55 protein-coding genes, 4 tRNA genes and 2 rRNA genes (2 of these 61 cut by a window edge) are annotated in these 55,601 nt (G+C 60.9%); 36 read left to right on the forward strand and 25 right to left on the reverse strand.

What is annotated here, in order from left to right:
• From BVG79_RS00735 to BVG79_RS00790, 12 genes are all read left to right on the forward strand, one after another.
• Nucleotides 1–2,510 (forward strand): 23S ribosomal RNA (locus tag BVG79_RS00735); it begins 327 nt to the left of the window's first position.
• A 72-nt stretch (nt 2,511–2,582) separates the two neighbouring features.
• Nucleotides 2,583–2,697, forward strand: a 5S ribosomal RNA gene (gene rrf / locus BVG79_RS00740).
• Nucleotides 2,698–2,742: 45 nt separating this feature from the next.
• Nucleotides 2,743–2,819, forward strand: a tRNA-Met gene (locus tag BVG79_RS00745).
• Nucleotides 2,820–3,111: 292 nt separating this feature from the next.
• Nucleotides 3,112–3,882 (forward strand): GntR family transcriptional regulator, encoded by a 771-nt coding sequence (locus BVG79_RS00750; protein ID WP_236951381.1) that lies wholly within the window; start codon nt 3,112–3,114, stop codon nt 3,880–3,882.
• 108 nt (nt 3,883–3,990) lie between these two features.
• Nucleotides 3,991–4,476 (forward strand): GNAT family N-acetyltransferase, encoded by a 486-nt coding sequence (locus BVG79_RS00755; RefSeq protein ID WP_236951382.1) that lies wholly within the window; start codon nt 3,991–3,993, stop codon nt 4,474–4,476.
• A 15-nt stretch (nt 4,477–4,491) separates the two neighbouring features.
• Nucleotides 4,492–5,514 (forward strand): glycoside hydrolase family 3 N-terminal domain-containing protein, encoded by a 1,023-nt coding sequence (locus tag BVG79_RS00760; RefSeq protein WP_085785217.1) that lies wholly within the window; start codon nt 4,492–4,494, stop codon nt 5,512–5,514.
• A 42-nt stretch (nt 5,515–5,556) separates the two neighbouring features.
• Complete coding sequence (locus tag BVG79_RS00765; RefSeq protein WP_085785218.1) at nt 5,557–7,224, forward strand: ABC transporter substrate-binding protein; 1,668 nt, start codon at nt 5,557–5,559, stop codon at nt 7,222–7,224.
• Nucleotides 7,225–7,295: 71 nt separating this feature from the next.
• A complete protein-coding gene (locus tag BVG79_RS00770; protein WP_085785219.1) occupies nt 7,296–8,273 on the forward strand; it encodes an ABC transporter permease in 978 nt (325 codons plus the stop codon).
• Nucleotides 8,274–8,277: 4 nt separating this feature from the next.
• Nucleotides 8,278–9,165: an ABC transporter permease gene (locus BVG79_RS00775; RefSeq protein WP_198167862.1), complete on the forward strand. Its 888-nt coding sequence runs from the start codon at nt 8,278–8,280 to the stop codon at nt 9,163–9,165.
• Complete coding sequence (locus BVG79_RS00780) at nt 9,162–9,980, forward strand: ABC transporter ATP-binding protein (protein ID WP_085785220.1); 819 nt, start codon at nt 9,162–9,164, stop codon at nt 9,978–9,980. Before BVG79_RS00775 ends, BVG79_RS00780 begins: the two co-directional genes overlap by 4 nt.
• The gene (locus BVG79_RS00785; protein ID WP_085785221.1) at nt 9,977–10,894 is read left to right on the forward strand and encodes an ABC transporter ATP-binding protein; all 918 of its coding nucleotides are present in this window, start codon (nt 9,977–9,979) and stop codon (nt 10,892–10,894) included. Before BVG79_RS00780 ends, BVG79_RS00785 begins: the two co-directional genes overlap by 4 nt.
• Before the next feature lie 42 nt (nt 10,895–10,936).
• Nucleotides 10,937–11,818 (forward strand): alpha/beta hydrolase family protein, encoded by an 882-nt coding sequence (locus BVG79_RS00790; RefSeq protein ID WP_085785222.1) that lies wholly within the window; start codon nt 10,937–10,939, stop codon nt 11,816–11,818.
• Nucleotides 11,819–11,849: 31 nt separating this feature from the next.
• Here the strand turns inward: BVG79_RS00790 and BVG79_RS00795 are convergent, their stop codons facing one another.
• From BVG79_RS00795 to BVG79_RS00810, 4 genes are read right to left on the reverse strand one after another with little or no spacing between them, the layout of a single operon-like run.
• Nucleotides 11,850–12,242 carry a VOC family protein gene (locus BVG79_RS00795; protein ID WP_085785223.1) on the reverse strand — a complete coding sequence of 131 codons (393 nt, stop codon included), beginning with the start codon at nt 12,240–12,242 and terminating at the stop codon, nt 11,850–11,852.
• Between the two features lies 1 nt (nt 12,243).
• The gene (gene fghA / locus BVG79_RS00800; protein WP_085785224.1) at nt 12,244–13,077 is read right to left on the reverse strand and encodes an S-formylglutathione hydrolase; all 834 of its coding nucleotides are present in this window, start codon (nt 13,075–13,077) and stop codon (nt 12,244–12,246) included.
• Entirely contained in the window at nt 13,077–14,186 is a 1,110-nt protein-coding gene (locus BVG79_RS00805) for an S-(hydroxymethyl)glutathione dehydrogenase/class III alcohol dehydrogenase (RefSeq protein ID WP_085785225.1), read from the reverse strand. The genes fghA and BVG79_RS00805 overlap by 1 nt, the downstream gene beginning before the upstream one ends.
• Nucleotides 14,187–14,196: 10 nt before the next feature.
• On the reverse strand, nt 14,197–14,457 hold the full coding sequence (locus BVG79_RS00810) for a metal/formaldehyde-sensitive transcriptional repressor (protein WP_085785226.1): 261 nt from the start codon (nt 14,455–14,457) through the stop codon (nt 14,197–14,199).
• A gap of 114 nt (nt 14,458–14,571) precedes the next feature.
• Between BVG79_RS00810 and BVG79_RS00815 the strand changes: the two genes are divergently transcribed.
• The 4 genes from BVG79_RS00815 to BVG79_RS00830 all read left to right on the forward strand — a co-directional run bounded on the left by BVG79_RS00815 (nt 14,572) and on the right by BVG79_RS00830 (nt 18,874).
• Complete coding sequence (locus tag BVG79_RS00815) at nt 14,572–15,207, forward strand: TetR/AcrR family transcriptional regulator (RefSeq protein ID WP_085785227.1); 636 nt, start codon at nt 14,572–14,574, stop codon at nt 15,205–15,207.
• A gap of 4 nt (nt 15,208–15,211) precedes the next feature.
• On the forward strand, nt 15,212–16,189 hold the full coding sequence (locus tag BVG79_RS00820; RefSeq protein WP_085785228.1) for a zinc-binding dehydrogenase: 978 nt from the start codon (nt 15,212–15,214) through the stop codon (nt 16,187–16,189).
• Between the two features lie 323 nt (nt 16,190–16,512).
• Nucleotides 16,513–17,787, forward strand: a complete 1,275-nt coding sequence (locus BVG79_RS00825) for a tyrosine-type recombinase/integrase (RefSeq protein ID WP_085785229.1) — start codon at nt 16,513–16,515, stop codon at nt 17,785–17,787.
• A gap of 505 nt (nt 17,788–18,292) precedes the next feature.
• On the forward strand, nt 18,293–18,874 hold the full coding sequence (locus BVG79_RS00830) for a hypothetical protein (protein ID WP_157115593.1): 582 nt from the start codon (nt 18,293–18,295) through the stop codon (nt 18,872–18,874).
• A 117-nt stretch (nt 18,875–18,991) separates the two neighbouring features.
• Here the strand turns inward: BVG79_RS00830 and BVG79_RS00835 are convergent, their stop codons facing one another.
• Together BVG79_RS00835 and BVG79_RS00840 are read right to left on the reverse strand one after the other, a co-directional pair.
• Nucleotides 18,992–20,380, reverse strand: coding sequence for a PepSY-associated TM helix domain-containing protein (locus tag BVG79_RS00835; protein WP_085785231.1), 1,389 nt, complete (start codon nt 20,378–20,380; stop codon nt 18,992–18,994).
• A gap of 35 nt (nt 20,381–20,415) precedes the next feature.
• Complete coding sequence (locus BVG79_RS00840) at nt 20,416–20,820, reverse strand: DUF2946 family protein (RefSeq protein WP_085785232.1); 405 nt, start codon at nt 20,818–20,820, stop codon at nt 20,416–20,418.
• A 135-nt stretch (nt 20,821–20,955) separates the two neighbouring features.
• Between BVG79_RS00840 and BVG79_RS00845 the strand changes: the two genes are divergently transcribed.
• Entirely contained in the window at nt 20,956–21,504 is a 549-nt protein-coding gene (locus BVG79_RS00845; protein WP_085785233.1) for a GNAT family N-acetyltransferase, read from the forward strand.
• Between the two features lie 29 nt (nt 21,505–21,533).
• On the opposite strand, the gene BVG79_RS00850 is transcribed toward BVG79_RS00845, so the two are convergent.
• Nucleotides 21,534–21,782 (reverse strand): helix-turn-helix transcriptional regulator, encoded by a 249-nt coding sequence (locus BVG79_RS00850; protein ID WP_085785234.1) that lies wholly within the window; start codon nt 21,780–21,782, stop codon nt 21,534–21,536.
• A gap of 89 nt (nt 21,783–21,871) precedes the next feature.
• Here BVG79_RS00850 and BVG79_RS00855 point away from each other — a divergent pair, with 89 nt between their 5' ends.
• The 7 genes from BVG79_RS00855 (at nt 21,872) to BVG79_RS00885 (ending at nt 26,530) form a co-directional block, all read left to right on the forward strand.
• On the forward strand, nt 21,872–22,312 hold the full coding sequence (locus BVG79_RS00855) for a hypothetical protein (protein WP_085785235.1): 441 nt from the start codon (nt 21,872–21,874) through the stop codon (nt 22,310–22,312).
• 14 nt (nt 22,313–22,326) lie between these two features.
• Complete coding sequence (locus BVG79_RS00860; RefSeq protein ID WP_157115594.1) at nt 22,327–22,713, forward strand: hypothetical protein; 387 nt, start codon at nt 22,327–22,329, stop codon at nt 22,711–22,713.
• A gap of 147 nt (nt 22,714–22,860) precedes the next feature.
• A complete protein-coding gene (locus BVG79_RS00865) occupies nt 22,861–23,088 on the forward strand; it encodes a helix-turn-helix transcriptional regulator (protein WP_198167863.1) in 228 nt (75 codons plus the stop codon).
• A 1-nt stretch (nt 23,089) separates the two neighbouring features.
• The gene (locus tag BVG79_RS00870; protein ID WP_085785237.1) at nt 23,090–23,488 is read left to right on the forward strand and encodes a hypothetical protein; all 399 of its coding nucleotides are present in this window, start codon (nt 23,090–23,092) and stop codon (nt 23,486–23,488) included.
• 59 nt (nt 23,489–23,547) lie between these two features.
• A complete protein-coding gene (locus BVG79_RS00875) occupies nt 23,548–23,766 on the forward strand; it encodes a hypothetical protein (protein ID WP_085785238.1) in 219 nt (72 codons plus the stop codon).
• Entirely contained in the window at nt 23,763–24,662 is a 900-nt protein-coding gene (locus BVG79_RS00880) for a DUF7146 domain-containing protein (protein ID WP_085785239.1), read from the forward strand. Before BVG79_RS00875 ends, BVG79_RS00880 begins: the two co-directional genes overlap by 4 nt.
• Nucleotides 24,659–26,530 (forward strand): DUF927 domain-containing protein, encoded by a 1,872-nt coding sequence (locus tag BVG79_RS00885; RefSeq protein ID WP_085785240.1) that lies wholly within the window; start codon nt 24,659–24,661, stop codon nt 26,528–26,530. The genes BVG79_RS00880 and BVG79_RS00885 overlap by 4 nt, the downstream gene beginning before the upstream one ends.
• A gap of 1,353 nt (nt 26,531–27,883) precedes the next feature.
• Here the strand turns inward: BVG79_RS00885 and BVG79_RS00895 are convergent.
• Nucleotides 27,884–27,959, reverse strand: a tRNA-Lys gene (locus BVG79_RS00895).
• A gap of 98 nt (nt 27,960–28,057) precedes the next feature.
• On the opposite strand from BVG79_RS00895, the gene dapF reads away from it, so the two are divergent.
• Both dapF and mtaB read left to right on the forward strand, forming a co-directional pair.
• Nucleotides 28,058–28,915 (forward strand): diaminopimelate epimerase, encoded by an 858-nt coding sequence (gene dapF, locus BVG79_RS00900; protein ID WP_085785242.1) that lies wholly within the window; start codon nt 28,058–28,060, stop codon nt 28,913–28,915.
• Nucleotides 28,915–30,183: a tRNA (N(6)-L-threonylcarbamoyladenosine(37)-C(2))-methylthiotransferase MtaB gene (gene mtaB, locus BVG79_RS00905; RefSeq protein WP_085785243.1), complete on the forward strand. Its 1,269-nt coding sequence runs from the start codon at nt 28,915–28,917 to the stop codon at nt 30,181–30,183. The genes dapF and mtaB overlap by 1 nt, the downstream gene beginning before the upstream one ends.
• On the opposite strand, the gene BVG79_RS00910 is transcribed toward mtaB, so the two are convergent.
• From BVG79_RS00910 to trxA, 7 genes are all read right to left on the reverse strand, one after another.
• Nucleotides 30,184–31,368: an MFS transporter gene (locus BVG79_RS00910; RefSeq protein WP_085785244.1), complete on the reverse strand. Its 1,185-nt coding sequence runs from the start codon at nt 31,366–31,368 to the stop codon at nt 30,184–30,186.
• Between the two features lie 118 nt (nt 31,369–31,486).
• Entirely contained in the window at nt 31,487–33,418 is a 1,932-nt protein-coding gene (gene dxs, locus BVG79_RS00915) for a 1-deoxy-D-xylulose-5-phosphate synthase (protein WP_085785245.1), read from the reverse strand.
• Between the two features lie 38 nt (nt 33,419–33,456).
• Nucleotides 33,457–34,329 carry a polyprenyl synthetase family protein gene (locus BVG79_RS00920; protein WP_085787164.1) on the reverse strand — a complete coding sequence of 291 codons (873 nt, stop codon included), beginning with the start codon at nt 34,327–34,329 and terminating at the stop codon, nt 33,457–33,459.
• A 5-nt stretch (nt 34,330–34,334) separates the two neighbouring features.
• Entirely contained in the window at nt 34,335–34,574 is a 240-nt protein-coding gene (locus tag BVG79_RS00925) for an exodeoxyribonuclease VII small subunit (RefSeq protein WP_085785246.1), read from the reverse strand.
• Nucleotides 34,575–34,639: 65 nt separating this feature from the next.
• On the reverse strand, nt 34,640–34,852 hold the full coding sequence (locus BVG79_RS00930; protein WP_085785247.1) for a Trm112 family protein: 213 nt from the start codon (nt 34,850–34,852) through the stop codon (nt 34,640–34,642).
• A complete protein-coding gene (locus BVG79_RS00935; RefSeq protein ID WP_085785248.1) occupies nt 34,849–35,523 on the reverse strand; it encodes an LON peptidase substrate-binding domain-containing protein in 675 nt (224 codons plus the stop codon). The genes BVG79_RS00930 and BVG79_RS00935 overlap by 4 nt, the downstream gene beginning before the upstream one ends.
• Nucleotides 35,523–36,407, reverse strand: coding sequence for a thioredoxin (gene trxA / locus BVG79_RS00940; RefSeq protein WP_085785249.1), 885 nt, complete (start codon nt 36,405–36,407; stop codon nt 35,523–35,525). Before trxA ends, BVG79_RS00935 begins: the two co-directional genes overlap by 1 nt.
• A gap of 187 nt (nt 36,408–36,594) precedes the next feature.
• On the opposite strand from trxA, the gene BVG79_RS00945 reads away from it, so the two are divergent.
• Both BVG79_RS00945 and BVG79_RS00950 read left to right on the forward strand, forming a co-directional pair.
• Nucleotides 36,595–36,670, forward strand: a tRNA-Lys gene (locus tag BVG79_RS00945).
• Nucleotides 36,671–36,930: 260 nt separating this feature from the next.
• On the forward strand, nt 36,931–38,718 hold the full coding sequence (locus BVG79_RS00950; protein WP_085787165.1) for a putative bifunctional diguanylate cyclase/phosphodiesterase: 1,788 nt from the start codon (nt 36,931–36,933) through the stop codon (nt 38,716–38,718).
• 27 nt (nt 38,719–38,745) lie between these two features.
• Here BVG79_RS00950 and BVG79_RS00955 read toward each other — a convergent pair whose 3' ends face one another.
• From BVG79_RS00955 to BVG79_RS00970, 4 genes are all read right to left on the reverse strand, one after another.
• Complete coding sequence (locus BVG79_RS00955; protein ID WP_085785250.1) at nt 38,746–39,378, reverse strand: SCO family protein; 633 nt, start codon at nt 39,376–39,378, stop codon at nt 38,746–38,748.
• Complete coding sequence (locus tag BVG79_RS00960; RefSeq protein WP_085785251.1) at nt 39,375–39,875, reverse strand: copper chaperone PCu(A)C; 501 nt, start codon at nt 39,873–39,875, stop codon at nt 39,375–39,377. The genes BVG79_RS00955 and BVG79_RS00960 overlap by 4 nt, the downstream gene beginning before the upstream one ends.
• Nucleotides 39,872–40,744 (reverse strand): copper uptake system-associated protein, encoded by an 873-nt coding sequence (locus BVG79_RS00965; protein WP_085785252.1) that lies wholly within the window; start codon nt 40,742–40,744, stop codon nt 39,872–39,874. Before BVG79_RS00965 ends, BVG79_RS00960 begins: the two co-directional genes overlap by 4 nt.
• Before the next feature lie 115 nt (nt 40,745–40,859).
• On the reverse strand, nt 40,860–41,234 hold the full coding sequence (locus BVG79_RS00970) for a hypothetical protein (RefSeq protein WP_085785253.1): 375 nt from the start codon (nt 41,232–41,234) through the stop codon (nt 40,860–40,862).
• Between the two features lie 342 nt (nt 41,235–41,576).
• On the opposite strand from BVG79_RS00970, the gene BVG79_RS00975 reads away from it, so the two are divergent.
• Entirely contained in the window at nt 41,577–42,977 is a 1,401-nt protein-coding gene (locus tag BVG79_RS00975) for a cytochrome c (protein WP_085785254.1), read from the forward strand.
• A gap of 18 nt (nt 42,978–42,995) precedes the next feature.
• Here the strand turns inward: BVG79_RS00975 and BVG79_RS00980 are convergent, their stop codons facing one another.
• Nucleotides 42,996–43,598 carry a flavin reductase family protein gene (locus BVG79_RS00980; protein WP_085787166.1) on the reverse strand — a complete coding sequence of 201 codons (603 nt, stop codon included), beginning with the start codon at nt 43,596–43,598 and terminating at the stop codon, nt 42,996–42,998.
• A gap of 120 nt (nt 43,599–43,718) precedes the next feature.
• Between BVG79_RS00980 and BVG79_RS00985 the strand changes: the two genes are divergently transcribed.
• Nucleotides 43,719–44,249, forward strand: a complete 531-nt coding sequence (locus BVG79_RS00985) for a GNAT family N-acetyltransferase (protein WP_085785255.1) — start codon at nt 43,719–43,721, stop codon at nt 44,247–44,249.
• Here the strand turns inward: BVG79_RS00985 and ptsP are convergent.
• The 3 genes from ptsP to BVG79_RS01000 all read right to left on the reverse strand — a co-directional run bounded on the left by ptsP (nt 44,246) and on the right by BVG79_RS01000 (nt 48,295).
• A complete protein-coding gene (gene ptsP, locus BVG79_RS00990) occupies nt 44,246–46,486 on the reverse strand; it encodes a phosphoenolpyruvate--protein phosphotransferase (RefSeq protein WP_085785256.1) in 2,241 nt (746 codons plus the stop codon). The two genes, BVG79_RS00985 and ptsP, sit on opposite strands and share 4 nt — an antisense overlap.
• A gap of 75 nt (nt 46,487–46,561) precedes the next feature.
• On the reverse strand, nt 46,562–47,800 hold the full coding sequence (locus BVG79_RS00995) for an aspartate kinase (RefSeq protein ID WP_085785257.1): 1,239 nt from the start codon (nt 47,798–47,800) through the stop codon (nt 46,562–46,564).
• An 84-nt stretch (nt 47,801–47,884) separates the two neighbouring features.
• Complete coding sequence (locus tag BVG79_RS01000; RefSeq protein WP_085787167.1) at nt 47,885–48,295, reverse strand: DUF1178 family protein; 411 nt, start codon at nt 48,293–48,295, stop codon at nt 47,885–47,887.
• A 279-nt stretch (nt 48,296–48,574) separates the two neighbouring features.
• On the opposite strand from BVG79_RS01000, the gene BVG79_RS01005 reads away from it, so the two are divergent.
• From BVG79_RS01005 to BVG79_RS01030, 6 genes are all read left to right on the forward strand, one after another.
• Nucleotides 48,575–49,267, forward strand: a complete 693-nt coding sequence (locus tag BVG79_RS01005; RefSeq protein ID WP_236951383.1) for a protein-L-isoaspartate O-methyltransferase family protein — start codon at nt 48,575–48,577, stop codon at nt 49,265–49,267.
• Nucleotides 49,268–49,299: 32 nt separating this feature from the next.
• Nucleotides 49,300–50,709: a TolC family outer membrane protein gene (locus tag BVG79_RS01010; RefSeq protein WP_085785258.1), complete on the forward strand. Its 1,410-nt coding sequence runs from the start codon at nt 49,300–49,302 to the stop codon at nt 50,707–50,709.
• Between the two features lie 44 nt (nt 50,710–50,753).
• Complete coding sequence (locus BVG79_RS01015) at nt 50,754–51,161, forward strand: hypothetical protein (protein WP_085785259.1); 408 nt, start codon at nt 50,754–50,756, stop codon at nt 51,159–51,161.
• Between the two features lie 77 nt (nt 51,162–51,238).
• A tRNA-Met gene (locus BVG79_RS01020) sits at nt 51,239–51,315 on the forward strand.
• A gap of 54 nt (nt 51,316–51,369) precedes the next feature.
• A complete protein-coding gene (locus BVG79_RS01025) occupies nt 51,370–53,037 on the forward strand; it encodes a glycosyltransferase family 2 protein (protein WP_236951384.1) in 1,668 nt (555 codons plus the stop codon).
• Nucleotides 53,015–53,785, forward strand: coding sequence for a hypothetical protein (locus tag BVG79_RS01030; protein WP_157115595.1), 771 nt, complete (start codon nt 53,015–53,017; stop codon nt 53,783–53,785). The genes BVG79_RS01025 and BVG79_RS01030 overlap by 23 nt, the downstream gene beginning before the upstream one ends.
• Here BVG79_RS01030 and BVG79_RS01035 read toward each other — a convergent pair.
• A complete protein-coding gene (locus tag BVG79_RS01035; RefSeq protein WP_085785261.1) occupies nt 53,681–54,841 on the reverse strand; it encodes an AGE family epimerase/isomerase in 1,161 nt (386 codons plus the stop codon). The genes BVG79_RS01030 and BVG79_RS01035 overlap by 105 nt on opposite strands.
• A 115-nt stretch (nt 54,842–54,956) precedes the next feature.
• On the reverse strand, nt 54,957–55,601 hold the 3' end of the coding sequence (locus BVG79_RS01040) for a multidrug efflux RND transporter permease subunit (RefSeq protein WP_085785262.1). It continues 2,463 nt past the right edge of the window; 645 of the gene's 3,108 nt are visible here — the last part of the coding sequence; its start codon lies beyond the right edge, outside the window; the stop codon is at nt 54,957–54,959.

Genomic DNA, 55,601 nt, shown 5'->3' on the forward strand with positions numbered 1-55,601 from the left:
AGAACGGTCTGGAAAGGCCGGCCACAGCGGGTGACAGCCCCGTATAGGAAGCTCAATTTGACGCATTAAGTAGGGCGGGACACGTGAAATCCTGTCTGAAGATCGGAGGACCACCTTCGAAGGCTAAGTACTCCTTACTGACCGATAGCGAACCAGTACCGTGAGGGAAAGGTGAAAAGCACCCCGACGAGGGGAGTGAAACAGTACCTGAAACCGGACGCCTACAAGCAGTCGGAGGGACCTCGAGTCCTGACGGCGTACCTTTTGTATAATGGGTCATCGACTTGGTCTCACAAGCAAGCTTAAGCCGTTAGGTGTAGGCGCAGCGAAAGCGAGTCTTAATAGGGCGAATGAGTTTGTGGGATCAGACCCGAAACCAAGTGATCTAGCCATGACCAGGATGAAGGTTGGGTAACACCAACTGGAGGTCCGAACCCACACCTGTTGAAAAAGGTCGGGATGAGTTGTGGCTAGGGGTGAAAGGCCAATCAAACTTGGAGATAGCTGGTTCTCTGCGAAATCTATTTAGGTAGAGCGTCAGACGAATACCCTCGGGGGTAGAGCACTGGATGGGTAATGGGGTCCCACAGACTTACTGATCCTAACCAAACTCCGAATACCGAGGAGTAATATCTGGCAGACACACGGCGGGTGCTAACGTCCGTCGTGAAGAGGGAAACAACCCTGACCTACAGCTAAGGCCCCTAATTCATGGCTAAGTGGGAAAGCAGGTGGGACGACCAAAACAACCAGGAGGTTGGCTTAGAAGCAGCCATCCTTTAAAGATAGCGTAACAGCTCACTGGTCTAATTAAGTTGTCCTGCGGCGAAGATGTAACGGGGCTCAAGCCATGAGCCGAAGCTTAGGGTGTGCATTTATGCACGCGGTAGCAGAGCGTAGTGTGACATAGCGCAATGCCTCTTCAGTCTTCGAAAGAAGATTTTGGAGGCAAGGCGCTTTCTGTGAAGCCGGGCTGTGAGGCATCCGGTGGAGAGATCACTAGTGAGAATGATGATATAAGTAGCGACAAAGAGGGTGAGAGACCCTCTCGCCGAAAGTCCAAGGGTTCCTGCTTAAAGCTAATCTGAGCAGGGTAAGCCGACCCCTAAGGCGAGGCCGAAAGGCGTAGTCGATGGGAAGCAGGTTAATATTCCTGCGCCAGGAGATGGTGACGGATCTCAAAGGTAGTTCAGTCTTATCGGATTGATTGGGCTGCTCAGAGGTCCCTGGAAATAGCCCTCCATAAGATCGTACCCTAAACCGACACAGGTGGACTGGTAGAGAATACCAAGGCGCTTGAGAGAACTATGTTGAAGGAACTCGGCAAAATACCTCCGTAAGTTCGCGAGAAGGAGGCCCGTTCAGTAGGCAACTATTGGGCGGGGGCACAAACTAGGGGGTGGCGACTGTTTACTAAAAACACAGGGCTGTGCGAAGTCGTAAGACGACGTATACAGTCTGACGCCTGCCCGGTGCTGGAAGGTTAAAAGGAGAGGTGCAAGCCTTGAATTGAAGCCCCAGTAAACGGCGGCCGTAACTATAACGGTCCTAAGGTAGCGAAATTCCTTGTCGGGTAAGTTCCGACCTGCACGAATGGCGTAACGACTTCCCCGCTGTCTCCAACATAGACTCAGCGAAATTGAACTGCCCGTGAAGATGCGGGCTACCCGCGGTTAGACGGAAAGACCCCATGCACCTTTACTCCAGCTTCACATTGGCATCAGGCCAAGCATGTGCAGGATAGGTGGTAGGCATTGAAACAGAGACGCCAGTCCCTGCGGAGCCATCCTTGAGATACCACCCTTGCTTTGCTTGATGTCTAACCGCGGTCCGTTATCCGGATCCGGGACCCTGTGTGGTGGGGAGTTTGACTGGGGCGGTCGCCTCCCAAAGTGTAACGGAGGCGCGCGAAGGTTGGCTCAGACCGGTCGGAAATCGGTCGTCGAGTGCAATGGCATAAGCCAGCCTGACTGCGAGACTGACAAGTCGAGCAGAGACGAAAGTCGGCCATAGTGATCCGGTGGTCCCGAGTGGAAGGGCCATCGCTCAACGAATAAAAGGTACGCTGGGGATAACAGGCTGATGATGCCCAAGAGTCCATATCGACGGCATCGTTTGGCACCTCGATGTCGGCTCATCTCATCCTGGGGCTGGAGCAGGTCCCAAGGGTATGGCTGTTCGCCATTTAAAGAGGTACGTGAGCTGGGTTTAGAACGTCGTGAGACAGTTCGGTCCCTATCTTCCGTGGGTGTAGGATACTTGAGAGGAGTTGCCCCTAGTACGAGAGGACCGGGGTGAACGGACCACTGGTGGACCAGTTATCGTGCCAACGGTAGTGCTGGGTAGCTATGTTCGGACAGGATAAACGCTGAAGGCATCTAAGCGTGAAGCCCCCCTCAAAACAAGGTATCCCTGAGGACCGTGAAAGACCATCACGTCAATAGGCTAGAGATGTAAGTGCAGTAATGCATTCAGTTGACTAGTACTAATCGTCCGATAGGCTTGGTTTGATCCAGAAATAGCTCAACCAAATCAAAAATCATACATAACAGTATACTTGAACAAAAATGCTTCTTTCCCGGTCTGGTGGATATAGCTCTTGCAAAACACCCGATCCCTTCCCGAACTCGGAAGTTAAGTGCAAAAACGCTGATGGTACTGCGACTTAAGTCGTGGGAGAGTAAGTCACCGCCAGACCTGATAAGAAGCATATCTCTCTCTATATACAAAAAATCCAAACAACGCGGGGTGGAGCAGCCCGGTAGCTCGTCAGGCTCATAACCTGAAGGCCGCAGGTTCAAATCCTGCCCCCGCAACCAACAAATCCTACACTTTCCGCAACCTCCCCTAAAACGGAGGTCTTTTGATGCACAGACATCAGGTCCGCATTCAGGCTCAAAGCCAGAATAATGCCGGACAAGACAGCGAACAATCATCGAGCTGAGGCTTGAGCACCCATTGGTGCAGGTCGAGAAATCGAACGACGCGCGGATGGGTTTGACGCGCGAAGAGTATAGAGCCCTGCGCACCCCTAGCGCCAGAAAATACTATTCTTGCTGTATCATGGTATTATACTGGACCTATATTTGGCTTTGATCTTGCAGGGGCATAGTGGAAGACCAGATCGCGACCCAACCGCGCCTTCTTGCTGATCGCATTGCTGCTGCCCTCGCGCAGGACGCGGGCGAGGACCCGCTTTATCGCCGTTTGGCGCGGGCCATGCGCCTCCTCATCGCGGCGAGCGAGATGAAAAACAACGACAACCTGCCCTCCGAGCGACGCCTCGCCGAAGTCACAGGGCTGTCGCGGGTGACAGTACGAAAGGCGCTGACAGCTTTGGCCGAGGAAGGCATCATCGGTCGGCGCGCCGGGGCGCGTGCGCATGTCGTGAAAGATATCGACCAATCGCTCTCGGTGCTTATCGGGTTTACGGCTGATATGCGACGGCGCGGGGCTGATGGCCGCTCGATCCTGCTGTCGCAAGATGTCGGGCTCCCGACCCCTGACGAGGTTATTTTGTTAGGGATATCACCGACCGACAAGGTCATGCGGTTGTCGCGGGTGCGGCTGGCCGAGGATGAGCCGCTGGCGATCGAACACGCGGTGGTGCCCGCTAATGCCGTGGGTGATGGGGTCATTGGGGCCTCGCTGTATGACAGGTTGCGGCAAAATGGTTTTCGTCCGTTTCGTGCTTTGCAGCGACTGCGGGTCGGGCTGGCCGATGCGGAGGAGGCGAGGCAGTTAGGCGTGGCGCCGGGCAGTCCTATTATGCGAATCGAGCGTCACGCCTTTTTGGAAAACGGCCGTCCGATCGAAGTTACCAGATCCAGCTATCGTGGGGATCGCTACGACTTTGTCGCGGAAATGCAGATAGATGAATAGGCAACAAGCGGTCGTAGGCAGGCTGGTATTAATCCGGTATTGTCTCGGCACGGCTTTGCCGCGTAAGGATGTGGAACTTCATCCGTCTGGGGGGACATGAAGATGGATATGCTGGTGAATCTTTACGCGCGTCCGCTCGAGGGGTTGGCGGCGCGTGTGGCTGGCCTTGCTGCGCAGGGCATCACCATTCGCCGTGCTTTGCCGCCCGAAATGCACTTGCTGCAAGACTGGGTGGCCACGCATTTCAGCGCCTATTGGGTCAGCGAGCTGACCGTCGCGATGGCGCATCAGCCCCCCGGCTGCTGGATCGCGGTCGAGAATGGGGCCTTGGTGGGCTTTGCTTGCCACGATGCGACGGCGCGCGGCTTCTTCGGGCCGACGGGGGTTTCGGCTGACCATCGCGGCAAGGGTATCGGGCTTGGGCTGCTGTATCACACGTTGATGGCGATGCGCGCGCAGGGCCATGCCTATGCCATTATCGGTTCGGTGGGGCCTGCGGATTTCTACGCCCAAACTGTCGGGGCGATGCCCATTCCTGCGGACGATGCCGGCATTTATCAGGGCCTGCTGCGCCGCCCCGAAACCACTGCCTAAGAAAAGAGACCACATATGACCACCACGCCGCTTGCGCTTTGTATCGGTATGCCGGGAACCACGCTGAGCGCGGATGAAGTCGCGTTTTTGCGCGATGCGAACCCTTTTGGGCTGTTCGTGTTCAAGCGTAATTTGGAGACGCCCGATCAGATCCGCCGCCTGACAGCGCAGTTCCGCGAGGCTGTTGGCCGTGATGACGCGCAGGTCTTCGTCGACCAAGAAGGCGGGCGCGTCACGCGTCTGGATAACGGCAATTGGCCGCTATTCCGCCCTTTGGCCGATTTTGGTGCTTTGGCCCACAAAGATATGGAACTGGCCCAGCATGCCCTGCGCCTGTCGACGCTTGCGATGGGTACGATGCTGGCGGATTTGACGTTGAACAGTGGTGCGTCGCCAGTGGTGGATTTGCGCCGCGATTACACGCACGGCGTGATGGGCCACCGCGTTTTGGATGGCGACCCTGCCATCGTCAGCGCGCTGGGGCGCGTTATCGTCGATGCGTTGCTGGAAACCGGCCAACTGCCGATGATCAAGCACATCCCGGGCTATGGCCATGTCGAGGTCGACCCCCATCTAGAGTTGCCTGTTGTGAATGCGTCGTTGGACGATATGCGGGCCAGCGACTTCCTGCCGTTCTTGGCGCTGAAAGATTCGCCTTGGGCCATGGTCGCGCACACACTTTATACGCAGATCGACGCCGAAAATGTTGCAACCCAGTCGCCTGCCATTTTGTCGCTGATCCGGAACGAGCTAGACTACGACGGCGTGCTGATCAGCGATTGCATCACAATGGATGCCTTGTCGGGCACTTGGCCCGAGCGTGTGGCCCGCGTCTTGGGGGCAGGCTACGATATTGCCCTGCAGTGCCAAGGCGAATTGTCGGATTATGTCGCCTCGGCCAATGTCTCTCGGCCGCTGAGCGCGGAAACGATGGCCCGTATCACACGGGGCACAGCGCTGCTGGGCGATACGCATGTCGATGTCTGGCAAACGCATGCCGAAGTCGAAGATATGTTCAAATCTGCTGGTGCTCTTTAACGCGCACCAAACCCATTAAAGAACCAACAGGAGAGTGACATCATGAAGAAAAATCATTTGTTGTCCGCGCTTTCGGCGGCTGCTCTTGCGGCGGGGCTGACCACAGCAGCCCCCGTTTCGGCCGAGGCGATTTTGTCGCTGAACGCCGAAGCAGCAACCACATGGGTCCGGAACTTCAACCCCTTCGCGCAAACCACGTCGCGCTATACGACGATGGATTTCATTTACGAACCCTTGGTCGTCTTTAACCGCCTGCAGGGCGGCGCGGCCCACTACCGTCTGGCCGAAAGCTATGAACTGGCCGACGATCTGATGTCGATAACCTTCAAGCTGCGTGATGGGCTGAAGTGGTCGGACGGTGCGCCGTTCACCGCGGATGACGTCGTTTTCACCTTTGACTACATCAAAGAAAATCCGGCGCTCGACTTCATCTCGGTCTGGGGCGATCTGACCTCGGTTGAAAAGGTCGACGAGACATCGGTGCGGTTCAACCTGAACAAGCCCAACTCGCTGATTGCCAACACGATCGTCGAAATGCCGATCGTCCCGCAGCACATCTGGTCGGAAGTCGCCGATCCGGTCACGTTTGCGAACGAAAGCCCCGTGGGTTCGGGCCCGATGACCGAGATCACGCGCTTTACCCCCCAAGTCTACGAGCAGTGCCGCAATCCCCATTATTGGGATAACGACAGCCTGTTCGTTGACTGCATCCGCATGCCGCAACTGGCTGACAACCAGCAACTGCTGGGCGCGCTGAATGCCGGCACGGTGGAATGGGCGACCAGCTTTGTGCCGGACATCGACAATTCCTTCGTCTCGACCGACCCCGAGAACCACAAATACTGGTTCACGCCGTCCTCGCTGGTGTCGTTCCAGCTCAGCTTTACCGCACCCGACGAAAACAACCGCAAGGCGTTTAACGACATCAACTTCCGCCGCGCCCTGAGCATGTTGATCGACCGCCAGACGATCATAGACATCGCGGGTTATGGCTATCCCGTTGTGAACGAAGACCCCTCGATGCTGGGCGAGCTGTACAAAGCCTTTGCAAACCCCGAGGTCGAGGCCCAATTCGGTCAATATGGCCGCTTCGATTTTGACGCCGCCATCGCGCTGCTGGACGAGGCAGGCTATGTCGACGCCAACGGTGACGGCTTGCGCGACAACCCCGATGGCACGCCGATTAATATCGACATCAACGTGCCCAGCGGTTGGACCGACTGGATCGACGCCGTGCAGATCGCGATGGAAACGCTGACCGAAGCGGGCCTGAAAGTGTCAATGAGCACGCCCGATTCCGCCGTTTGGGGTGCCGATCTGATTGCGGGGAATTATTCGATGACGCTGAACGCGCTGGCGTCGGCTTCGAACCCGTATTTCCCCTATCGCCAGACCTTTAACCCCGAAGACTTCGGCAAAAGCCGCTTTGCCGCGCCGCATTGGTCGGACGAGCGTCTGATGGATCTGCTGAACACCTATACCACCATCAAGGATGCCGATCAGCAAAAGGCGATCATGGACGAGATTCAGCTAATCGTGGCCGAAGCACTGCCGATTATCCCCGTCTACAACAGCCCCGCGTTCTTTGAATATAATACTAAGAACTTCACGGGTTGGTTCGACGCGGATAATCCGGTTGCATCGCCCGTCGTATCGCGCGTGAACCGTACGCGTCTGCTGCAGCTGCTGGCCCTGCGTCCGGTGGAATAACCCACCTGCGGGTGGTAATTGGGGCGTGCCGTTGGGCGCGCCCCCTTTTTCTCGATTGAAATGGGGTTCTCATGGCCTTTTTGTTGCGACGGCTGATGTTTTACCTCGCGGCTTTTCTAGTTGCGGCGACCATCAACTTCTTTCTGCCGCGGATGATGCCGGGGGACCCGATTGACATCATGTTCTCTAGCGCGGGATCCAGTCTGACGCTGGAAAATCTGAATGCGCTGAAGCTGACGTTCGGCTTTATCGATGCGCCGCTGGGGCAGCAGTATCTGGCCTACTTGCGTAGTGTGTTCACGGGCGATCTGGGCATGTCGATCAAGTACTTCCCGATGCCGGTGTCTGAACTGCTGGGCCGTTCGCTGATATGGACGGTTTCACTGGTGGGGATCGCCACGGTGATCAGCTTTATCCTTGGCACACTGCTGGGCGTGATGGCTGCGTGGAAGCGCGGGTCTCGGTTTGATTCCGCCGTCTCGCTTTTGGCCATCTTTGCTACGTCGATCCCTGCGGTGGTTGTGGCGCTGCTGGTGCTGTTCGTCTTTGGCTACGAGTTGCGCTGGTTCCCCAACGGTTATGCCGCCGATCCGCTGATCGACCCTGCCTTTAGCTGGCAGTATATCCAGTCCGTTCTGTACCACGGGACGCTGCCGCTGGTGACGCTGGTCTTTGTGCTGACGGGCGGCTTTTTGGTCACTATGCGCAACAATATGATCAACCTGCTGGGCGAGGATTACATCGTCATGGGCCGCGCCAAGGGCTTGGCCGAACGTGATGTGATGCTGTGGTATGCCGCGCGCAACGCGCTGCTGCCAACCGTATCCAACCTTGCCATTGCGCTGGGAACAGTCCTCAGCGGATCGTTGGTGGTCGAGGTGGTGTTCAACTACCCTGGCCTTGGCAACACGCTGTATCAAGCCATTTTGGCCCGCGACTATCCGGTGATCCAAGGGCAGCTGCTGATTATGACGGGTGCCATGCTGGTCGCGAATTTCGTGGTCGACCTCAGCTACGTGCTGCTTGACCCGCGTCTGAAGAAGGCCTGATCTGATGGATGTTTTGAAAAAACTCTGGCAGAACAAAAAGGTTCTGATCGGTTTGGCGATTGTCGGGACGCTGGTCTTGATGGCCATTTTCGCGCCCTTGCTGACCGAATACAGCCCGACCCGCCGTGTCGGGCGTCCGCACCAGCCGCCATCATGGGATCACATCATGGGAACCACCCGTCTGGGCCATGATGTGTTTACGCGATTCCTTTACGGCGCGCGGACATCGCTGATGGTGGGTCTTGGTGCCGGCATTCTGATTACCGTCATCGGGACCTTTTTGGGGATTCTGGCAGGCTATAAGGGCGGCTGGATTGACGAAGTCATCAACTTCTTCACCAATATGGTGCTGGTCGTGCCAAACCTGCCGCTGCTGTTGGTGCTGGCTGCGTTTATCGGGCAAGTGAACCCGTGGGTTATCGCACTGATCTTGGGCTTTACGTCATGGGCGTGGGGGGTGCGGGTTACCCGTGCCCAGACCCTGTCGATCCGCGAGCGTGACTTTGTGAAGTCTGCCGAGATGTTGGGCGAACCCGCTTGGCGCATCATGTTGTTCGAGATTTTCCCGAACCTGATTTCCATCGTCGGCATCAACTTCATCGGCAGCGTGATTTTCGCCGTCATCACCGAAGCCACGCTGGAGTTTTTGGGCCTTGGCGACCCTAATACCGTGTCGTGGGGCATCATGCTTTATAACGCGCAAAACGCCTCGGCGCTGGTTGTCGGCGCGTGGTGGGATCTGCTGGCACCCTGCTTTGGCTTGGCGGTGCTGGGCCTTGGGTTGGCGCTGATCAACTTTGCCATCGACGAGATGGCTAACCCGCGGCTGCGGACCGGCACCATTCTGGGCCGCTGGTTCGGCCTTGTCCGCGCAGGCGAGGGCAAGCTATGACCGATCCCGTATTGTCGATCCGCAATCTGACGATTGATTACATCGGGCAGACCAGCGACTTCCACGCCGTGAAAAACGTCAGCTTCGATGTTGGTCGGGGCGAGTTTTTTGGGCTGGCGGGGGAATCGGGCTGCGGCAAAAGCACGATCGCTTTCGCCGTCAGCCGGCTGCACCGCCCGCCAGCGCTGATCCGCAAGGGCAGCCAGATCCTGCTAGAGGGCCGCGATGTCCTGCAGTTGGATAACAAAGGCTTGCGCGATTTCCGCTGGCGCGAGGTTGCGATGGTATTCCAAAGCGCCATGAACTCGCTGAACCCTGTTCTGACCATCGGGGATCAGTTCCATGATGTGCTGCATGCCCACGCTGGGATGACGCGTGCCCAATCGCGCGCCCGCGCGGCAGAATTGTTGGCGCTGGTCGATATTCCCGCCCATCGGCTGGATGCCTATCCGCATCAATGTTCGGGCGGCATGCGGCAGCGCATCGTGATTGCGATCTGCCTGGCGTTGAACCCCAAATTGCTGATCATGGATGAACCCACGACTGCGTTGGACGTTGTGGTGCAGCACGAGATTTTGCAACGCATCAATGTCTTGCGCAAAGAGTTGGGCTTTTCGGTTCTATTCATCACCCACGATCTGGGCTTGATGGTGCAGGTCAGCGACCGCATTGGCATCATGCTAGAGGGCGAGCTGGTCGAGGTGGGCGAGGCTCAGACCATCTACAACGCCCCGCAGCACCCCTATACCCGCCGTCTATGGGCGGCGATGCCGCGCTTGCACGGTGCCCGACTGCGTCAGGAGGCTGAACAATGACGACCCTTTCGGATCAGCCTGTTCTGGCCTTGCAGAATGTTTCAAAGACATTCGGCAGCAAGGAAAACCCGATCTACGCGGCCCGCGATATCAACTTCGGCCTCTATCCGGGCCGGACGTTGGCGCTGGTCGGAGAATCAGGTTCGGGCAAAACCACTGTCGCGCGCTTGCTGATGCGGGAATATATCCCTGACGCGGGTCAGTTGACGTTCCGTGGTGCCCCGGTGCAGGGGGCAAGCAAAGCCAGCCTGCGGGCCTATCGTAGCGCGGTGCAAATGGTGTTTCAGGACCCGTTTTCGTCCCTGAATCCCACGCGCACGATCCATCACCACCTATCGCGCCCGCTGCACCTGCATCGCCCCGATCTGGATCGTAAGGGGCGCGAGGCCGCGATTATCGACCTGCTCGCCCGTGTGCAGCTGGACCCCGCGCGCGTGTTGCACAAGTTCCCGCACGAGCTATCGGGTGGTATGCGTCAGCGTATCAGCATTGCACGGGCCTTGGCCGTGAACCCGCAGGTGATTGTGGCAGACGAGCCGACCTCGATGCTTGATGTATCGGTGCGGCTTGGCATTTTGAACCTGCTCAATGACATGAAGTCCGAGCTGGGGCTCGCGCTGCTCTATATCACCCATGATATCGCAACAGCGCGATTTGTGGCCGAGGATATCATGGTCATGTATGCGGGGCAGGTTGTTGAATGGGGCGATATGGACAGTGTTCTGACCAATCCGCAGCACCCCTACACGCGTTTGCTGTTGGCGGCGGTGCCCGACCCTGACCGCCGGATAGATGCCGCTGCCCCCCAGAACGAACTGGCGCGTGTCGAGGATATCCGCGCGGCATCCGCACGTGTACAAACCGAGGTGCAGCAGATTGCGCCCAACCATTTTATCCGTAAAATCAATCTATAAGACTCGGGGTTTCACCCATGCATCCGACAGTGGAGTGTTTTTATGGATCGAATGATAAAGACCGGCGTCGCAGCTTTTGCGGCGCTGGCCATGACGGCTGCAGTCGCGCAGGCTGAGATGCGCGAAACGGTGGTGAACATCCCTTCGCAGGGGGTGAATATGGTGGGCACACTGGCACTGCCCGATGTAGAAAACCCGCCGGTGGTGCTGATGTTCCACGGCTTTGGCGGTGTGCGGGACGAATTGGAAATCCCCAGCGAGGGCAAAGGCATCTTCGCCTATACCGCCGCCGCGCTGGCCGATGCGGGCTTTGCCTCGCTGCGAATAGATTTTGTCAAATCGGGCGATAGCGATGGGGACTTTGCCGATACCACGCTGGAGGGGCAGGTCGGCGACGCCCTGACCGCCTATGCGTGGTTGAAGGATAATGATACAGTCAGCGATGCCATCTACCTGATCGGTTGGAGCCAAGGCGGTTTCGTCGCGGCGACAACCGCCGGCCGTTTGGCCGCGCAGGGCGACGCGCCGCAGGCTGTGGCCCTGTGGGCCGCTGTCGCGGAACCCGAACCGACCTTCCGCGCTTTGCTTGGCCCAGATTTGTTCGACGCTGGTCTGGCCGCAGGGGATGAGCCTGTTGTAGCGACCATGCCTTGGGGTAATCAAATCGCGCTGAAGCGCCCGTTCTTTGAAAGTGTGGTTGCTGCCAAACCGCTGCAGGAAATCCTGCCCTACACCGGCCCGCTGCTGGTCGCACACGGCACGACAGATGTGATTGTCCCTTACGATGCGCAACAAAAATACATCGACGCGCATCAAGGCGATGAAATCGCCTTTACCCGCGAGATGGACCACGGGTTCGATATCTATAATGATACCAGTGATTTGGACGATATGATCGCCGCGACGATCGACTGGTTCAAGTAAATGCAAATGGCGCCCCGCAGGGCGCCATTTTTTAGTAATCACCGCCCGATTGGATGACCTCGATCTGATAGCCATCGGGGTCGGCGATAAAGAAGAACTGGGCAATCACCTCGCCGCCGGGGGCGAAATCGACCAGCTTACGCGGGGCATAACCGAACGCGGTCAATCGCGCATGTTCGGCCGGCAAGTCATCAACCACCACAGCCAAATGGCCATAGCCGTCCCCCAGCGCGTAGGGTTCGGTGCGACCCTTGTTGATCGTCAGTTCCAGCTGAAAGCCCGTTTCAGCGTTTTCCAGATAGACCAGCGTGAAATCTGCAAAATCCAGACGGCGGGCGACTTTCAGGCCAAAGGCCGCATCATAGAACGCGACGGATTTCGCCTCGTCCAACACGCGGATCATTGAATGAACCATTTTGGCCATTTCAGGCTCCTTTCAGGGCGGCAGCGTGATGGGCGATGTGATCGCCGATGAAGCTGCTGATGAAATAGTAGCTATGGTCATAGCCCGGCTGCATCCGAAGCGTGACGGGGTGGCTGTGGCGCTCGGCCTCGGCCACGAAAACATCGGGCTTCAACTGGCTTTCAAGGAAGTCGTCCGCGCTGCCTTGGTCGATCAGCACGGGCAAACGCTCGGTGGCATCGGCCAGCAGGGCGGTCGCGTCATAGGCGGCCCAAGCGCTGCGATCGGGGCCGAGGTAGCCGGTGAAGGCCTTTTCGCCCCACGGCACCTGACTGGGCGCGACGATGGGCGAAAACGCCGACACTGCTTTGTAGCGGCCGGGGTTGCGCAGCGCGATGACCAGCGCGCCATGCCCACCCATCGAATGACCCATGATGCTGCGGGCATTCGATACAGGGAAATGCGCCTCGATCAGGGCGGGCAGTTCGTTGGTGATATAGTCATACATCTGGAAATGCGTGGCCCACGGGGCTTGGGTGGCGTTCAGGTAAAACCCGGCGCCTTGTCCCATGTCATAGGCGGGGTCGTCGGCCACATTCGTGCCACGCGGGCTGGTGTCGGGGGCGACAATAGCGACGCCGTGCTGGGCGGCAAAGGCCTGCGCGCCCGCTTTGGTGATGAAGTTCTGTTCGGTGCAGGTCAGCCCCGACAGAAAGTAGATCACCGGCACCGGCCCGTCTTCGGCCTGCGGGGGCAGGTAGACTGCGACGTTCATGTCGCAGTTCAAGCTGGTGGCATGGTGGCGCCAAACCTCTTGGCGACCACCTGCTGCGATATGCTGTTCGATGCGTTCCATTAGAAATGCACGACCGAGCGGATCGACTTGCCTTCATGCATCAGATCGAAGGCCGCGTTAATCTCGTCCAGACCCATGGTGTGGGTGACGAAGGGCTCCAGCTCGATCTCGCCACTCATCGATTGCTCGACCATGCCGGGCAGTTGGCTGCGGCCTTTGACGCCGCCAAACGCGGTGCCCATCCACTTGCGGCCCGTAACCAGTTGGAACGGACGGGTCGAGATTTCCTGCCCCGCGCCTGCAACGCCGATGATGACCGACTGGCCCCAGCCGCGATGCGCACATTCCAGCGCCGCGCGCATGACATTCACGTTGCCGATGCATTCGAACGAATGGTCGACGCCCCAGCCGGTCATTTCAACGATGACTTGCTGGATAGGCTTGTCGAAATCCTTGGGGTTCACGCAGTCGGTCGCGCCGAATTGGCGGGCCAGATCGAATTTGCTCGGGTTGGTATCAACGGCGATGATGCGGCCAGCCTTGGCTTGGCGCGCGCCTTGGATCACAGCCAGACCAATCCCGCCCAGACCAAAGACAGCCACGCTGTCGCCTTCTTGCACCTTGGCGGTGTTGTGGACGGCGCCGATGCCCGTGGTCACGCCGCAGCCCAGCAGGCAGACGTGTTCGGGGTTGGCGTCGGGGTTAATCTTGGCCAGCGAAACCTCGGCCACGACAGTGTATTCGCTAAAGGTCGAACAGCCCATGTAGTGGTAGATCGGCTCGCCGTTATAGCTGAAGCGGGTGGTGCCGTCGGGCATGACGCCCTTGCCTTGGGTGGCGCGTACGGCTGTGCACAGGTTGGTCTTGCCCGATTTGCAGAACAGGCACTCGCCGCATTCGGCGGTATAAAGCGGGATGACGTGGTCGCCGACGGCGACCGATGTGACGCCCTCGCCAACCTCGACCACAACGCCCGCGCCCTCATGGCCTAGCACGCAGGGGAAGATCCCCTCGGGGTCGTCGCCCGACAGGGTGAAGGCGTCGGTGTGGCAAACGCCGGTGTGGGTGACCTTGATCATCACTTCGCCCTTTTTGGGGGCAGCGACGTCGATTTCAACGATTTCCAGCGGCTTTCCGGGCCCGAAGGCGACAGCGGCACGAGATTTCATGGCGTTTCCTTTATTTCAAATAGCGGCGCACCAGCGCCAGCAAGTCGTCGGCTTTGCCCTCGCCCGTAGGCGCGGCGAATTCTTCGCGGATATGGCTTTCCAGCACTTCGGCCATCAGCCCGTTGATGCCGCCACGCACGGCGGCAATCTGCTGCAAGATGGGGCCGCAGTCGCTGCCTGCCTCCAGCGCGCGGGCCAAGGCCTCGCATTGCCCCTGAATCCGGTGCAGGCGCGTCAGGGCGCGCTTTTTGTCTTCGGGGCTGCTGGGCATGGCGCATCCTTGGTCTATACTGGGGTATAGTATATCCGGCGTATTTTTGGCCGCAACCCCCGCTGATTTGGCGCACGGGCTTGAATATATAGACGACCGGTCTATTTTTGATGAATGGAACAACAACACCTGACCCCCAAAGCCACCGCAACGCGGTTGAATATCGTCAAAACCGGCGAGGCGCTGGTGCAGCACAAAGGCTTCGCCGCCTTGGGCCTGCAAGAGATTTTGAAAGCCGCAGGCGTGCCGAAGGGGTCGTTCTACCACTACTTCCCCTCGAAAGAGGCGTTCGGGGCCGCGCTATTGGCTGACTACAACGCCAGCTACGCCGCGCGATTCGACCGCCTGCTGTCCGACCCCGCCGAGGCTGGCCGCAGCCAGTTGCTGCGCTATCTAGATGCCTGGATCACCGATCCTGACGACCCGCAAAAGTCCGGCTGGGCCGAAGGCTGCCTTGTCGTCAAACTCTCGGCCGAGGTCGCCGACCTGTCCGAGGATATGCGCCTTGTCCTGAGTGACGGGGTAGGGCGGTTGATTGCCCGCATGGCCGCGATGATTCGCGTTGGGCGACAAGATGGGTCGTTGCAAGACGGTCCCGATGCCGATGCCTTGGCGCAGGTTCTTTACCAAATGTGGCTGGGTGCGGCGCTGCTGTCGAAAGTCACCCGATCGGCTGCACCGATGCAGGGCGCACGGGCCGCCACGTTACAACTTCTTGCCTGCCCCGCAGGCCCTAAAACCGAAAGGTAATCCCATGAAATGCGCGATTCACGCCACATTCGGCGCCCCTGTCGATGTTATGACACTGGGTGACAGCCCGCTGCCCGAACCCGCTGCAGGGCAGGTGCGGATCAAGACGATCCTCAGCCCCATTCACAACCACGATTTGTGGACGGTGCGCGGCAACTATGGCTACAAGCCGACCCTGCCCGCCATCGGCGGCACCGAGGCGGTCGGCCTTGTCGATGCGCTGGGCGAGGGTGTCAGCGGCGTGAGTGTCGGTCAGCGCGTGGCGGTGGCCTCGGTTCACGGCACATGGGCGGAATACTTTATTGCACCTGCCGCTGGACTGATCCCCGTGCCCGAGGCGATTCCCGACGAAGTTGCGGCCCAGCTGATCGCCATGCCCTTCAGCGCGATCAGCTTGCTTGAGCAGCTGAATGTCAACGCTGGCGACTGGATCATCCAGAACACAGCGAACGGCGCAGTCGGCAAGGCGCTGGCCATGCTGGCCACCGCGCGCGGGGTGAATGTTATCAACTTGGTCCGCCGCGCTGACGCTATTGACGAGTTGGCCGCGCTAGGCATCGGCAATGCGATCTCGACCGATGCAGAAGGCTGGAAAGACGCCGTGCGGGCGCTGGTGGGTGATGCATCGCTGCGCGCAGCCGTTGATTCGGTCGGCGGCACTGCCAGTGGCGATTTGATGAACCTGCTGGGCGTCGGCGGCACGCTGTTTGTCTTTGGCACCATGACCAACGGCCCGATGCAAATCTCGACCGGCGACGTGATTTTCAAACAAGCCACCGTTCGCGGCTTCTGGGGTGCGGTTGTCAGCGCCGAAATGGCCCCCGAAAAACGCCGAGAATTGTTCACAGAGCTGCTGCGCGCGGTTGCAACCGGCGGTGTCGTTCTGCCTGTTGGCGGCATCTTTGGGTTGGAAGGCATGACCGACGCCATGCGCGCCGCCGAGGCTGCCGGTAAAACCGGTAAAATCCTGCTACGCCCCTAATGCAAGCGGCCCCGTCTTGGGCGGGGCCGAACGCTTCCTTGCTGGGATTTGACAAAAGAATAAGGGCCTAGTCATTTCTGACTAAGCCCTTGAATTCTTTGGTGATCCGGCGGGACGAACCTAGGACCTAGTGATTAAAAGTCTCATGGTCCGTAGTTTTCCACTAGTTGCACTGAATTGCGCCAATCTTATTTTTCCAATGAAATTAAGGTGTTTATGCGGTTCTTTACTTTCACCTAGATGCACTGAATTGCGTTTTCGGTGGTAGCCCCGTGGTAGCCCGTGGTAGCCCCGTGGTAGCCAGCGCGAAAAAGGGGTAGGATATGGCGGACGCAATCAAGATCACTAAGCGGGCTGTTGATGCACTGAAGGCGAAAGGCGCGCGCTATACGGTTTGGGATACCGAACTAGCAGGGTTCGGCCTGCGCGTCGGTGCGAGTGGTAGCAAGTCCTATGTGCTCAAATATCGCGTTGGTGGTGGGCGTGCTGCGCGCGTGCGCTGGGGGGTGATTGGCCAGCACGGCGCACTGACCCCCGATCAAGCCCGAGAGATCGCCCAGCGCTGGGCGTCTGATGTGGCCGCTGGCGGCGATCCTGCTGGGGATCGTTTGGAAAAGCGTAAAAGCCCGACCGTTGCTGAATTGCTGGCCGAGTATCAGGCCAGCCATGTGGAGGCTAAGAACAAGGGCAGCACTGCAAGGAATGTGGCGCTTCTGATTAACGGGCTGATCCTTCCTGCGCTGGGCCGTCTCAAAGTGGCCGATGTTACAACGGCTGATGTGGCGCGCTTTCATTCGGCTAATGCGAAAACCCCATATCAGGCGAACCGCGCCCGCTCTGTCTTGGCAAAGGCATTTGGGCTGGCTGAAACGTGGGGATACCGCGAACGAAACAGCAATCCCTGTGCCGATGTGGAAAAGTATCCAGAAAAGGCCCGTGATCGGTTCCTTTCCCCCGCCGAGTTCGCTGCGCTTGGTGATGTGCTGGCGCGTGCCGAGGCAGGTGAACGGTTGCCCTTTGAAAAGGCGGGTAAGGTTCGGATGGTTGCCATTAGCCAGTCAGCGATTGCTGCTGTTCGCCTCATGATTTTCACGGGTGCCCGCGCCTACAGTGAGATTTTAAGCCTGCGCTGGGAATGGATCGACTGGCACGCAGGCCGTGCAAACCTGCCTGACAGCAAGACAGGGAAAAAACCTCTCATGCTTCCACCGGCTGCCCTTGAAGTGCTGCGTGGCTTGGACATGCCGCAAGACGGGCGTGGCTTCGTCATACGGGGTGGAAATTACACCGATCCAGAGACGCCACTAGTTAATTTGAAAGACCCTTGGAACGCGATCCGCATGGCTGCTGGCCTGCCGGATGTGCGCCCCCATGACCTGCGCCATTCGTTTGCCTCTGTGATGGTAGCCGGTGGCGCTTCGCTGCCCCTTATTGGGGCCTTGCTTGGACATAGTGATGTGCGGACCACGGCCCGCTATGCGCACCTTGCCACCGACCCGCTGAAGGCTGCCGCCGATCACGTTGGCGGGGTTCTCGCCTCGCACCTGAAAGGCCCTGATGGCGGCGCTGAAATTGTGCCGCTGCACCGCAAGGGATAGCTGCCCAGCGCTGGGCATGTTTCCTATATTTTGTGTGTCTGTTTTCCTGTTTCTCTTTCTGACTGTATCCAAAAACTCTGTTACCTTGTTACCTCGGGCAAAAATGTCAGATAACATACTGATATTTATAAAATAAATAGGTAACGAAATTTCTGTTACCTCGGTAACAAAAAGTCTGTTTTTGTTACCTGTTACCGTCCAACGCGCGCCTAAGTGCAAGTAAATGCAAGGGTGCGCAATGCGGCACCTTGGTGGGTTTGTGTCAAAAACACCTTCAAAACAGGTCAAGTTCGCCAGTTTTTCGTCAAACTTCAAACACAACATATAGTGGCCCTGCCTTTATATGCGCTCTTGTGTATTGCTGCCGTAGTGGGCTAGTTTGCCGTTTGTTCTATTCACGGATAACGTCATATTTACGCGGCTAGGGAGACCCCCGAAAACAGGTATTCGCACCTTGCTGCCGCACTTCTTGCTTGTGCGAATTCCCATGCGAAAGGGGGCCGGAATGGCGAAAGACGAATGTGAGAATAACGAAGGAATAGGCGGCGTGATGGAACGCGCACGTCTTAGATGGAACAAGAACGAAGGGGTGGCGGGCGTGTTCCAACGCATGCAACTTGCGCGCAGTCCTTTCGATTTGAACCCTGAAATTTTCGCTGGATTTCGAAAGATTATGGCGGACGCTCTTGAGGCAGTAAGGGCAATGATGCAGCGTCTGACGCAGCAATTGAAAGGTTGCGTTCCCAACTGGCTGCAAAAAGCAAAGCCCCGCCGTGGCCGTCCTGTCGGAACCAGCTATGACGATGCCCGCGCGCCGTTCTTGGCCGAGGCGATTGCGCTGATAAAAAACAAGGTGGCGAAGGGGGCTTATGCTGCCGCGCGTATGATTGTCGAAGCTGTGGGCTGGGCGCTAACCTTGACCGATGCGATTGCGCTTGGAAAAGTGCCTGGTGCTTCTTGCAAGGCAGCGGAAGATGCACTTGCGCGATACATCGTGGCCCATATCAAGAAAATAAATGCCGATCAGGAACGCGCGAATGCCCAGCGCGTCCGGTGTTCTGCCGCTAAAGCGCTGATAGCCACTTGATGCAACGGCTGCGCCTCACATGGCGTGGGTGGCGTGGTATCAGGTTGCATAAGCGATTTTGTTAGCTGAGCGTCAGTCATGTGGCACCGGCCCAGATTGAGCCGGTGCCTTCCTTGGCTATATGCGTGCGGGTTTCGCCCTAACCGCCTGCCAGATCATATCCAGCACGATCATCCCCAACAGGGTTATGCCCGTTAGGGGGAACAGCACTCCGCCGATCCCCAGAATGACGAATAGCCCGATAAAGACCTTGCGGTCTGATGGTAAGGGCGGGACGCCGAGGCTGCCCGAGGGGCGGCGCTTCCACCACATCACGGCGGCAGACACCGCCAGCAGCACGATGCCGACACAGACGGCTAACAGCAGCAACTGGTTCAATAGGCCAAAGGTCTGGCCCATATGCGTGTTGATCCCGAACTCTAGCCATTTGCCCAAGGGGCCATAGTCGGCATAGCTCATATCCAGCAGCGCATCGCCCGTGTATTGGTCGAGGTGCACGACGCGTTGCTGGCTAAGGTCATCGGGATAGACAGACCCCGAATAGACGCCAGATGACCCATTGGGTAGGGCCACGGCATAGCCGCGATGCAGCGCCATTTCGTCGAAAATCTGCGTCGCAATGTCGATGCCGATAGTGGGCATTTCCATCATGGGCGGCACCGACTCGGGGATCTGCGCTTGTTCCAGTGACCAAGAGGTCTTGGCGATATGGTCAAGGTGATCTTCGGACATAGGCACGTTGATGCGCAGGCCGTTGGGATAGCCGTAATTGCTGCCATTGGCCCATTCGTTCACCTTGGCCCCCCAGACGGATGACCACGGCATCCCTGTCAGCGCAAGGAACACGATAAAGAACCCGATGATGATGCCCGTTACCGCATGGGTGTCGCGCCAGAATACACGGCGCTTGGGTTCGCCGCGCACGGTGATGACGCCCCCTTTCTGCCCGCGCATCGCCCCACGCGGCCACCATAGATAGACGCCCGTCAACACCATGAGGATCGCAAACCCGCCCACGATTTCGATGATCTTGCGCGGGTTCGGGCCGAAATAGCGGAACGAATGCAGATAGCGCACTGTCCACGCAAAGGTGCTGCGATCCGGTCGAACCTCTAGCACCTCGCCGGTGTATTGGTTGACATAGACGGCCATGTTGCTGCCGGTTTCGGGCTTGATTGTCACCTCGGTCGATTGAGTGTCGCTGATGGGGTCAGTGAATTTGACCGCTGTGCCCGCCTGCGCGCCCAGCGCGGCGTCGATGATCTGGGACGGGGAAAGGCGCTGTCCCTCAATCGGAGTGACCTGCATGAAGTTCGCGTGGACGATATTGTCCACATCTTCGCGGAACAGGTAGATCGCACCGGTTACGGCCAGCGTGATCATAAAGGGCAGGATGATCAGCCCCGCATAAAAGTGCCAGCGCCATACAGCGCGGTAGAGATTGGCGGCCTTTGCGCGGCGCGCAGCAGCCTGCGGGGACGTGTCCCCGTTGGTTACGGTTGTCATAATGGTATCCGTCTAAAGGTTTCAGATGAAAGGCTTTAGGCGGTTGCAGGTGGCCCCGTGGACGGCGGCAGGCCGGTCGATGCGGCCGCGCTGAGGGTGGTTGAGGCGATGAAATGCGCCTGCGTGGGCGCAGGTTTGCGGGGCAGACTGATCTGCACAGTTTCAGGCGCGTCGAATGGCGCTTGGGCCGCCGCCCAATAGCAGTGCGCCTGATCGGATGACGTGCCATCGTCGGCGCTATCGTCAATCGGCTGCATGGTAACGGGGTCAAAGGCCATTTCGACCATCCCGCCCCCGCCGGTGCAGATCACTAGAATGATCGCGCCATTCGCCGCGCGCGCGGGCATCACCCCAGAGGCCACCAGAGACACCGCCGCAAAGGGCAGCAGCATGGCCCAAAGCGCAATCAAGCGCAGGTAATGCAGCGGCGTTCGTCTCATGCGCTGGGCACTAGACCAATGCGGTCTGATCGGCAACTATGTTTGTGGGGTGGTGAAGTTGTGAGGGTCCGCTATGCGGGCGAAGCGGTCATTGCCAGTTCTTGCCGTGCGCAATGCAAATGATAGGGTAAAACGATGAATGATCCTTACCGCCTGCCTGAACATTTCGAGACAGCCCGCTTCCGCCTTCGCCGTGTAAATGTCGATGACGCGCAGAGTATCTTCGATAGCTACGCCACTGATGCGGATGTTACCCGTTATCTGAGCTGGACGCCGCACCATAGCGTGACGGACACGGTCACCTTTTTGGAATTTGCGGCGTTGGAATGGGATCAAGGAAAAGGTTTCCCCTTGGTTGCATTCGATCTCCAGAAACCTGCAGAAATATTGGGGATGTTTTATCCTCAGCTAAGCGGTCATCGGGTGAGTTACGGTTACGTCTTGCGATCTTCCGCTTGGGGCAAAGGTTGCGCATCCGAGGTAATGCATTGGCTCGTGGACCATGCTCTATCACATCCCAGCATTTACAGGGCAGAAGCATTCTGTGACGTGGAGAATCCAGCCTCTGCCCGCGTCATGGAGAAAGCAGGCATGGAGCGTGAGGGCATCCTTAGGCGCTATTTCACGCACCCTAACATTTCCGAATCTCCTCGCGATTGCATCATCTACTCCAAGGTCCGCTAAGGGCTCTTTTCGTCTGGGGTCGTAAGCCGCTAGTCAGCCTCGCCCCCTCGCAGGGCCACCCCTGCGCCTGATGCGGCTTCGCCGCTTTCGAGGAAATCCACACCTGCGGTTTCGAGCGCTGCTTTAATTGCGCCGAGATTGTTGGCGTTAGGTGCGCGCTGCCCTTTCTCGAAAGATACAATCGTATTTCGCGACACATTTGCGGCTCTCGCAAGGCTGGCCTGATCCATTTCTACAAGCGCCCGTGCTGCGCGGCATTGTGCGGGTGTAATTGGCATGAAGACCAACCTTGTGCTTTATGTTTGACATAATGCCCTGAATTGGGCATTTTGCACAACATAACACTAAGCGCCTGATTGGAGCAACAATGCCGAACCCCCATATTCCGGCAGCCGCTACCGGCTTGCCTATCGAAACCCTGTCCCGTCGCGCGCTGGTCGCGGGGCTGCCTGCTTTGGTGATGGCCGCACTGCCTGCGGCGCTGGATGCCGCGCCTGCGCCCGATCCTATGGTTGCGCTAGTCGCCCGCTGGGGTCGCGCACGGGCGCACTGGCGCGCCGCTGCGGCAGCAGATTTAGACGGCAACTTTGAAACCCGTGCCTGCAAATTCTGGGAACGGCAGGAATACGCAATCCAAGCGCTGATCGAGGCCACCCCCATTCGGACGGTCGAGGGCCTTGGGGCGCTCTGTCACTTCCTTTTCGCGGGCAACAACAATTTCGAGAATGACCCGTGGCCGGACGTGCCGCGCTGGGCGCTGGTCAAGGTGCGCGCGTGGGCTGCCAGCCAGATCGGGGGCGCAGCATGAACCGGCGCGAATTGATGCTTTCAGTCCCCGCTGTAGCGCTGGGGGCGATCCTACCCGCGCAAGGGGACGCGGCGGGCGCTGCACCGCATGAGGCGTGTCAGGTGCTGCAATCGGAAACGCCGGTTGGACGTGCATTCTTGGGCTGGTCGAACCTGCGCGATCAGATCAACAGCCCCGCGTTCAGCGGCGTATCAGAGGCGGGCTTTAACCTGATCGTGTCACGGTTAGATGCGGACGCCACCGAACTGCTGGCAATCCCTTGCCAGACCCCGCGCGATTTTATCCTGAAGGTGATTGCCGTCACCGATTGGGGCGGGGTGGCGCTGCCTGATGAAACCCGCGCACCGGAACTGTGGGCCGAAGCGCGGGCTTTGGTGAACTGGGCGTATAGAATTATATAGATTTTTCAACTGGATATGCGGTGCGTAATTATTCCCGATTGTGCGCCATTTATTCCCGAAAGACATGTGGCCCCCCGAAACTCATTTTTGGACTGATGCAACTGCCTGAATGCTTTGGGCAGCCATTTGATAAAATGAGGTGACTAAATGCCTATCCCCTATACGACCGACAAACTTCCCTCCGAACTGATGCTGAACCGCGATGAGGTCCACGCACATTTCGGCCTCTCGCGCCGCTTCCTCGAAATCGCCGCCGTGCGCGGTGATGGCCCCGCGATGGTCAAGATTGGCCGTTCGGTGCGCTACCGCGTGGCCGATGTGCGAGAGTGGATCGAGGCCCGCCGCGTCCTGTCTACCTCGCAAAAGGTGGCCTAACATGATCACGGATAAGAAACTGACGTGCCGCCTGCTGATGGCCTTTGCACAAGAGGCCGAAGAACTGGGACTGTTTGCCTCCGAGGCGCTGGACGCGGCCTTGCTGCGCGGCGGTGGGGCGCTGGGCGAGGATGACGCGCCGACCTACGCGCGGGATATAGGGCTGGCTATCGGTGGCGCTGCCAGTGGCCTCGCAGCGCGTATGCGTTTTGAACTGTTGGCCCCCGCTGATGATGTGACCCCGCACAAAGGCGTGCTGACCCGCGAAATCGCAAGCCTTGTGGCAGAGGCCGAGCGCCTCGGGCAATTCGCGGTTGCCTCCCTCTACGATGATCTGCTGCGCGCCAATGAGGCCGAGGGCTACGCAGAAACGGCTTCCTACGCCCAAGCGATCGGCTGAGCGGCGCAAGGCATGTTGAAGCACCTTGCGGCCCGCCTGCGCTTGCTGGGTGCGCTGTAGTGGAAGGCTGGGATGGCAAGAGCGTGAAAGCCCACGTTGAACTGGTGCGTTCCGAAGCGTGGCAAGCCAGTTCAGATATTTTCGACCTGCAATGCACACAAGACGAACACCGCGCCGAGATCGACGCGCTTGAAACCGAAGTGGACGCGCTGAAGCGCGAACTGTGGGCGCTGCAACAGATTGTTGCGGCCCTCACTGCAAAAGGAAATCAAACATGACTGAAGCCGAACGTGTCACGCGGGCACTGAATGGCGAATGGCGGGGCAACAACGGCCTTGCGCCGTGCCCGATTTGCCAACCTGAAGGGCGGCGCGATCAGCGGGCCTTGTCTCTGTCGGATAGCGCGGGGCGCTTGCTGTGCCACTGCCACAAGAGCGGCTGCGCCGTCCTGTCGGAATTGCAGGTGCGCGGCCTGATTGATGGCAAAGGCGCGCCGAGCGCCCCGCCTGATCCCGCTGCCGAGGCCCGCCGCCGTGCAGAGGAAAAGCGCCGCGATGCCCGCCGCCGTGAAAGCGCCCGCACTCTGTTCGCTGAGGGCGTGTCTTGCTTTCTGACGCCCGCGCAAACCTATCTGGAAAGCCGTGGGCTGACCGGCATGCACTTCAATCGGCTGCGGTCCACGCTGCGCTATCACCCCAGCGTCTTGCATAGCCCCAGCGGCCTCCACCTGCCTGCCATGCTGGCGCAAATCCGTGGCCCGAAGGGCGAGGCGCTAGGCATCCACCGCACGTTCTTGAAGCCGGACGGCAGCGGCAAGGCTGATGTGGAACCGGCCAAGATGATGCTGGGGCCGTCCTCGGGCGGCGCGGTGCGTTTTGGCCCCGATAACCGCGTGATCGCGCTGGCCGAAGGGATTGAAACCGCCCTGTCTGTCTCTCGTTCTTCGCGGATGACCGTTTGGGCCACCTTGTCCACTTCGGGCCTCAAAGGCTTGATCCTGCCGCCCGCGCCTGTCGCTGAGGTGGTTATCATCGCTGCCGATCACGATGATGCCGGATTGAGCGCCGCTGAGATCGTGGCGGGCCGTCTGGAAGCCGAAGGGCGCGCGGTGTCGATCATCCACCCCCAGAAACAAGGCACGGACTTTAACGACCTGCTGCGCGGTGACGCATGAGCGGTGAGGATGTAATCAAGGCCCAAGTGGCTAAGGCTACGGCAGAGGCCGAAGCCAAAAAGACCGGCGCTGCGCAGGACGGGAAGGCCCAGCGCGCCAAGCGGAAACCCCACTTCCCGTTCAAGGTAGAAGCTGGTCAGACGTGGAAAGAGGTGGAAACGGAAGCACCGGACGGCACCCTTAAAAAGGGCTGGCAGGCGTTCGGGTCTGAACTGAATGTCTTGGCGCTGTCCCGTAGCGCCGATGGCGAGGATTGGGGCCTTCAGGTTGAAGTGATCGACCGTGACGGCGCGGCCCATATCTGGGCGATGCCGCAATCGCTGCATGCAGGGTCGGGCGATGCGATCATTGGCGAACTGCTGCGCTTGGGCTGGAAGCCCTTCACCACGATTGGCCGCAAGTGGCGCGACTACCTGCGCGAATACCTGATGGGGGCCGAACCGGAAAAGCGGGTGCGCTGTGTCCCCAAGATCGGCTGGCATGGTGAAGTGTTCGTGTTCCCTGATGAGGCGATCAGCGGTGCCGATGAGGGCGAGGCGGTGATCTTGCAGGCGGGCGAGCGGATTGAACATGCCCTGAATGTCTCGGGCGATCTGGCCGCGTGGCAGGCCGAGGTTGCTGCGAATGTCGTGGGCAATTCGCGTTTGCTTCTGGCAACCTCTGCCGCTTTCGCTGCCTCCCTCTTGGCGCTGACGGGCGAGGATGGCGGCGGCTTCCACTTTCGCGGTGCGTCGTCCTCGGGCAAATCGACCGCGCTGGCCGTGGCTGGTTCGGTCTGGGGCGGTGGCGGCACGCGCGGCTATATCCAGTCTTGGCGCGCCACGGATAACGGTCTGGAAGCCCTGTCCGCCATGCACAATGATAGTTGCCTCTGTCTGGATGAGTTGAGCCAGATCGACAGCAAGGCGGCGGGTGCTGCGGCCTATATGCTGGGCAACGGTGTTGGCAAGGCCCGCGCTGGGCGCGAGGGACAGGCGCGCAAGGCACATGAATGGCGGCTGATCTTTCTCTCTAACGGTGAAGTGGGCCTCTCGGATAAGATCAAGGAAAGCGGGGGCCGGATTGCGGCGGGTATGGAAGTGCGGGTGATCGACCTGCGCGCCGATGCAGGCGCGGGCATGGGCTTGTTTGAGGACACCCACGGCGCTGCCGATCCCGCGCAATTCTCGCAACGCCTGAAGGGCGCGGCCAGCCGTCACTACGGCATCGCTGCACGGACGTTCATTCGCCGCGTGGCGGCTGATCTGCCTGCCGTGCGGGATACGGTGGCCGGTGCGCGCAAGGGGTTTCTGGCGGGCGCGCTGCCTGCGGGGGCCGATGGTCAGGTGCGGCGCGTGGCAGATCGTTTTGCTCTGGTGGCCGCTGCTGGCGAACTGGCGACTGTCATGGGCGTAACCGGTTGGCCCGTTGGGGCCGCTGCCGATGCGGCCATGCGGTGCTTCAAGGATTGGCTGATCGAGCGCGGCGGCATTGGGGCCAGCGAAGTGACCGACGCCAAGGCGCGCATCCGGCGGGAAATCGAAATCAACGGCCATTCCCGCTTTCTGCCGTGGTATCCCGACCCGCGCACGGTGATCCGCACCAACGCGCTGGGCTATGTCCGGCGCAGTGATAATGACCAACCCGACGCCGCGCCGATTTACTATCTGCACAAGTCCGGCGTGGATGAGGTGTTGGCCGGTCTGGATCGCAAGTCGGTGCTGGAAGGGCTGGCCGATGAGGGGGTTATCATTCGGCATGAGGTCACGGAAAAGGGTGCAAAGGTGCTGGCCCCGTCCAAGCCCTTCAAGGTGCCCAGCGAAAAGACGGTGGTGCGCCTCTACCAGATCGACCTAGAGGCGCTGATGAGCGGGGCGGCACATGGCTGATGGGAAACCTGATTGGGCGGGTCGCATGTGGCAGGGCTTCGGCCCAGCCCCCAGCGCCGGAGATGAGGACAAGGCAACGCAAGCCGATCTGAAGGGATATGATCTTGCCGCCGATCTAGAGGCCGAACGGGCTGCAATCATGGAATATGATGGGGGCTTGTCCCGTAGACTGGCAGAGAGGAAAGCGCGGCAGGATATAAGGGGGCCTTAGCCTGTTCCCCCGCGCCCCAGCATGGGCGCATATCCGTCGCGTTTTTGGGGGCCTATCCGGCGGGCGATCCGGCAGCGCAGCTTGCGGCCACGAACAAGATTGATGAGGGGCGGCGCTTGGGTGCCGCCCTTCCGCTTTGGGCAGATGATGCAGCGCCCCGCGCGGCGGCGTGGGCTTGTGTGACGGGTTAAGATGCAGGTGGCGGCCTGTTGGGTTAGCGCTGGCGCAGATCGAGGCAGACGGGGGGGCGCTTTAGAAATTATGCGCAGCCCTGCGGGACCGGCGGGGGGAGCTTCCTTTTTGCACGGACTGAATTTAGAAAAAAAGACCACTTATCAGATAGTTATGCCTGTAAAAATCAGCGTGGGTCCTTCCTAGGGTTCGCCTGCATGCGGGTAATTCGCGCCCCGCTCGGGGCGTTTTCTGCTGAATTTTTCCATGAAAAGAAGGGGTTGGTGTTGTTGTTCTATCCCCCAAGGGGGGGTACCTCAAAGTCTGCAACCTCGGCCAGCGCAGGCCCGCGTCCCCCTCATGTGGGGATTTTTTTCTCAAGGCGTTGGAATTTCGGGCGGGACGATCCGAAACGGGGCGCTTTTTGCGCGTATAGCCCCCCGAAAGCGGCCCAATTTGCGCGCCCAAAAGGGCCGGATTTGGGAGATTTTTGAGCCGCGACGGCCGCGAAAATCAAGAATGTCTATATTTATCAATGGCTTGACAGGTAACAGGCATTTCCATTTTTGTTACCTGTTTTGTTACCTGCTGGAAGGCATAAAATACATATAAAACAATATGTTATATATATAGGTAACAAGGTAACGGAGGTAACAGCGTTTTAGTAGAGACCGGCCAAAAATCTGAACGGCCTCTACTGTTGGCCGCGCCGCCACCTCTCGGCATTCCGCATGGCCGGTAGCCTTTGACTGGTTCGCCCAAGCTGCCCCAACTATTCACGGCAGAGACAGACCCCCAAAAAAATTCGACAAGAACCCCTTCCGCACCTCCACGGTGCGCGGTGTTGTTATTCTTCCCCGCGCGCCACCTCACACCGCCCAGCGCTGCGCGAAATTTGTTTTGGTGGTAGCCCCGTGGTAGCCAGTAAAGAATAAGGGCCTAGTCATTTCTGACTAAGCCCTTGAATTCTTTGGTGAGCCGGCTGGGGGTCGAACCCAGGACCTACTGATTAAAAGTCAGTTGCTCTACCAACTGAGCTACCGGCTCTCCGTGAAGGGGCTAATAGGGGGAGTGCGCGGGGGGGTCAACCCATGAAATGCGAAAGAATGCCGCCAGCACTGGATTCGCAACGTAAACTGGCATAGATGGGCGCCATGCAAAGCAGTTCAGACCCCCGCCGATCAGATTCCGGCCTGCCGTTCATGAAAATGCACGGGTTGGGCAACGATTTCGTCGTCATCGACGCACGCGACACTGGCGCGCGCGTAACGGCGCCGCTTGTTGCAGCCTTGGCTGATCGCCATCGCGGTGTCGGATTCGACCAGATGGCCGTGGTCGAATGTGGCGGCAACGCCGATTTGCATCTGACATTCTATAATGCCGATGGCAGCCTGTCCGCGGCCTGCGGCAACGCCACCCGCTGCATCGCCCGCTACGAGATGGACCGGACGGGTAAAACACAGCTGACTATTACCACGGATCGCGGTGTCTTGCAGGCTGTCGATGCCGGAAACGGGCTGACATCGGTTAATATGGGCCACCCGATGACCGAATGGGACGAGATCCCGCTGGCTGAAGAAATGGACACCCTTGCCCTGCCGCTGCCTGGGTCGCCCACGGCCACCAGCATGGGCAACCCGCATTGCACCTTTTTTGTTGATGATGTGATGGCGGTTGATCTAGCGGCCATCGGCCCGACCATTGAACACCACCCGTTGTTTCCGCAGCGCACCAATGTGCAATTCGCGCAGGTGATTGGCGAAGATCGCATCCGTATGCGGGTGTGGGAACGCGGCACGGGGATCACGCTGGCCTCGGGCTCGTCGTCGTGCGCGACGGCTGTGGCGGCTTACCGTCGCGGCCTGACGCGCAGCAAAGTTGAAATCGTGCTGGACGGCGGCAGCCTGATGGTAGAATGGCGCGATGACGGCGTCTGGATGACGGGCGCCACGATGCACGCCTTTGATGGCGTCTTGACGCAGCAGTTTCTGGATAATCTCTGATGGATCAGAACGCCCCGATTTTCGCGACACTCGGCTGTCGCCTGAACGCCTATGAAACCGAGGCGATGAAAGAACTGGCGGCCAGCGCGGGCGTATCGGATGCTGTCGTGGTGAACACCTGCGCCGTGACCGCCGAGGCCGTGCGCAAAGCCCGGCAAGAGATTCGCAAGCTGCGGCGCGAGCATCCGACGAAAAAGATCATCGTCACCGGATGCGCTGCCCAGACCGAGCCCGAGACCTTCACCAAGATGGATGAGGTCGATTTCGTCATCGGCAACACCGAAAAGATGCAGCCCGAGACGTGGCGCTCGATGGCACCCGACCTGATCGGCCTGACCGAGCCTGTGCAGGTTGACGACATTATGTCGGTCAAGGAAACCGCCGGTCACTTGATTGACGGCTTCGGTACGCGCGCCCGCGCCTATGTGCAGGTGCAAAACGGTTGCGACCACCGCTGCACGTTCTGCATTATTCCCTATGGTCGTGGCAATTCGCGTTCGGTGCCTGCGGGTGTCGTGGTCGATCAGATCAAACGTCTGGTCGATCGCGGCTATAACGAGGTGGTACTGACGGGCGTTGACCTGACATCGTGGGGGGCTGATCTGCCTGCGACGCCGCGCCTTGGCGATCTGGTCATGCGGATTTTGAAGCTGGTGCCCGATTTGCAGCGCCTGCGCATATCATCCATCGATTCGATCGAGGCGGATGACATGCTGATGCAGGCCATCGCGACCGAACCGCGCCTGATGCCGCATCTGCACCTGTCGCTGCAGGCGGGTGACAATATGATCCTGAAACGGATGAAGCGTCGCCACCTGCGCGATGACGCGATCAAATTCTGCGAGGAGGCGCGCCGTCTGCGCCCTGACATGACCTTTGGGGCCGATATTATCGCCGGTTTCCCGACCGAGACCGAGGAGATGTTCCTCAACTCGTTGAAACTGGTGCAAGAATGCGATCTGACATGGCTGCACGTTTTCCCCTATAGCCCGCGCAAGGGCACCCCTGCGGCGCGGATGCCTGCGGTTGATGGCAATGCGATTCGCGACCGTGCGGCGCGGCTGCGCGCAGCGGGTGATGCGCAAGTCGCGCGCCATTTGGCCGCCCAGCAGGGGCTGCAGCATCGTGTTTTGATGGAAAACGCCCGTATGGGCCGGACCGCGCAATTCACCGAGGTGCTTTTTGACGTCGATCAGCCCGAAGGTTTGATCGTCGATGCGCTTGTCACGGGGATTGCGGGCCATCAGTTGACGGCCCGCCCCCTGTAATCAGGCCTGATCGCGTTTCAGGTCCCAGATCATAATCGCGTAGAGCGCCATGCCGACGGCATAGAGCATCGCGGCGACATAGCCGGTGGACGGCAGGCCCCAGCCTGCCGACAGCGCCATGGCGGCAAAGAACGGCCCCAACGCGTTCGCCATGTTGAACGAGGCATGGTTCATCGCAGCGGCAAAGGTCTGTGCATCGCCCGCGACGTTCATCAGCCACGTTTGCATGACCGTCCCGAAGGATGAAAACGCGTTGATCAGGATGAGTACTGGAATGACCATCCAGATATGCGCGGTCGCGCTGGGGTAGATCAGCTGCAGCGCAAAGGACACGATCAGGATAACCCATCCCGTGGCAATCAGGCCGCGGTCGGCCAACCGCCCGATGATCAGCGTGCCGACCGTCATCCCCACACCCATCGCCATGAAAACAAAGGGGATGTAGTGCTCGGGCACTTTGGTGACTTCGACCAGGGTCGATGCGGCGTAGGTGTAGGTGGCGAAATACCCGCCAAAGCCGACCGCGCCGTTCAGCAGTGCCAGCAAAACCTTGCGGTTTTTCAGTGCCGACAATTCGCGCAGCGGGTTCGCGGCGGGGTTGCCCGCATCGCGGGGGGCCAGCAGCAGTATCAGGGTTGCGGTGGCGGTTGCCAAAATGGCGACCAGCGCAATACCCCAGCGCCATCCGATGGTTTGGCCCAGAAAACTCGCAAACGGTACGCCCAACAGCGTGGCAACCGTCAGGCCTGTCATCACCAGCGATACCGCGAATGTGCGCTTTTCATGCGGCACCAGTGATGCGGCCAGCAGCATCGCCACGCCGAAATACGCCCCATGCGGGAAGCCTGCAAAGAACCGCGCGATGATCATCAGCGGGTAGCTAGGCGCCAGCGCGGCCATCAGGTTGGCCAGAGCATAAAACGCCATTAACCCCACCAACAGCCACCGGCGCGACATCCGCGCCCCGAAAACAGCCAGCAGCGGGGCGCCGACGACAACCCCCAGCGCATAGGCGCTGATGGCGTGTGACGCATCGGCCTCGGTCACGCCGAAGGTGGCCGAGTAATAGGGCAGCAGGCTCATGGCGGCGAATTCTGCGGTGCCGATTGAAAATCCGCCCATCGCCAGGGCAAAGATGATGATACCGACCGGAACTTTGCGTCCGGCCACAATTGTAGCGCTCAAGGCGATCCTCTTGGGCAGTAGGGAGGGATAGGGCAGGTGCTATGACCTGACTTAGGCGGTTGATCCAGCAATCGCCCCCCCGCTGCAAGTGAAAATCGCCCGAGCGATCAATATTCGATCAGGCGCGGCGTTCCAGCAGCGCGACACCCAGTGCAGACAGTGCCATATCGGCTATATCTGCGGCATTCAGATGCGCGGTGTCGTACATGTCGCGGGGGCTGGACTGGTCGATGAACGTATCAGGCAAGACCATCGAGCGGAACCGCAGGCCGTTGTCGAAGACGCCCTCCATCGCCAATAGCTGCGCGACGTGGCTGCCAAAGCCGCCAATCGCGCCTTCTTCGATGGTGATTAGCGCCTCGTGCGTGGCGGCCAGTTGCAAGATCATGTCACGGTCAAGCGGTTTAGCAAAGCGGGCATCGGCGACAGTCGGGGCAATGCCGCGCGCCTCTAGCAGGTCTGCGGCGACCAGCGCTTCGGACAGGCGGGTGCCAAAGGACAGGATCGCGACCTTCGCGCCTGTTCGGACGATGCGGCCCTTGCCGATTTCCAGCGGCTGCGCATCGGCGGGAATATCGACCCCGACCCCTTCGCCGCGTGGAAAGCGGAATGCAATCGGGCCCTCGTCGTGATGGGCGGCGGTGGCGACCATGCGCACCAGCTCGGCCTCGTCAGCGGCGGCCATGACGACCATGCCCGGCAGGTTGGCCATAAAACCGATGTCGAACGCGCCTGCGTGGGTCGCGCCATCGGCACCCACCAGCCCGGCGCGGTCAATCGCAAATCGCACCGGCAGGCGCTGAATGGCCACATCATGCACGACCTGATCGTAGCCGCGCTGCAAGAATGTGGAATAAAGCGCACAAAACGGTTTCATGCCGCCCGCAGCAAGGCCTGCTGCAAACGTGACGGCGTGCTGTTCGGCAATGCCGACATCAAAGCAGCGGTCGGCGAAGCGCGACATGAATTTGTCCAGCCCCGTGCCATCGGGCATGGCGGCGGTGATCGCGACGATGCGGCTGTCTTTTTCGGCCTGCTGGATCAGCGCGTTGGCAAAGACAGATGTATAGCTGGGCGCGTTCGATTTGACCTTGGCCTGTTCCCCCGTCAGCACATCGAACTTGCCCACCCCGTGGCCTTTGTCGCGGGCGGCCTCGGCGGGGGCGTAGCCTTTGCCTTTTTGGGTGATCGCGTGGATCAGCACGGGGCCGGTTGCGCGGTCGTGCACGGTGCGCAGCACGGCCAGCAGCTGGTCCATGTCGTGACCATCGATGGGGCCGACATAGGAAAACCCCAGCTCTTCAAACAGCGTGCCGCCGACGGTCATGTGCTTGAGCATTTCCTTGGCGCGCTTGGCGCCTTCGCGCAGCGGTTCGGGCAGCAGGTTCACCGCGCCCTTGGCCGCCGCCTTCAATTCCTGAAACGGTGCCCCTGCATAAAGGCGCGAGAGGTAGCTGGAGAGCGCGCCGACCGGCGGGGCAATCGACATCTCGTTATCGTTCAGCACCACGAACAGGCGCTTTTTCAGCGCGCCGGCGTTGTTCATCGCCTCGAACGCCATGCCCGCGCTCATCGAGCCATCGCCGATGATGGCGACGGTGTCGCCAATCGCACCTTCGGGCGTGGCGCCGCCCAGATCGCGCGCGACGGCAAAGCCGAGTGCTGCGGAAATAGATGTCGAGCTATGGGCCGCGCCGAACGGATCGTAGGGCGATTCGCTGCGTTTGGTGAACCCTGACAGCCCATCTTTCTGGCGCAGCGTGCGGATACGGTCACGCCGCCCCGTCAAAATCTTGTGCGGATAGGATTGGTGGCTGACGTCCCAGATAATCTTGTCGCGCGGGGCGTCGAACACTGCGTGCAGGGCAACCGTCAGTTCGACCACGCCAAGGCCAGCCCCCAGATGCCCGCCCGTTTCGCTGACGGCCGAGATCGTCTCGGCCCGCAGTTCTGCCGCGACCTGCCGCAGTTGCGCATCCGACAGCGGTTTCAGGTCAACCGGGCTGTGGATTTGATCAAGAAGCGGGGTAGCGGGGCGTGTGTGCGTCATGGCCTGACCTGTAGCTGTGCCTGTCCGTGGCGTCTGGTTCAGTTTTGTCGCGTAATGACAAACTGCGCGGTCTCGCGCAATGTGATAGCGGTATCGCCATAAGGGGCGAGGGCGGCTTCGGCGGTATGCAGCAGATCTTGCGCGCGGGCCTTCGCCCCGTCCAAGCCCAGCAGCGAGACAAAGGTGGCCTTGCCCGCGACGGCATCTTTGCGCAGGGCTTTGCCCACCAGCGCCGCATCGCCGGTCACATCCAGAATGTCGTCGACGATCTGGAAGGCGAGGCCGAGCGCATCGCCATAGGCGATCAGTGCGGCGGGGTCGACCTCGGCCATCAACGCGCCTGCGCTGGCCGACCATGTCAGCAGCGCGCCGGTTTTTCCGCGTTGCAGCGCGGTGATTTGCGCCAGATCCAGCGGGGACTGCGCGGTTTCGGCGGCGATGTCCATTTCTTGGCCGCCAACCATCCCCGCGATGCCGGCGCCTTTGGCCAGCGCCGCCAGCAGGGCGATGCGCGCGGCGGCGGTCAGGGGGGCGGTCGCGATTAATTCAAAGGCCAGCGACTGCAGCGCGTCGCCTGTCAGCAGCGCGGTCGCCTCGGACCACTTGCGGTGGACGGTGGGGCGGCCCCGGCGCAGGTCGTCGTTGTCCATCGCGGGCATGTCGTCATGCACCAGCGAATAGGCGTGCAGCGCCTCGATCGCGGCGGCGACGGGCAGGGCGTCGGCGCGGGCGATGCCGTGCAGGCGGGCCGATTCCAGCACCAGAAAGCCGCGCAGACCCTTGCCGCCGGTGCAGGCATACACCATCGCAGCGGCCACATCACCAGTGTGGGGGGCGACGTGCTGGGCGATATGGGCCTGAATGTCGGCAGTCGCCTGCGCCATGCGCGCGGCCAGCGGCGGGCCTTGCATGTGCATCAGGCCTCGAACGGCTGCAGGCCTGCGGCTTGGCCATTTTCGCCCAGCGTGATGCGGGCGATTTTTTCTTGGGCCTCTTCCAGCTTTTTGGCGCAGCGGGCACGCAAATCGGCCCCGCGCTGATAGCGGGCAATCGATTCCTCTAGCGGGACATCGCCGCGTTCCAGCTGCGCGACGATCTGCTCCAGCTCGGCCAGCGCTTCCTCGAAGGTCATGTCTTCGACGGGCTTTTGCGTCATGGCGGGTCCTTTCGGTTGGCGGTGGTTTTCGCAGCGATCGCGATTGTTGCGGTTATACTGGTGGCCTAGTCCAGTTTGCGGGCTTCGTCCACCAGCATCACGGGGATGCCGTCGCGAATGGGGAAGGCCAGCCCCGCCGCGCGCGAGATCAGCTCGCCGCGGTCTTTGTCATAGCTGAGCGGGCCTTGCGTTTGCGGACAGACCAGCGCCTCGAGCATGCGGGGGTCGAACAGGCGCGGGGTGGGTTGTGTGGGTTTAGGCGTGGTGTCTTGGGTCATTGCATTACCTCGGAATCATCAGGGTCGCCGTCGGCGGGGCGCTGCAGGGCAAATTCCAGCAGCGCGCACAGGGTTTCACGGCGCAGGCTCAGATCCGGCGCCTCTAGCAGGGCTTGGCGGTCGGCGGGGGATAGGGGGGCGACGATGGACAGCATGTTTATCAGCGCCTCGTCGGGCAGGGGGCGCAGGCTTTGCCAGTCGTGCTGCTGCCCCCGCGCCTGCGAGAAGCGGGCAAGCAGCGCGAAAAGCGCCGCACGGTCCAGGTGCGGGTCAGTTTCGGGGGCGCGGTTGCGGTCGGTTGCAAAATCGTCCCAGCCGACCTCGCCCTGCCGCCACGGGGTGGCGGTCAGCGGTTCGGACAGCAGCCGAAAGCGCGAAATGCCTGCCAGCGTCACGTCCAGCCGTCCGTCGGGCCGTTCGCCAAAGCCGACGATGCGGCCCGCGCAGCCAATGCGGTGCAGACGTGCGCCGTCATGGGCGTGCAGCGGTTGAACCATGCCGATGAGACGCGATTCGGTCATCAGCGCCTCCTCGAACATCGCCAGATAGCGGGGTTCGAAGATGTGCAGGGGCAGATGGGCGCGCGGCAACAGCAACGCGCCCGCCAGCGGGAACAGGGGGATGCGCCCCGGTAGCTGCGCGGGCAGCCTGTCTGGGGACGCGGTCGCCATCAGGCGAAGATCAGCGACGACAGGCGACGCCGCCCAGCCAGTGCAATGGGGTCTTTCGCGGGCAGGGCCTCGAAAATGGTGAAAAGCTGCGTTTTGGCGGCTTCGTCATTCCAGTTGCGGTCCTTGCGGAACAGGTCCAGCAGGGCATCGACGGCCCCTTGCACGTCACCTGCGGCATGCAGGGCGGTGGCCAGATCGAACAAGGCCTGCAGGTTCGCAGGGTCGGCAGCCACGGCGGTGCGCAGCTCGTCCACAGGGCCGGCGCTGGCGGCTTGGCGGGCCAGATCAATGCGGGCGCGCAGGGCCTCGATCTCGGGGGCGGTCGCGATCGCGGCGGGGGCGCCGTTCAGCGCGGCCTCGGCGGCATCCAAATCGTCGGCGGCCAGATGGGTTTTGATCAGGCCGGCATAGGCGCGGGCGTTTTCGGGTTCCTCTTGCAGGACGGCGGCATAAATTTCGGCGGCGTCTGCGGCCGCGCCTTGGTCCAGCATTTCGTCGGCAGCGTCCAGCGCGGCGCTGAGGCCGTCATCGCCCACCAGCGCGGCCAGCTTGTCGACGAATTCCTGCACCTGCGAGGGGGGCACCGCGCCTTGGAAGCCGTCAACCGGCTGCCCCTGCCAGAAGGCATAAACCGTCGGGATGGATTGCACGCGCAACTGCGCTGCGAACTGCGGCTGCTTGTCGACGTCGATCTTGACCAGACGCACCTTGCCGTTCGCTTTGGTCACCGCAGCTTCCAGCGCCGGGCCCAGCGTTTTGCACGGGCCGCACCACGTCGCCCAGAAATCCACGATCACCGGCACCTGCTGCGAGGTCGCGATCACGTCCTCCATGAAGCCGGCGTCGGTTCCGTTGATAATGTAGTCGTTCGTCGTCAATTCCATCGTATGTCCCTGCTTCGTCCAATGCGGCGGCCCTGCTGATCATATGGTGCTGGGCGGCCAAAGGCCAAGGGGGCAGGGATGCGCTATGGCGGTAATCGTGCAGCCGCACCCTGTGCCGCCACGTCGCAGCGTGGGGTTACGGTTTTCGATTGACGTTGTAGGCGCCACTTTTTAATAGACCCTTAGTGGGCCGTTAGCTCAGCTGGTAGAGCAAGTGACTCTTAATCACTAGGTCGTTGGTTCGAAACCAACACGGCTCACCACTAAAACGCAGATTGGATCAGCGTTTCTATCAGCAAAACCTTATCATTCTTATGCATAAAGCAGTATCGCGCCGGTGCAAAACTGCGCGATTGCGTTGCATTGACCTTGATTGTGCAGCGCTGGCGCTAACATAATCGCGCCGGCGCGGTCAAAACGTTTACAATTATCCAGAAGAATGTGGCCGCGTTAACGACCGGTTCAGCCCATCGTCTGTTATTATGGGGTGTTAGATGTTCAACGCAGGCCCGGGGTGGGTTCGATGCCGATAAGTGTGAAGCACGATCAAAACGCCGCGCCCGTCGCCGACGTGCGCGACATACGAGCCCAGCGATCGGGGCTAGCGCCTTTCCCGTCCGAGATGGAGTTTATCCGTTACGCGCTGGATAGCGCCGCCATCGTGGCTATGACAGATGTGCGTGGCACGATCACCTTCGTGAACAGCAAGTTTTGTGAGATCAGCGGATATTCACGCGACGAATTGATCGGTGCGAACCACCGCATCCTCAATTCAGGCACGCACGACACCAACTTTTTCCGCAGCATGTACCGCCGCATCGCCGGGGGCGAGGTCTGGCATGGCGAGATCTGCAATCGCCGTAAGGATGGGAGGCATTACTGGGTCGACACCACCATTGTGCCGCATGTGAACGCGGTGGGAAAAGTCGACAGTTACACGGCGATCCGATTTGATATTTCGTCGCGCCATGCTGCCGAGGAGTTACTGCGGCGCATTGTCAGCGTCGATGCGCTGACGGGCATCCCGAACCGGCGCAGCTTTCAGGAGTATCTGGAAAGCGTTCTGCCGCCGCATCGCGGCGCCGATGGCCAAGCCATAGGTCCGGTGCATCTGGCGTTGCTGGACATCGACACCTTCAAGGAAATCAACGACACGTTCGGCCATGACATGGGCGATACCCTGCTGAAATTGTTCAGCGAACGCTTGGGGGCGCTGGTTGGGCCCGACGTGTTCGTGGCGCGGCTGGGTGGCGACGAATTCGGCATCGTCATGACGAATATGGGGCAGAATTGCGTTTTGGAATTCGTCGGTCGCGCCCTTGCCAGCTTGCGCGAACCTGTGCCGTTGGGGGCTTCTATCCGCCGGTGCACCGCAAGTATAGGGGTGGCCAGCTTCCCCGAACAGGCGGGCTCGCTGGATGAATTGTTCAAGGCGGCGGATATGGCGCTGTATCATTCCAAGGCGTTGGGCCGTGATCAGGCGCAGTTCTTCATCCCGCGCCTGCGCGAGATTGCCGAGCGTAAAAGCGAGTTGCTGCACGCGGTCGAGGTGGGCTTGGATCGCGGGCAATTCAGGCTGTTTTATCAGCCCATCGTGCCCCTCGCGACTCCGGGGACATTCTCGCTTGAGGGATTGCTGCGCTGGAATCATCCCGAACAAAAGCTGATTACGCCCGCAGCCTTTCTGACCGATCTGGATGACCCAGGATTGCAGGCCGCCATCGGGATGTTCGTGGTCGATCAGGCGTTTTACGATATGCGCATGATGCTGGATATGAATATTCCCGTCCGGCGTCTTGCCATAAACATCACCAACGCCGACTTCCGATCGGATGCGTTTGTCGACCGGTTCTTCGCGCTTTCGCGCGAGACGGGCATTCCGCCGTCGAAATTCTGCGTCGAGGTGACCGAGGGCGTCTTTCTGGGGCGCGACTTCCAGCATCTTGCTGTGCGGCTGTCGCAGTTGCACGCGGCGGGGGTGGAAATCGCGCTGGATGATTTCGGCACCGGATTTGCGTCGCTGACGCACCTGCGCCGCATGCCTATCGACCGCATCAAGATCGACCGCAGCTTTATTTCCAACCTAACCAATAGCGTCGAGGATCTAGCCATCGTGCGCGGGGTCATCGACATTGCCCATTCGATGGGCAAGGTCGTGACCGCCGAGGGGGTTGAAACGCGCGAGCAGGTTGATTTGCTGCGTGCGCTGCGCTGCGACTATCTCCAAGGGTGGTATTTTGCCAAGGCCACCCCGCTGGAGGCATTGCCTGCGGCCATCGCCACGATGCCGCGTCTGCCGCCAAAAGGGTAGGGGGCCAGCGTTGGCCCCCTGACCGAGTTACAGGAAGTCGCGCAACTTTTGGGTCACGCGGTCGATGTCTTCTTGATAGCTGAAGATCTGGTTGAACTGGCCGTTTTCGTCGAACAACATGACGTATGCGGCGTGGTTCATAGTGTAATCGCCATTTTCCAGCGGTACTTTGCTGGCGTAGATGCGGAAGGCCGATACGGCTTTCGCCACCTCGTCCGGTGTGCCGGTGACGCCGACGGAATCTGGCACCCAGCTGACGTAGTCGTGCAGCAGTTCGGGGGTGTCGCGTTCGGGGTCGACGGTGATGAAGACGACCTTCAGGTCCTTCGCCGCGTTGCCCAATTCGTCCTTCCACAAGGTGATGTCGCCCAGCGTCGTGGGGCAAACGTCAGGGCAGTGGGTGAAGCCGAAGAACACCAGCGAAGGTTGCCCCCGCAGCGATGCGGCGGTGAAGGGCTCGCCCGTGGTGGTGACCAGATTGTAATCGCCCTGCCCGATGTCGGAATAAGCGGTCTGCATCGATTGCGTCTGCTGCTGCTGGGTCACCATCCACACGGCACCTGCGCCTGCAACCAAAGCCAGCGCCCAGATGGCGATGCGGACATTGCGCAGGGTTTTGTTGCTACCAGAAGGCGCAGGGTTCTTTTGCTTTTTTGTCATTTTGTCTGCTCAGCCTCGGGATAAGAACGCGCGTTTAGCGCCAGAATGTCGAAGGTCAAGGGGACGTCGCCTGCATGTTCGAATGTGGCAACCATGTCCAAGGTTTCGCCCTGTTCCAGCGGCGCGGCGAGGGGCGAGATCATCATGTGCAGCCCGCTGGGGGCCAGCACGATCGTCTCTCCTGCAGGAATGACGATTCCGTCGTGCAGCATCTGCATGCTCATCGCGCCGTTCGACATCGACATCTCGTGCAGGTCAACGACGCCTGCGGCGGTTGTCACGCCGAGCAAACGATCATCGTTGGGCCCGGTGTTCGTGATGGTCATATAGGCTCCGCCGACGGGCGCGTTGGGCAGCGACGCGCGGGCAAAGCGGCCCGAGATCTCGATCGAGCCGGCGGTCACGACTGTGCCGCCCGCAGGTGTTTGTGCCATCGCGACGCCGGTCGATAGTGCGATGCCGAGTGCCAGTGAGATGGTGGCAAGGGTGCGTTTCATTTGGTTTCCTCGGATGTGATGGCGACAGGGCGTGTGCCGGGAAAGGCGTTGAATCGGGCGACGGTTTCGGGGGCGATCATCGCCTCGTAGGTGGCAACATCGGAAATCAATTGCTGGGCATCGGTGTCGGACAGGCCGGCCGAAACCAGTGTGGCGGGCTGCAGCAGGCTATCGTCTGCAAACATCTGCACCCCCCACTGGCCACCTTCGCGGCGCAGCAAGGCGCGAGCAGCGCCGTTTTCGCTGACGTCATCGGTCGTCCAGCCCGCGATGGCAAAGTCGCCGTTCATCACAATTGGCATGACGGTGGCGTTTTGCGGGGCCAATGCGGTGCGCAGCGCGGCGCCAATTTGCAAAACATCACCCGCCTGATGGCTGGGGCTGGCGACCGCGCCGTCTGCGCCGTCCAGCGGGGCGACGGGGTCGACCTGCAGGTGCATCTCGGTCGTGCCGCGTGTTTCGAAGGTCATTTTCACGGGGATTTCCTGCCCCTGTGTCAGCGGCGGTACGCCGTCGATCACCCCGTGGACCGTGCCCGAGGCCAGGATCACGATGGTTTCGGCCGGAATGTCGATCCACTCCATATCCTCGAACCTCAGGCTACCATCGTCTTGCGGAACGGGTCGGCGAAAGCGCACGGGGCCATAGGGGGTCTCGACCGACAGCAGGCGGTCGGCGTGATGGTCGTTGTTCGCCAGCGCCATGTAAAGGGGCGCGGCGGTGGCATTGGGCGGCGTTGCTGGCACCGAGGGGTGGATGATTTGGATAGACCCCAGTTCGAATTCATGCGCGGCGGCGGGCAACGTTGCAGCCATGGCCAGCCCCAGGCCAAGCGCCATGCGGCGGGCGGATAAGATTAGTTGACGCATATTTGCATCATCCTTGTAGGAAACGATGTGCCCCAAAAGGGCGGATTCTGTGAGACGGTCTGCGGTGCCATGCCATCCCCGCAGCGCGCATGCGCAGGCAGGGGCGATGGCAGATTCAGACCAGACCCGGCGGTGCCCTTGGCTGGACTGGGTGGGGCTGGATACGCGCCCACAGCCGCGCCTCGTAAAGGCGGGTCGTCAGAATTGTGAAAGTGGTGGTGTAAAGGTGCAGGCCTGCAAAGACGGGCAGCAGCAGCGCCGTGTGCCCCTTGCCCATGCCGTGCATCGGGCAGGCCATCATCACGGGGTCGTGCGACGAACTGCCATGTTCCTGCGGCACTTCGCAAATCGTCCAGACCGTGCTGATCCCCGCTTCGTGGGCGAAAGCCGACACTTGGTGCAGCGGCGACACAATCGCCAACAGCCACAGCGTTAGGACAGCCAAGGCTGTTCCAAACTCGGTAACCAAGCTGCGGCGCGATAAGGACAAGACGACCCCCGTTATGCGCCAGCAGGTATGCGCAAGCGTATCAGAAATGACAACAGGCAAATATGTGAACGGATGCGCCGCCCCCAGATTCTGCTGGGGTGTTCACATTCGTCGTGAAACTGGTTAAGCGGGAAGGGAACTCTTCAACTGTTTCGCAATTTTGAAGCGGTATGCAGACCAAGACGCCGCAACGGAGCTACGCGTGGTCGTGACTGAAGTGGAGATCGTGCATCGTGCAGGGCCGCGGACTTCGGGCGCGGATGCGAGGTTCGCTGTCTTACGGGGTCGGAATGTTCATGCCTATTTCATCGCAGTAAATCGATTTTCCCAAGGAGTTGCAGGATGAACCGCCTTGCACTGCCCGCTGTCGCGGCAATTGCGCTGGCCCCGTGGGGGGCGATGGCGCAGGACTTTGACCCTGCCTTGGTCGAACGTGGCCGTTATGTTGCTATCGCCGCCGACTGCGCAGCGTGCCACACCAACCACGAAGAAGGTGTGGAATGGGCCGGCGGGTACATCCTTGAATCGCCGATGGGCGCGATGGTGTCGACGAACATCACACCGTCGAAGGAATTCGGTATCGGTGACTGGACGCTGGAGCAGTTCAGCCGCGCCGTGCGCAAGGGCGTCGCGCCGGGGATGCATTTCCTGTATCCGGGCATGCCCTATTCGGATTACGCGCAGATCACCGATGATGATATCAGCGCGCTGTACGCCTTTATCATGACCGAGATCGAGCCTGTAGATGCCGCCCCCGAGGCGACGACGCAACTCTCGTTCCCGTTCAATATTCGCTATGTGATGATGGGCTGGAACCTGCTGTTTGCACGCAGCGCCCCGTTCGAGGCCGCCGATGTGGCCCCCGGCGCGGCAGATCGCGGCGAATATCTGGTCAAGGCGCTGGCGCACTGCAACACCTGCCACACCCCGCGCAACGTGCTGTTGGCCGAAGACACCAGCCAGTTCCTACAGGGCGGCAATGTCGGCGGTTGGGAGGCCCCTAACCTGACATCCGACCCGATCAGCGGTCTGGGCGGCTGGAGCGATGACGAGATCAAGCAATATCTGAGCGTCGGCCATGCCCACGGCAAGGCGCAGGCGGCAGGCCCGATGGCCGAAGCCGTCAGCTATTCGCTGCAATACCTGAACGACGACGACCTGCAGGCGATTGTCGACTTTCTGCGCACGGTGCCGCCGACCCGCACCCCCGGCCAGATCCGACCCAGCTTCGCGCTGCGCGACCCCGATACGCGGGCCCTGCTGAACGAAGACGGCAGCGCCGGTGCGATCCCCACGGTCACCCCCTCGCAGGGCGAGGAGCTGTTCATGGCCAGCTGCGCCAACTGCCACGGCGCAGATGGGCGCGGCACGGATGATTTCTACTACCCCTCGTTGATCAACAACGCGGCAACCAGCGGCATGACCGCGTCGAATCTGGTCATGGTGATCTCGACCGGCCTGCAGCGCGAGACCGAGGACGACTATTTCTTCATGCCCGCTTATGCGGGCTCGTGGGATAGCCAGCAGATTGCCGATGTCGCGAACTATGTGCTGGAAAGCTTTGGCAACCCTGCGCTGCACGTGACGGCCGATTATGTCGAACTGCTGCAGGCGGGCGGTGAAAAGCCGCTGCTGTTGCGCGCGATGCCCTATCTGCTGGCGCTGGGCGGGATTGTCGCCGTGGCCGTGCTGCTGTTGTTGATCGGCCTGATCCGCGCCCGTCGCCGCGCGCGGATGATCTGATATCTTTCACTGGCGCGCCTATTTGGGGCGCGCCAGTGTAAACGTCTCGCGGATGACTGCGTAGTCTTGATAGCCAAGGCGTGTGACCTGACCGAACAAGGCAGGGTCGAACAGGCCGTCGCGCAGGCAAGCGTCGTCGATATGCACTCCCGTCACACGACCAAGCACCAGAAAATTGCTGTTTCCTTCCAACGGGATGACCTGCGTCATGCGGCATTCTAGACTGGCGGCCGCCTGCGCGACGCGCGCGCAATCGATGGTTTCGCAGCTGGCTTTGGTCAGCCCCGCCCGGTCAAACTCATCCACCTCGCGCGGTAGGGGGGCGGCTGACATGTTCATCGCGTCGATCAGCGCATAGGGGACGATATTCACGCAAAAGACATGTGTCTCGCGGATATTGCCCAAGGTGTCCTTGGTGTCGCCACGGTCGGGCTTTTGCGCCGTCGATGCGAACATGACCTGCGCGGGGTTCGCGGCCACAAGGTTGAAATACGAATAGGGCGCCAGATTATCCTGCCCGTTTCGCCCCCGCGTTGCGATCCAGCCGATGGGGCGGGGGGCGACCAGTGCGGTCATCGGGTTGTGGGGCAGGCCGTGGCCTGCCTCAGGTGTGTAGAACATGTATGTTTTCCCAATTTTGTATTTGCCCCGACGGCTGTGCATGATAGGGGCGGGCGCGCATCAAGCCAACGGATTTACATCTGTTTTCGGCATTTGGGATAAGGGGACAATCAGCGGCCAATGTTCACGATTTCACAGGAAACCCCCGATGACTGGTGGGAGGTCGAATCCCTTTATGACCTTTGTTTCGCGCCCGGCCGCGATGCGCTTTCCTCGTATCGATTGCGTGACGATGTCCGACCTGTGAAAGGCCTGTGTCTGGTCGCGCGCGATGATCAGGGCGTTATTGCAGGGGCGATTCGCCACTGGCCCGTGCGCATCTGCCCCGAGGGCGATGATAGCCACTGTTTTCGCGCATTGCTGCTGGGGCCGGTTGCCGTGCACCCGACGCACCAAGGCGAAGGCTTGGGCGGGCTGCTGATCTATCAAACCCTTGGCGGTGCGCGCGCGTTGGGCTGGGAACGGGTGATGCTGGTGGGCGATGCGCCCTATTACAGCCGCTTCGGCTTTTCAAAGCTGGCCGATGTCGTCATGCCGCCCCCGACCAACCCCGACCGCGTGCTGGGGCTGGCCCTTTACCCCGGGGCGTGGGGCGGTGTTGCGGGGCAGGTCAGCAAATGGTCGCCCGACATGGCCCTGCCGCAAGCCTAAAGCGCGCCTTGCACCATTAACCAGCTTTTCAGCGCCGCCCGTGGGTTTTCGCCTTTGTGGCGGTGGCTGTCGATCAGCTCGCGTGCGGCGGCCAGATCGATTCGGCGCAGCATGTTCTTGACCGGCCCGATCGATGCTGGCCGCATCGACAGCGACCGGAACCCCATCGCCGCCAGTGCCAGCGCCTCTAGCGGGCGGCCCGCGTCTTCGCCGCAGAAGGTGATCGGCGTGTGGCCCGCGGCGCATTTGGCCAGAATCATCTCAATCAGCCCCAAGTAGGCAGGGTCCATCAGGTCATAGCGGCGGCGGACGCGTTCGTTCTCGCGGTCGGCGGCGAAAAAGAACTGCTTCAAATCGTTTCCGCCCACCGACAGGAAGTCGATCTTTTTGAAAAACGCCGCAGGCGCAAAGGCTAGCGACGGCGTCTCTAGCATGACGCCGACATCCAGTGATTCAGGTAGGCAATGGCCCAGAATTTTCTCGCGTGCGATCACTTTGTCCAGCGCGGCGCGGGCGGCGTCATATTCGGACGGGTGGGCGACGAAAGGGAACATAATGCTGAGCGGGCGGCCATTGGCCGCGCGCAGGAGGGCCTGTAACTGCATGCGCAAAATGCCCGGCTTATCCAGCCCCACGCGAATCGCGCGCCACCCCATGGCGGGGTTCGGTTCGTCCTGCGGTTTCAAGTAGGGCAGGACTTTGTCCGACCCGATATCCAACGTACGAAACACGACGCGCTTGCCGGCGGCGGCATCCATGATGCGCGCATAGAGCGCGGAAAGCTCGCTGCGCTGGGGCATTTTGTTGCGGATGATGAACTGCAATTCCGTGCGGAACAGCCCCACACCGGCGGCACCCGAGCTTTCCAGCGACGGCAAATCGGCCATCAGCCCCGCGTTCATATTCAGCGTGATGGTTTGCCCATCGGCCGTGGTCGCGGGCAGGTCGCGCAGCGATGAATAGCGTTCCTGCGCCAAAGCCTGCATGGCGATTTTCTCGCCGAAGGCGCGCTCGACAACCTCGTCGGGGCGCAGGTGGACAATGCCCTGATCGCCGTCGACCACAATCGGGTCGCCGTTCAGGGCCGCCGCCATCACGCCCTTGGCGTGAATGATCAGCGGGATCGACCACGCGCGCGCGACAATGGCCGCGTGGCTGCCGACCGAGCCTTCCTCGAGGACGATGCCGCGGATCGCCTTGCCGTATTCCAGCAATTCGCCCGGGCCGATGTTTTTGGCGACCAGAACCGGGTCGATGGGCATTTTAGCACCGGTATCCTTGCCTTGGCCGGTCAGAATCCGCAGCAGCCGGTTCGACAGGTCGTCCAGATCGTGCAGGCGGTCGCGCAAGTAAGCATCCTCGACCTGCGCCATGCGGTTGCGGGTTGCGGTCTGTTCGCGCTCGACGACGGCCTCGGCGGAATGGCCCGAGGTGATGTCGTCCTCCATCCGCCGCAGCCAGCTGCGCGATGCGGCCAGCATGCGATAGGTTTCCAGAACCTGCGCCTGTTCGCCGTTTAGCCCGCGGGCCTTGTTCAGCATCTCGTCAATCTGAAAGCGCAGGGTGTCGACCGCATCGCGTAGGCGCGACAGTTCGGCCACGGGGTCGTCAGTCGTGGCTTTGGTCACGACGACGCGGGGCTCGTGCAGAAATACATGGCCCGCGACGGTGCCTTCTTGCCCGCTGACGGCGCGGATCATGACGGCTTGGCGGTGGCTGGGCGTCACATCGGCGGCGGCAAAGGCCCCGAGTTCGGTCATTTCAGCCAGAACCATCGCCACAACTTCCAGCGCATAAACCTCGTCCGAGGTCAGCTCGCGTTGGGACTTGCTTTGCACCACCAGCACGCCCAGCGTTTCGCCCAACCGTTGGATGGGCACGCCGCAGAACGAAGAATAGCGCTCCTCGCCCGTCTCGGGCATGTAGCGGAAACCGGGTTCGGCGGGGGCGTTTGCGGTGTTCGTGATGGTGCCCGCTTGGGCGACACGCCCGACCAGCCCTTCGCCCAGTCGCATACGAGTGCGGTGAACGGCGCCCTGCATCAACCCTTCGGTCGCGCATAATTCCAGCGTGTCGGCATCGCGGAACAGGTAGATCGAGCAGACCTCGGCCTGCATCGAGCCTGCGATCAGCCGGACGATGCGGTCAAGCCGCGCTTGGCCGGCCGAGGATTCGGCCAGTGCTGCCCGCAGGCGCCCCAATAATTTGCGGCTTTCGCTTTCGTCGCGCTCGGCCATGATTCTTCCTGTTCAGGCACCATTGTTATAGCGACGCGGGGATATGCCCCGCGCCCCTTTGGCCTGACCGAAAGATCAGGCCTTTTTGTCTAGCCCAAAGGCATCATGCAGGGCCTGAACGGCCAATTCCATGTATTTACGGTCAATCAGCACCGAAATCTTGATTTCGGAGGTGGTGATGACCTTGATATTGACGCTTTCCGAGGCAAGCGCCCGGAACATGGTCGCCGCGACGCCCGCATGGCTGCGCATGCCGATGCCAACGACCGAAATCTTGGCAACGTTGCTGTCGCAGATCAGCTCGTCAAAGGTATAGTCGCCACGCAAGCGCGCGTCGTTGATGGCTTTTTCGGCGCGCAGCACCTGATCGACGGGGCACGAGAAGGTCATGTCGGTGTGACCTTCGTCGCTGATGTTCTGCACGATCATGTCGACGTTGACGCCCGAATCCGCCAGAGGCCCGAAGATCGCGGCAGCGATGCCGGGTTTGTCGGCGACGCCCTGCAGGGTCATCTTGGCTTCTTCACGGCTAAAGGCGATGCCCGAAACGACGTTGCTTTCCATGATTTCCTCCTCGTCGCAGACCAGCGTGCCTGACGTGTCCGACGGTTCCTCGAATGACGATAGCACCCGCAGGCGCACTTTGTAGCGCATGGCCAACTCGACCGAGCGGGTCTGCAGCACTTTGGCCCCCTGCGAAGCCAGTTCCAGCATTTCTTCGAACGTGATGCGGTCGAGCTTGCGGGCGTCGCTGCAAATGCGGGGGTCGGTCGTGTAGACGCCATCCACATCGGTATAGATATCGCAGCGTTCCGCATCGAATGCAGCCGCGAAAGCAACGGCAGTCGTGTCCGAGCCGCCGCGACCCAGCGTGGTTATGCGGCCTTCGGGGCTAATGCCCTGAAACCCTGCGACCACGGCCACTTTCATGCCCTCGGCGAACTTGCGCATGATGTTCTCGGTCGGGATCGTCATAATCCGGGCCGCGCCGTGGGCGGAATTGGTTTGCAGCGGCACCTGCCAGCCTTGCCAGCTGCGGGCGGGTACGTCCATTTCCTGCAGGCGCAGCGCCAATAGGCCTGCGGTCACGTTTTCACCGGACGAGACAATGGCGTCATATTCGCGCGCATCGTACAGGGGCGCGGTGTCGTTGACATAGCCGACCAGCTTGTTCGTCTCGCCGGACATGGCCGATACGACGACGATGACATCATAACCCTTTGCAACTTCGGCCGAGACTCGGCGCGCCGCGCGCTGGATGCGGTCAATATTTGCGACCGATGTGCCGCCAAATTTCATCACCAAGATGGGCATGATGTTCCCCTCAGGAAAGTTCGCAGGGTTCTTAAAACGGCTGAATGGTAACCGCAATGAGCAATTTTCGTGCGAATCCGCGCATCAATTTGTTTTGCGGGCGGGGATGAAGGGCAGCGGAAGGACGGGAATGCCATCCTCCAGCAGGGCGCGAGCGTCTTCCAGCTTGGCTTCGCCGTGGATGGGGCGGGTGGGGGCGTCGCCGTCATGCATGCGGCGGGCCTCGGCGGCGAAGGACATTCCGACGTAATCCGACTGTTCCTCGACCGCGCGTCGCAGGGCCTGAAGGGCAGGGTCGACGTTGCTGTCGGCATCTGGGGCGGGCGCGGCGCTGCGGCTGATTTGCGGGGCCATCAGCGCTTTGGTTACGGCGGAACTGCCGCAGACCGCGCAGTTGATGTGCCCTGCGCCCTGCAGCGAATCGAATGCGGCGGCCGATTGGAACCAGCTGTCGAACTGGTGGTCGGCATCGCATCGCAGCGTGTAGCGGATCATCATAAGCCTTTCGGGGCAATCTTTGCGGGTCTTGTGCTGGATTTAGGCTTTTCGGGGCCCGATGCAACGGCCCGATGCAACCCCAGCGCAAAAGCCCCCGCGATGATTGCGGTGGTTTTCGTTGTCGCAGCACGAGGGATGTGTAATTAATTTGGCAAGCCCCCAAGGCGCGGCCGATTTGTTTTGATGGCTGCGCTGCGGGATGAAACGAAGCAGGCGGATCGTTCAGCCAATCACCAACGGCCATCGCGGCAGCGCGGGGCCGCCCCAGAGAAAGCCATGCCGGTCATGATGTCGTCGTCTCTTGCGCCCCACGCTGCCCAAAACGACCTTGCGCAACTGCGTATTACAATGGTCGATCGCCAAGTCAGGCCGTCCGATGTGACCGCCTATCCTGTGATTGCCGCAATGCTAGACTTGCCGCGCGAGGAATTCGTGCCCGCTGCGCTGCGCGAGGTCGCCTATAGCGGGGCCGATCTGGCCATTGCCCCGGGGCGCGCCATGCCCGAGCCGCGCACCTTGGCCAAGATGGTCGATGCGTTGGCCGTATCGCAAGATGATCGGGTGCTGGTGGTGGGCGCGGGCTTGGGCTATGGCGCGGCCTTGATTGCACGGCTTGCCCAATCTGTGGTCGCGTTGGAAGAACTGCCGCATTTGGCCGCCGCTGCTCAGCAGGCGCTGGCCGATCACGCCCCGAATGCCCGCGTTTTGCAGGGTAAACTGGCCGAAGGTGCGCCGGAAAACGCGCCGTTCGACGTTATTTTGGTGGAAGGCGGCGTCAACGCTGTGCCCGTCGCGCTTTCGGCACAGCTGGCCGAAGGAGGCCGGATTTGTGCGGTCTTTGTGCAAGGTGGTCTGGGGCAGGTGCGTGTCGGAACGCAACAGGGCGGGCAGATTTACTGGCGTCTTGCCTTTACTGCTATGCTGCCGGTGCTGCCGGGCTTTGCAACTTCAAGTGAATTCGCCCTGTAATTTTCAGGGTATCGAGGAAACGGTAGGATAATATGATCAATAAGCTGCGCAGCATTGTCGTGGGGGTCGTCGTCTCGATGGGGGTTGCCGCCCCCGCAGCACATGCCGAGACATTGGCCGATGCGATGGCTTGGGCCTATGAATCCAGTGGCTTGTTGACGCAAAATCGCGCCCTGCTGCGCGCGGCGGACGAAGGGGTGGCCCAATCGATCGCGGCTCTGCGCCCGATTTTGAATTGGAGCGCGAACATTTCCTCGACGTTCCCGAACGCGACGTTGACGGACAGCCCGTTCACGACAGCCACCTTGGGAATCACGGCCAGCCTGACCTTGTACGATGGCGGTCGCGGCCGGATGGGCGTGGATGCGGCCAAGGAAAGCGTGCTAGGCACCCGCGCGAACTTGCTGGCGATCGAACAACAAGTGCTGCTGCGCGTCGTGAACGCCTATATGAACGTGAAGCTGTATCAGGAATTCGTCAGCCTGCGCGAAAACAACGTGCGCGTGATTTCGGAAGAACTTCGCGCTGCGCAAGACCAATACGAGGTGGGGCAGATCACGCGCACCAGCGTGGCCCAAGCCGAGGCTGCCCTGGCGACTGCGCGCGCGACATTGGTCTCGGAACAAGGCAACCTGACCCGCGCCCGCGAGGAATACCGCGTAGCTACCGGCCGCTTGCCGGGCGCGCTGGCGGCCGCGACGCCCGCCCGCATCACCCAATCGTTGGAGGAAGCGCGCGCCATCGCGCTGCAGCGCCACCCCGCGATTGTGCAGGCCCGCCACACAGCCGCTGCCGCCGACATTAATGTCGAACGCGCACGTACCGCCACCATCCCGACTGTGTCGGGTACGGCTAATCTGGGCCGCACACATTACATCACCGATAGTCAGACTGGTATAGCGCAGGCAGGATCGAACAGCGACTCGCTGACAGTCGGCATCGGCATCAGCGGCCCGATTTATCAAGGCGGCGCGCTGGCCAGCCAGATGCGTCAGGTGATGGCCAATCGCGATGCGTCGCGGGCGGCCCTGCTGACGGCATCGGATTCGGTCAGCCAGTCGGTCGCGAACGCCTATTCGCTGCGCGAAGTTGCGCGCGTCTCGCGCGAATCATACGCCAGCATGGTCACCGCCGCGCAGCTTGCCTTTGACGGCACGCGCGAGGAAGCGAGCCTTGGTGCCGCGACGACCGTTGACGTACTGGATGCCGAACAGACCTTGCTGGACGCCCGCGCCAGCCAGATTTCCGCGCAGTATAACGAGATTACGGCAGGCTACTCGGTCCTCTCCTCGATGGGGCTGTTGACGGCCGAGAATCTGGGGTTGAATGTGCAGATCTATGATCCGACCGCCTACTACAACCTGGTGGACGACGCACCGGGGCTGGTCTCGGCGCAGGGCCGCGCGCTGGACCGTGTGCTGCAAGCGATCGGACGTGAATGACTTAGGGCGCTTTTGCCGTGCCCGCATAACCAGACAGGACGCTCATGCCCGAAATCCGCCCGAATCAAAGTAACGATATTCTGGCCGCGATTCGTAAGCTGGTCGACGGCGCGTTGGATGATGCAGCGGCGGATGCAGGGGCAGGGGTGACAGCGCCGTTGCTGCTGACCCCGTCGCTGCGGGTCGACGCGCCGGTGGATGCGCCGGTGAACGTGCCGTTTCACGGCCGCGCCCCGCAATTTGGCGCCGGCGAGGATGCCGCCGCCGACCGCCCCGCGCATCAGGCCCCCGTGGCGCCCACGCTGCCGGATGATGCTGCTTTGCGCCAGTTGGTCGCCGAGGTTCTGCGCGCCGAGCTGCAGGGCGAGTTGGGCGAGCGGATCACCCGCAACGTTCGCAAACTGGTCCACCGCGAGGTTTTGCGTGCAAACGGCGGACGTGATCTGGATTGACCCGCCCGGCTTCCGCTTGGTCACAGGAATTCGCTGTTGACGGGCGTTGCGCCTTGCCCTAAATCCGCCTCACGTTTGGCGGAGTAGCTCAGTCGGTTAGAGCAGCGGAATCATAATCCGCGTGTCGGGGGTTCGAGTCCCTCCTCCGCTACCACATCCCCCCTGATTGATGTTCGGATCTTAGGAAAGCTGAAATAAGCTGGGCCTTATGCTGCGCGCCATAGTGTTTATGGCGGGGGCTAATCTGGACGCGCAAGATTTTGTTCTGCAGCATTTTTCTGTGGCAGCGCGTATATATGGCGACGGGCAACCGGTAGATTTCTCCGACACATGGGGGGATCTGGTCAATACGCTGAAATGGTCGACGCTGACGACGGCGGGGTCCCTTCGTTTTCAACTGATCGGGCGGGGGCGATACAGTCTGCACCTTACCGCGCTGCGGGCCGGTGGCGCGGTGGCGCTGCCTGTGATCCACGGGATAGCAGGGCAGGCGCTGACCCTGCCCATCGGCGACGTGCTGCAAATTGCGGTGCGCGCGCAGGGTGATTTGCGCGTGATGGGTTGCACCTTGCTGGGCGCGCAGCCTGCGCAGGTTGCCGATCTGGCCATCTGTATTCCGGCCTACGGGGCGGGGCGCGGCCTTGCGACCAAGCTGGAAGTGATCGTCGACTATATGTGCCGGTTCCCTTTGGGGCGGTTTTGTCGCGTCATTGTTGTGGATCAGGGACTAAGCGAGGGGATCTGTCCGTTCGAGGGGCTTCAGGTCATCCGCCAGCCGAACCTTGGTGGGGCAGGGGGCTTTGCCCGCGCGCTTTCCGCGTCGCAGGGCGCCAGCCACTGCCTTTTCACCGATGATGACGCCGGCATTTCGGCTGAGGCATTGCACCGAACTCATGCTTTTCTGTCGCTGGCGACAGGGGCCGACATCGCGGTCGCGGGCGCGATGACAACGCGCCAGCGGCCAGACCGGATTTGGGAAAACGGCGCGGTGTTCGACCGCTTTTGCAACGGGCTATTCCGCGATGTCGCGCGCGATGATGTGGATGCCTTGGCCGAGCTGGAGCGGCAGACCGCGCAGTCCGCGTGGCAGCGACAATCCGCCCTTTATGGCGGGTGGTGGTTCTTTGCTTTCGCGCGGGCGCACGTGCGCGTCTGGCCGTTTCCCTACTTTCTGCGCGGTGATGATATTGGCTTTTCGCTGGCCAACCGCTTTCGCATTGCCACCCTGAACGGCGTGCACGCCGCCCAAGATGATTTCGCCCTGAAAGAGGGGCCGCAGTCGCTGTTTTATGACCTACGCGGGCATCTCGTGCATCACATGGTTTTTGCGCAGCTGGCGCTGGGCCGATTCGCCGTCGGGTGGATTGGTGCGCTGTTCGTGCTGCGCAGCCTTGCGCGGTTCCGCTATGACGAGGCCGAGGCGCTGCTGATTGCGTGGCGGGATGTGATCGCAGGCCCGCGCCGCTTTGCGCTCGCCCCCGATGCGCAGCCGCAGCGCGCGCGCATTGCCGCGTTGCCGCGCGGGGCCGCTCACGACTTGCCTGCTGGCGGACGGTCGCAAAGGATGCCTCTGTGGTACTGGATGGCGACGATCAACGGGCAGCTTTTGCCCGGGGGGCGGGGGATCGCGCACCTGCCAGCGCTGCGCCGCCGCGATATGGCCGCCATCTGGGGCGCGCGCGCTATTGCCATTGAAGGTGAGCCAGTGGCCGCCCGCGACAGACGCCGATTTTTCCCATTGTTTCTGCAGTTTGTCGCCGTATGGCTGCTATTCATCCTGCGCTTTAAGCATTTGGTCAGGGCCTATCGGGCAGCCTATCCGCAGCTAACAACGCAGCAGGCATGGGAAGGCTATGCTTCGACGGTCAAACCCTGACGCATCTTTGGTGGTTTTTGGCAGCTCCAGCACCGAGGCGTTCGACTATCTGTTCGGCAGCCACGACCGCTACCACCCCTTCTGGGCCTCGGGATGGAGCGCGCGGAGCCTCGGGCGACCACAGGTGCAGGATTACGTCTTCCAGTTGCTGGCGGGGGTGCGCGCGCCCGCGCAGATTGTCTTGGCATTCGGGATGCAAGATCTGATGTTCGGGTTGCCGGCAGCGTTGCGCGCGGCGGGGTACAGCGGCGTGGTTCACTGCGATGACCCCGAAGCTGCGCGGCTGGCCGAGGTTTCCGTGGCCAGCGCAATTCTGGGGCAGGTCGCGCTGATGCGCGCGCTGCGCGCGGCAGGCTACGGCGAGGCTACCGCGTTCTTCTGGGCACCCCCACCGGATTTGCCCGCCGATTATTGGGTGTCACGCGGCCTGCCCGCGCTACCGCCCGCGTTCATCGGGCAGCTTTATCGCAGCATGGGGCCGCGTATGCGACGTCATAAAGTGCAGGTGTTGGATGTAACCGACCAGTTCGGCGGCGCGCTTTTGCAGCCCACATTCGCGCGGTCGGGTGCGGCTGATCATCACCCTGACTACATTCGATGCCAGCGCGCTTTGTGGGCGGCGCTGCAGCCCCTGCAGCCCGTTCTACCGAAGCGGCGCTATTGGCGAAGGCGCGCGTGGGGGCACGAACGGGTTATGATCGGGGATCTGCTGGCGACGGGGTTGGCTCGCCCGCGCACCTGCCGTTAGGCCCGCCCGCGGCTGCACATCATGCCACGCCCGCCACGCGTTGAAGATATGATAAAAGCTTGAGCTAGGCATATGCGCGGCGGTGATCCGGCCCGCGTGGTCGCGCGCGTCGATCCACCCGCCTTGGGGGGTAAGATAGCTGTGCGCGATGCGCTGAATGATGGCTTCTGGTGTCAGGTGGGGCGGCAGCACACGCCCACGCGCGCGCTGGGCTAGCGCCGCCCGCAGCAATTCCGTTTGCGGCCACAGCCGTCGCCCCGCAAGCGGATCGTCGGCTTGATCTGGCAGAAAGCCCGCGTGGCCCAACGCGCGGGTTGCGGCTGAAAAGATGGTGTCCAAATCGGCTGCGGCAGCTATTTGCGGGTCTTGATGGCCCAGATAGACCCATTCTGCGCCGTGGCCCGGTTCGACCCGCTGCCCTTGCTTGACGGGGCGCCAGTGAGCATCGAACAGCTCTAGCACCGTGCCGTCGGGTTGCAGGAAGACGGTCAGAAACAGCGCGCGGCACTCGTCGGCCACTTCGGCCCAGTCGGGGTCGCCTGTGGCGCGATGGGCAGCGGATGCGGCCTCGAACAGGTGCATATGCGCGTTTTGCGTGCGCGGGGCGCACCGCAGGCGGTCGTCCCACCAACCCAGCGGGGCACGCAGCTTGGCCAAGGCCTGTTTCAGCCAATCCCACGGTATGACGGGGGCGGGACATTCGGCGTTGGCGAGGATGTAAAAGGCCAGATCATACAACCGGTGCGCATCACCCACCGGCCTGCCGTGATTGTCGCTGGCGATGGGAATAAAGCCCGACGCCGCCGTGCGATGGGCGAATGCCAGCAGATGCTGCGCCAAGGGTAAGTCATCGGTGCCCATGTCGCGCGCGGCTGCGGCAAATACGAACGCCTGTCGCGCGTGAACACGGCTGCGGCGCAGGGGGTAGAGCGCCGCACTGCCATCTGCGCGGATGTGTTCAACAGCGCCAAATCCGTTCGGGCAGAGCCCGCGCGCGCGCCAGAACGGCAGCGCGCGGTGGCGAATCCACGCGCTAAAGTCAAACGCGGCGGGCATAGCCAGACGGGCGCTTTCGCAACCGCCCCGTACCTGTCGCCCCGAACGCCTGATCTTTCATGGTGCCCCCCGCATGCTATATCTACATTTGGGGGGCATGATGCTTAAAAAGGTGTTAACTCTCGGATTTCAGGGTGTTGCGCTTGCTGCCAAATAGGCGCGTGACGACAACGTAGAAGGCGGGCACCAGAAAGATACCGATCACGGTCGATGCGACCATCCCGCCCAGCACGCCGATCCCGATCGCGTGTTGCGCCGCGGCCCCCGCGCCATCGGCGATAGCCAGCGGCAGCACGCCCAACATGAACGCGATCGAGGTCATCAAGATGGGGCGCAGGCGCAGGCGCGCGGCCTCGATCGCGGCTTCTTTCAGGTCCATGCCCCTGTCGAAGCGTTCTTTGGCGAATTCCACGATCAAAATCGCATTGCGCGAGGCCAGCCCGATTGTCGCCAGCAACCCGACCTTGAAATAGACGTCGTTGCTTTGGTCAAACAGCAGCGCCGCGCCCAATGCCCCCAGCGCGCCGATAGGGGCGGCCAGCAGCACGGCGAGGGGCACCGACCAGCTTTCGTAAAGCGCCGCCAAGCACAGGAAAACCACCAGCGCCGACAGCGCGAACAGCAGCGGGGCTTGGGTGCCTGATTGGCGTTCCTGATATGACAGCCCCGTCCACGCGACCCCGTAGCCGCCGTCCAGATCGGCGGCCATTTCTTCCATCGCGGCCATGGCGGCGCCCGATGACACGTCGGTTGCGGGCGA

The organism is Ketogulonicigenium robustum, assembly GCF_002117445.1.
Classification (GTDB): Bacteria; Pseudomonadota; Alphaproteobacteria; order Rhodobacterales; family Rhodobacteraceae; genus Ketogulonicigenium; species Ketogulonicigenium robustum.

Excerpts from the sequence above, each read along its gene's own strand:
- BVG79_RS00755 (WP_236951382.1), top strand. The coding sequence starts at position 3,991 with ATGCTGGTGAATCTTTACGCGCGTCCGCTCGAGGGGTTGGCGGCGCGT.
- BVG79_RS00760 (WP_085785217.1), top strand. The coding sequence starts at position 4,492 with ATGACCACCACGCCGCTTGCGCTTTGTATCGGTATGCCGGGAACCACG.
- BVG79_RS00765 (WP_085785218.1), top strand. The coding sequence starts at position 5,557 with ATGAAGAAAAATCATTTGTTGTCCGCGCTTTCGGCGGCTGCTCTTGCG.
- BVG79_RS00770 (WP_085785219.1), top strand. The coding sequence starts at position 7,296 with ATGGCCTTTTTGTTGCGACGGCTGATGTTTTACCTCGCGGCTTTTCTA.
- BVG79_RS00775 (WP_198167862.1), top strand. The coding sequence starts at position 8,278 with ATGGATGTTTTGAAAAAACTCTGGCAGAACAAAAAGGTTCTGATCGGT.
- BVG79_RS00780 (WP_085785220.1), top strand. The coding sequence starts at position 9,162 with ATGACCGATCCCGTATTGTCGATCCGCAATCTGACGATTGATTACATC.
- BVG79_RS00785 (WP_085785221.1), top strand. The coding sequence starts at position 9,977 with ATGACGACCCTTTCGGATCAGCCTGTTCTGGCCTTGCAGAATGTTTCA.
- BVG79_RS00790 (WP_085785222.1), top strand. The coding sequence starts at position 10,937 with ATGGATCGAATGATAAAGACCGGCGTCGCAGCTTTTGCGGCGCTGGCC.
- BVG79_RS00795 (WP_085785223.1), bottom strand. The coding sequence starts at position 12,242 with ATGGCCAAAATGGTTCATTCAATGATCCGCGTGTTGGACGAGGCGAAA.
- fghA (WP_085785224.1), bottom strand. The coding sequence starts at position 13,077 with ATGGAACGCATCGAACAGCATATCGCAGCAGGTGGTCGCCAAGAGGTT.
- BVG79_RS00805 (WP_085785225.1), bottom strand. The coding sequence starts at position 14,186 with ATGAAATCTCGTGCCGCTGTCGCCTTCGGGCCCGGAAAGCCGCTGGAA.
- BVG79_RS00810 (WP_085785226.1), bottom strand. The coding sequence starts at position 14,457 with ATGCCCAGCAGCCCCGAAGACAAAAAGCGCGCCCTGACGCGCCTGCAC.
- BVG79_RS00815 (WP_085785227.1), top strand. The coding sequence starts at position 14,572 with ATGGAACAACAACACCTGACCCCCAAAGCCACCGCAACGCGGTTGAAT.
- BVG79_RS00820 (WP_085785228.1), top strand. The coding sequence starts at position 15,212 with ATGAAATGCGCGATTCACGCCACATTCGGCGCCCCTGTCGATGTTATG.
- BVG79_RS00825 (WP_085785229.1), top strand. The coding sequence starts at position 16,513 with ATGGCGGACGCAATCAAGATCACTAAGCGGGCTGTTGATGCACTGAAG.
- BVG79_RS00830 (WP_157115593.1), top strand. The coding sequence starts at position 18,293 with ATGGCGAAAGACGAATGTGAGAATAACGAAGGAATAGGCGGCGTGATG.
- BVG79_RS00835 (WP_085785231.1), bottom strand. The coding sequence starts at position 20,380 with ATGACAACCGTAACCAACGGGGACACGTCCCCGCAGGCTGCTGCGCGC.
- BVG79_RS00840 (WP_085785232.1), bottom strand. The coding sequence starts at position 20,820 with ATGAGACGAACGCCGCTGCATTACCTGCGCTTGATTGCGCTTTGGGCC.
- BVG79_RS00845 (WP_085785233.1), top strand. The coding sequence starts at position 20,956 with ATGAATGATCCTTACCGCCTGCCTGAACATTTCGAGACAGCCCGCTTC.
- BVG79_RS00850 (WP_085785234.1), bottom strand. The coding sequence starts at position 21,782 with ATGCCAATTACACCCGCACAATGCCGCGCAGCACGGGCGCTTGTAGAA.
- BVG79_RS00855 (WP_085785235.1), top strand. The coding sequence starts at position 21,872 with ATGCCGAACCCCCATATTCCGGCAGCCGCTACCGGCTTGCCTATCGAA.
- BVG79_RS00860 (WP_157115594.1), top strand. The coding sequence starts at position 22,327 with ATGCTTTCAGTCCCCGCTGTAGCGCTGGGGGCGATCCTACCCGCGCAA.
- BVG79_RS00865 (WP_198167863.1), top strand. The coding sequence starts at position 22,861 with ATGCCTATCCCCTATACGACCGACAAACTTCCCTCCGAACTGATGCTG.
- BVG79_RS00870 (WP_085785237.1), top strand. The coding sequence starts at position 23,090 with ATGATCACGGATAAGAAACTGACGTGCCGCCTGCTGATGGCCTTTGCA.
- BVG79_RS00880 (WP_085785239.1), top strand. The coding sequence starts at position 23,763 with ATGACTGAAGCCGAACGTGTCACGCGGGCACTGAATGGCGAATGGCGG.
- BVG79_RS00885 (WP_085785240.1), top strand. The coding sequence starts at position 24,659 with ATGAGCGGTGAGGATGTAATCAAGGCCCAAGTGGCTAAGGCTACGGCA.
- dapF (WP_085785242.1), top strand. The coding sequence starts at position 28,058 with ATGGGCGCCATGCAAAGCAGTTCAGACCCCCGCCGATCAGATTCCGGC.
- mtaB (WP_085785243.1), top strand. The coding sequence starts at position 28,915 with ATGGATCAGAACGCCCCGATTTTCGCGACACTCGGCTGTCGCCTGAAC.
- dxs (WP_085785245.1), bottom strand. The coding sequence starts at position 33,418 with ATGACGCACACACGCCCCGCTACCCCGCTTCTTGATCAAATCCACAGC.
- BVG79_RS00920 (WP_085787164.1), bottom strand. The coding sequence starts at position 34,329 with ATGCAAGGCCCGCCGCTGGCCGCGCGCATGGCGCAGGCGACTGCCGAC.
- BVG79_RS00925 (WP_085785246.1), bottom strand. The coding sequence starts at position 34,574 with ATGACGCAAAAGCCCGTCGAAGACATGACCTTCGAGGAAGCGCTGGCC.
- BVG79_RS00930 (WP_085785247.1), bottom strand. The coding sequence starts at position 34,852 with ATGACCCAAGACACCACGCCTAAACCCACACAACCCACCCCGCGCCTG.
- BVG79_RS00935 (WP_085785248.1), bottom strand. The coding sequence starts at position 35,523 with ATGGCGACCGCGTCCCCAGACAGGCTGCCCGCGCAGCTACCGGGGCGC.
- trxA (WP_085785249.1), bottom strand. The coding sequence starts at position 36,407 with ATGGAATTGACGACGAACGACTACATTATCAACGGAACCGACGCCGGC.
- BVG79_RS00950 (WP_085787165.1), top strand. The coding sequence starts at position 36,931 with ATGCCGATAAGTGTGAAGCACGATCAAAACGCCGCGCCCGTCGCCGAC.
- BVG79_RS00955 (WP_085785250.1), bottom strand. The coding sequence starts at position 39,378 with ATGACAAAAAAGCAAAAGAACCCTGCGCCTTCTGGTAGCAACAAAACC.
- BVG79_RS00960 (WP_085785251.1), bottom strand. The coding sequence starts at position 39,875 with ATGAAACGCACCCTTGCCACCATCTCACTGGCACTCGGCATCGCACTA.
- BVG79_RS00965 (WP_085785252.1), bottom strand. The coding sequence starts at position 40,744 with ATGCGTCAACTAATCTTATCCGCCCGCCGCATGGCGCTTGGCCTGGGG.
- BVG79_RS00975 (WP_085785254.1), top strand. The coding sequence starts at position 41,577 with ATGAACCGCCTTGCACTGCCCGCTGTCGCGGCAATTGCGCTGGCCCCG.
- BVG79_RS00980 (WP_085787166.1), bottom strand. The coding sequence starts at position 43,598 with ATGTTCTACACACCTGAGGCAGGCCACGGCCTGCCCCACAACCCGATG.
- BVG79_RS00985 (WP_085785255.1), top strand. The coding sequence starts at position 43,719 with ATGTTCACGATTTCACAGGAAACCCCCGATGACTGGTGGGAGGTCGAA.
- ptsP (WP_085785256.1), bottom strand. The coding sequence starts at position 46,486 with ATGGCCGAGCGCGACGAAAGCGAAAGCCGCAAATTATTGGGGCGCCTG.
- BVG79_RS00995 (WP_085785257.1), bottom strand. The coding sequence starts at position 47,800 with ATGCCCATCTTGGTGATGAAATTTGGCGGCACATCGGTCGCAAATATT.
- BVG79_RS01000 (WP_085787167.1), bottom strand. The coding sequence starts at position 48,295 with ATGATCCGCTACACGCTGCGATGCGATGCCGACCACCAGTTCGACAGC.
- BVG79_RS01005 (WP_236951383.1), top strand. The coding sequence starts at position 48,575 with ATGCCGGTCATGATGTCGTCGTCTCTTGCGCCCCACGCTGCCCAAAAC.
- BVG79_RS01010 (WP_085785258.1), top strand. The coding sequence starts at position 49,300 with ATGATCAATAAGCTGCGCAGCATTGTCGTGGGGGTCGTCGTCTCGATG.
- BVG79_RS01015 (WP_085785259.1), top strand. The coding sequence starts at position 50,754 with ATGCCCGAAATCCGCCCGAATCAAAGTAACGATATTCTGGCCGCGATT.
- BVG79_RS01025 (WP_236951384.1), top strand. The coding sequence starts at position 51,370 with ATGCTGCGCGCCATAGTGTTTATGGCGGGGGCTAATCTGGACGCGCAA.
- BVG79_RS01030 (WP_157115595.1), top strand. The coding sequence starts at position 53,015 with ATGCTTCGACGGTCAAACCCTGACGCATCTTTGGTGGTTTTTGGCAGC.
- BVG79_RS01035 (WP_085785261.1), bottom strand. The coding sequence starts at position 54,841 with ATGCCCGCCGCGTTTGACTTTAGCGCGTGGATTCGCCACCGCGCGCTG.